The following is a 54,318-nucleotide window of genomic DNA, read 5'->3' on the forward strand; positions in this document are numbered from 1 at the left end:
CACGACGACCCCGGCTCCCACGACGACCCCGACAACCACGGCTTCCACGACGACCCCGATCTCGCCGAGGTCGTCGCCCGCGAGCTGCGGATGCTCCGGCCCGAGGTGCGCCGCGATCCGGCCGCCCTCCTGCGCGACCTCCATCCGGAGTTCCACGAGATCGGCGCCTCGGGGCGGCTGTGGGACCGTGCCTCGGTCGCCACCGTGCTCTCGCCCGCGAGTGCCTCCTCGTACGACGCCGGGGACGCGCCGAGCCGGGTCACGGCCATGACCGCGACCCGGCTCGCCCCCGATCTCGTGCACCTGCGCTGGGACACCGACGACGGCGACCGCACCGTGCACCGCACCTCGCTGTGGCGCCGCGAGCCCGGCTCGGGGGAGTGGTCGCTGTGGTTCCACCAGGGGACGCCGTACACCTCGGACGACGACACCACGTGAGACCGCTTCCGGCTGGCAGCGCGCCCGTCCGCCGCCTCTGTCAGTCCCCCAGCCCGAACCCCTCCAGCCCCCGCAGCCACGCCAGTCGGGCCGCCTCCTGGTGGGTGCCGCCGCCCTCGTGGCCGTTGAACTCGTAGACCTTGATGTCCTTCTCCGCGACCGGGTACGCGTTGAACGCCGCGTACACCGTCGACGGCGGGCAGACCTGGTCCTCCAGGGCCGTCGAGAAGAGCGCGGGCGCGGTGCCGCGCGCGGCGAAGTGCACGCCGTCGAAGTAGGCGAGCGTGGAGCGCACGGCGGCGACGCGGTCGCGGAAGACGTTGAGGTAGGCGCCGATCTCGCGGTAGGGGTGCTTGTCGGTGAGCGTCGTCGCGCGCGGGAAGTCGCACAGGAACGGCACGTTGGGCGCGATCCCGGCGAGATCGGGCACGAGGCCGCCGACCGCGAGCGTGATCCCGCCGCCCTGGCTGGTCCCCGTGGCGACGGTGCGGCTCGCGTCGGTCAGCGGGTGGGCGCGCGCCGCCTCCACGGCCCGTACGGCGTCCGTGAAGACCCGCCGGTAGTAGTACGTGTCGGGGTCGTCGATGCCGCGTGTCATGTACCCGGGCACGGCGGGGCCGCTGCCGCCCGGGTCCACGGTGTCGCCGCCGCCCCAGCCCGCGCCCTGGCCGCGCGTGTCCATCACGAAGTGCGCGTAGCCCGCGCTCGCGGTGAGCAGGTGCGTGTGCGGCAGGCCGCGCCCGCCCCCGTAGCCGAGGAACTCGACGACGAGCGGCAGTGGTTCGCTCGTCCCCGCGGGCAGGACGAGCCAGCCGCGTATCCGGTCGCCCCCGAAGCCCGAGAAGCTCGCGTCGTACACCTCGACGGTCGTCAGCGGCACGTCGACGCGCTCGAAACGGGCGTCGAGCGGGTGCGCGCGGGTCTCGGTCAGCGTCCGGGTCCAGAAGGCGTCGAAGTCCTCCGGCTCCACGGAGGCGCTGCGGTAGCCGGGCAGCTTGTCGACGGACAGGTCGAACAGGGCCATGGGGGCCTCTCCTCAAACACGCGGTGCGTGACAGCACGAGTACGGTACGTCGCTCCCGGGCGGCACGGGGCGACGGTGCGACGCCCACGCTATGCCGCCGGTCCCCGCCGGGGGAACGGCGCACGGGAAAGCGCTTCCCGCGGGCTGAGGTGCGAGGGGCCCGCGGAGCGCCTGTCCCGGCGGCGGAGCCTGTGGCAGGCTCCCCGTATGCGATACATCGTGATCGGGGCAGGGGCCGTCGGCGGGACGGTCGGGGCGCGGCTCGCGGGGAGCGGACGCGAGGTGGTGTGCGTCGCGCGCGGGGCGCACCGGGAGGCCCTGGAGCGGGACGGGCTGCGGCTCGTGACGCCCGACGGGGAGCACGTGCACCGGCTGCCCGTGGTGGGCGGGCCGGAGGAACTGGGGCGGTTGCGCGCTGACGACGTGCTGCTGCTCGCCGTCAAGAGCCAGGACAGCGTGGCGGCGCTCGACGCGTGGGCGGCGCGGCCCGTCGCGGGCGGCGGGACGGCGGGGGAGCGGCTCCCGGTGCTGTGCTTCCAGAACGGGGTCGCGAACGAGCGCATGGCGCTGCGCCGCTTCGCGCGGGTCGTCGGCGTGTGCGTGTGGCTGCCGTCCACGTACCTCGAAGCGGGCGTCGTCGGCGCGGGCGGTGCCCCGCTCACCGGCATCCTCCACCTCGGCACGTACCCGCCGGGCCGCCCCGAGCCCGCGCTCGAAGCCGTCGCCGCCGACCTGCGCGCGAGCCACTTCGACGCGCCGCTGCCCGAGGACGTCATGCCCTGGAAGTACGCCAAGCTGCTCGACAACCTCCCCAACGCGATCGAGGCGCTCGTCGGGCCGCTCGAAGGCCCCGAGGCCCTCGGCCTCGTCGCCGAGGCGCGCGCGGAGGGCGTCGCGGTACTCGAAGCGGCCGGGATCGCGGCGGTGGGCGAGGAGGAGGCCGGCCGCGCGCGCGGCGCGCGCATGCGGCTGCTCCCCGTGCCCGGTGTCCCGCGCGGCGGCGGCTCCACGTGGCAGAGCCTCAGGCGCGGGGCCGTCTCGGTCGAGGCCGACTGGCTCAACGGCGAGATCGTCCTCCTCGGCCGTCTGCACGGCGTCCCCACGCCGGTCAACGAGACCCTGCGCAGGCTCGTCAACGAGCTGGCGAGGACGGGCGGCGGCCCCGGCGCGTACACGCTCGCGGAGGTGCGGGAACGGATCGTGGCCGCGGTAGAGGGATAGGGGCGGCGGGACGGGAAGGGGGCGGCCCCCTGCCGGGACACGCCCCGCGCCGGCGGCGGCCTCAGCCGCGTGCCGCCCACCCCTTTGCCGTCGAGGTCAGCAGGCATGTCACGTGGCCGTCGTCCTGTTTGACCTCGCGGCGACGCTCGTAGCCGAGGCGTTCGAGGAGGGTGAGGGACGGGGCGTTGTGGGAGTCGACCGTCGCGTGGACCTCGGCGAGGGCGAGGGTCTCGTGGCCGTACGCGGTGAGCGCCGCCGCGACCTCCGTGCCGAGGCCCTGGTGCTGGTGGCGCGGGGCGAGGCCGTACACGATCTCGTGCCCGTCGAGCCACGGCGCGGGCGAGGGCTTGATCTCGGCGTGCCCGGCATACGCCCCGTCGAGTCGCACCGCCCACACGGGGAAGCGCTCCTCGGCGTAGACGTAGCTGAAGATGCGCGCGAACAGGGCGCGGTCCTGCTCGGGCGACTGCATGCCGTCGCCGAAGTGCTCGCCGAAGGCGGCCGTCTGGAAGAGGGAGACGAAGTCCTCCTCGTCGGCACGGACGTACGGGCTCAGTACCAGGCGCTCGGTGCGCAGTTCCGGAGTCACCCGGCCCACCATAGTGGGGAACTTCGAACGGTTGTACGTCAGGCTGCCGCGGCGAGCCGGGGCGTCCCCGCGAACAGCGCGTCCTCGTACCGCCGTACGAGCAGCCGCGCGACCTCGGGCGCGGGCCCCAGCGCCTGGGCCAGGAGATCCGCGCCCGCCTCGCGCGCGCCCCGCGCGATGCGGTCGGGCAGGAAGCCGGGCGCGAGGACGTACGGGGCGACCGCGATCCGCGTCCAGCCCGCCGCGCGCAGCTCCCGTACCGCCTCCTCCGTGCGCGGACCGCGCGCCGAGGCGAACGCGAGGCGCACCGCTCCCCAGCCCGCGCCCCGCCACTGCCGCGCGAGCCCTTCGAGCACCGCGGCGGCCTCCGGGTCGGTGGACCCGGCCGAGGCGAGCACGACAGCGGTCGACGCGCGCTCGGCCCGCCGTACCCCGGCCTCCGCGAGCCGCCGCTCCAGGGCCGCCGTCAGGAGCGGCGAGGGGCCGAGCACGCGCGCGAGCCGCACCCGCACGCCTCGCCCCGGCAGCGCGCGCGTCGCCGCTTCGAGCACCGCCGGGATATCGCTCTTGGCGTGGAAGGCGCGCGTGAGCAGCAGCGGCAGCGCGACGACCTCGCGCGCTCCCGCCGCCGCGAGCCGCGCCAGCGCGTCCGGCACGGACGGCTCGGCGAAGTCGAGGAACGCCGACTCCACGCCGAGCCCGGGACGCAAGCGCCGCACCCGCGCCACGAGTTGGCGCACCGTCGCGGCATGACGGGGATCGCGGCTGCCGTGTGCGACGACCAGGAGCGCGGGGCGGGGGGCGTGCATGGCTCAGCTCCTGACGAGCAGCCCGCGCGTGCGCAGCACCCTGCGCTCCAGCGGGCTGAAGATGAGCAGGTCGATCGCGATGCCGACGATCAGGATGAGGAAGATCGCGAAGAACACCATCGACATGCTGCTGTTGGTACGGCCGTTCTCCAGCAATTGCCCGAGACCGATGCCGAGATCGGGCGAGGACGCGATGATCTCGGCGGCCATGAGCGAGCGCCACGAGAACGCCCACCCCTGCTTGAGCCCCGCGAGGTAGCCGGGCAGCGCGGCGGGCAGCACGATGTGCCACGTCCCGCGCAGGCCCGTCGCACCGAGCGTGCGCCCGGCCCGCAGGTACAGCGGCGGCACCTGATCGACGCCGGAGACGAGGCCGTTGGCGATCGAGGGCACGGCGCCGAGGAGGATCACGGCGTACATCATCGAGCTGTTGAGCCCCAGCCAGAGCACGGCGGGCGGCACCCACGCGACCGAGGGCAGCGACTGGAGCCCGGACAGGATCGGCCCGATCGCCGCGCGCACGAACCGCACCCGCGAGACGAGCAGCCCGAGCGGGGTGCCGATGACGAGCGCGAGGAGGAAGCCGAAGAGGCCGCGCGAGACGCTCGTCCAGATGTAACCGAGCAGCTTCCCCTGGGTCCACGACTCGCTCAGCTCGCCCCACACCGCGCCCGGCGAGGGCAGCTTGTAGGAGTCGGTGACCTTCGCCCAGACGAGGATCTGCCACACGGCGAGGACCAGGACGACCGAGACGAGGGGCGGCAGGACCTTGCGGAGCAGCACCTCGCGCGCTCCGGCGCGCCCCGTGCCGCTCCCGCCGCCCGCCGTTTCGAGCGCGTCGAGCCCGGCGAGGTCGCCGTCCCCCTCCCTCCCCGTGTCCTTGTTCAGCCGGGTGCTTGTCTCAGTGCTGGCCATGACGGCGGATCTCCCCCCGCAGTTCCTCGGTGATCTCGGCGGACAGCTCCGCCACGGCGGTGTCCTCGATACGGCGCGGCTGCGGAATGTCCACGCGCCACTCGCGCGCGATCCGTCCCGGACGCGAGGAGAGCAGCACGACGCGCTCGGCGAGCCGCACCGCCTCACGCACGTTGTGCGTCACGAAGAGCACCGAGAGCCGCGTCTCGCGCCACACCCGGGTCAGCTCGTCGTGCAGCAGGTCCCGGGTGATCGCGTCGAGCGCGGCGAACGGCTCGTCCATGAGCAGGAGCCGGCTGTCCTGCGCCAGCGCGCGGGCGAGCGCCACGCGCTGCCGCATCCCGCCGGACAGCTCGTGCACCCGCTTCCCGTACGCCCCTTCGAGCCGTACGACGTCCAGCAACTCCTGCGCACGCGCGCGCCGTTCGGGCCTCGGCATCCCGCGCAGCTTGAGCGCCAGCTCGATGTTCCTGCCCGCCGTGAGCCACGGGAACAGCGCGTGCTCCTGGAACATGAGCGCGGGCCGCGCGCCCGGCGTGCTGATCTCGCCCGCCGAGGGCGCGTCGAGCCCGGCGACGAGGTTGAGCAGCGTCGACTTGCCGCAGCCCGAGGCCCCGAGCAGGGTCACGAACTCGCCGGGGGCGACGTCGAGCGAGATGTCGTCGAGCACGAGGTGCTGCCCGGCGGGGGTGGAGAAGGACTTGGAGACGTGGGCGAGCCGGGCCGCGGGGCCCGCGTCACGCGTACTGCCGTCCGTGGCCTCGGCGTACGTCGTCGCCATGGGACACCTCCTGAAGACGGTTCGGGGGATGGTGACTTGGGGGCAGGTACGGGGTCGGGGCGCGGTACGGCGGTACCGCGCCCCCAGCCGCTACTTCACGCCGAGACCGGCGTCGTCCACGGCCGGCCGCCCCTCGGCCTTGAGCACCTTGTTGAGCGGCCCGAGGTCATAGATCCCCTTGAGCTGCGGCTTCTTGAGGAGCCCCGCCTTGACCGCGTGGTCGGCCTCGGCCTGGAGCGTGGCGGCGAGCGGGTCGTCGAGGATCTCGATGGACTTCCACGCCGGATCGAGCTGCTCGGCCGGCAGCGCCTTGCCGCTCAGCTTCTTCAGCGCGTCGTTCGCCGCGGTCTTCGCCGCCTCGTCGTTGTCCTTGATCCACTTGTTCGTCGTGACCGAGCCGCGCAGCACCGCCTCGACGACGTCCGGGTGCTCGCCGAGGAACTTCTGCGACACGATGATGTTCGTGATCACGAACTTCTTGTCCGGCCACAGGTCCCGCTCGTCGAGGATCTCCTTCGCACCCTCCGAGACGAGCTTCGACGCGGTCGGCTCGGGCACCCACGCCCCGTCGATGGAACCGGACTTGTAGGCGTCCGGCGTCACCTTGTTGTCCGACCGGACGACGGAGACGTCGCCCTTGCCGCTCTGCGCGTCGACCTTCCAGCCCTTCTCCGCCACCCAGTTGAGGAAGGCGACGTCCTGCGTGTTGCCGAGCTGCGGGGTCGCGATGCGCTTGCCCTTGACGTCGTCGAGCGACTTGATCTTCTTCGGGTTCACGACGAGCTTCACGCCGCCGGAGGCGGAACCCCCGATGATCCGCAGGGACTTGCCCTGCGACTGCGTGAAGCCGTTGATGGAGGGCGAGGGGCCGATGAAGCCGATGTCGATCGAACCGGAGTTGAGCGCCTCGATCTCGGAGGGTCCGGCGTTGAAGGTCGACGGCTTGACCGACGTCGCCCCCAACTCCTTCTGGAACAGGCCCTTCTCGATGCCGACGAGGGCGGTCGCGTGGGTGAGGTTCGGGAAGTACCCGATCCGCACGCTCGACGCCGAGAGCTTCTTGGTGCCGGCGGCGACGGGCGCCTTCGACGCCTTGTCGCCGTCGTCCGCGTCCGAGCCGTAGCCGCAGGCCGTGGCGACGAGGGTGAGCAGGGGCAGGGCGGTGGCCGCGGCGAGCGAGCGGCGCAGTCTTGCGGAAGGCACGGGAGGGGGTCCTCTCGTTGGCCCGGTCCTCGTCGGTTCCCCGTGGGGGAGGGTCGTCAGGAGGCTTCGGGGCGGGTGGAAGGTCTTCGGTGGTGGAGCGCGGGGAGCGCGCGGGCGCTCCCCCGGGGACGGCGCGGGCCGCGGTTCACACACATCGCGCGACACCCCCGGTCCCGGCGCCCAAGGCGCCGCTGCCCACCCGGCCGCCCTCCTTGGCGAACCCGCTGTACGCGTCCCTGAGCACGGCGCCGCCGCCCCCGGACGCCGCGGCGGCACGCGACGCGGCGGCGCGTGTGCCGCCCGTGCCCCGTACCGCCACCGCTCCCTGCGAAGTCATCAGAAGTCCCAGCCCTCGTCGTCCGCCGCCACGGGGACCTCGGGGCCGGCGTTCCCGCCGAACGCCTCGCCCGCCATCCCCGCGGCGAGCGTCGTGCCGTCCGCGGGGTCGACGAGGAGGAAGGAGCCCGTACGGCGCGAGCCCGCGTAGTCGTCGAGCGCGAGCGGGTCCGCGGTGCGCACCACGACGCGGCCGATGTCGTTGGCGACGAGGCGCCCCGGCTCGGGGTGCTGCGCGAGGTCGTCGAGCGAGAGCCGCGAGGGGATCTCCTTGACGATCGCCTTGACGGTGCGGGTCGTGTGCTTGAGCAGCACGCGATGCCCCACCGTCAGCGGTGTGTCCGCGACATGGCACACCGTAGCCGTCACGTCCCGCGTCACCGCCGGGAGTTCGTCGGCCGGGGCGATCAAGTCGCCGCGCGAGACGTCGAGATCGTCGGTGAGCCGCACGGTCACCGACTGCGGGGCCCAGGCGATGTCGACCTCCTGGCCGAGCGCGTCGATCCCCGCGATCGTGCTCGTACGGCCCGAGGGCAGCACGGCCACGCGCTGCCCGACCCGCAGCGCCCCGGAGGCCACCTGGCCCGCGTAACCGCGGTAGTCGGGGTGCTCGGCGGACTGCGGGCGGATCACGTACTGCACCGGGAAACGGGCCGGGCAGCCGGTGAGGTCGTGGCTGACCGGGACCGTCTCCAGGTGTTCGAGGACAGTCGGGCCGCCGTACCAGTCCATGCGCGCCGAGGGCTCCACGACGTTGTCCCCGGCGAGCGCGGAGATCGGGATCGCGGTCACCTCCGGGACGCCGAGGCGCGTCGCGTACGCCGTGAACTCCTCGGCGATCGCGGCGAACACGGGCTCCGCGTACTCCACGAGGTCCATCTTGTTGACCGCGAGGACGACGTGCGGCACGCGCAGGAGCGCCGCGACCGCCGCGTGCCTGCGGGTCTGCTCGACGACGCCGTTGCGCGCGTCGACGAGGACGACGGCGAGTTCCGCCGTGGACGCGCCCGTCACCATGTTCCGCGTGTACTGCACGTGCCCCGGCGTGTCCGCGAGGATGAAGCGGCGGCGCGGGGTCGCGAAGTAGCGGTAGGCGACATCGATCGTGATGCCCTGCTCGCGTTCGGCGCGCAGCCCGTCCGTGAGCAGCGCGAGGTCGGGCCCCGAACGGCCCCGGCTCTGCGAGGCCCGCTCGACGGCTTCGAGCTGATCGGTCAGGACCGACTTGGAGTCGTGCAGGAGCCGACCGACGAGCGTGGACTTGCCGTCGTCGACGGAACCGGCGGTCGCGAAACGGAGAAGCGTCGTGGCGCTGGTGTCGAGAGTCGTGGTCATGGCTAGAAATACCCCTCGCGCTTGCGGTCCTCCATGGCGGCCTCCGAGAGCTTGTCGTCGGCGCGGGTCGCGCCGCGCTCGGTGAGCCGCGAGGCGGCGATCTCCGCGATGACGGCGTCCAGCGTCGTCGCGTCCGAGTCGACGGCCCCCGTGCACGACATGTCGCCGACCGTGCGGTAGCGCACGAGCCGCCGCTCGACCGGCTCGTCCTCCTTCGGGCCGCCCCACTCGCCGGCCGTGAGCCACATCCCGCTGCGCGAGAACACGTCCCGCTCGTGCGCGAAGTAGATCTCCGGCAGTGCGATGGACTCGCGGGCGATGTACTGCCACACGTCCAGCTCGGTCCAGTTGGAGAGCGGGAAGACCCGGACGTGCTCGCCCGGCGCGTGCCGCCCGTTGTAGAGCTGCCACAACTCGGGGCGCTGGCGGCGCGGGTCCCACTGCGAGAACTCGTCGCGCAGCGAGAAGACGCGCTCCTTCGCGCGCGCCTTCTCCTCGTCGCGCCGGCCCCCGCCGAACACGGCGTCGAACCGCCGCTTACGGATGGCCTCCGTGAGCGGCACGGTCTGGAGCGGGTTGCGGGTGCCGTCCGGGCGCTCGCGCAGCGTCCCGTTGTCGATGTACTCCTGCACGGAGGCGACGTGCAGCCGCAGCCCGTGCTCCGCGACCACGCGGTCCCGGTAGGCGAGCACCTCGGGGAAGTTGTGCCCCGTGTCGACGTGCAGGAGCGCGAAGGGCACCGGCGCGGGCGCGAACGCCTTGAGCGCCAGGTGCAGCATCACGATGGAGTCCTTGCCGCCCGAGAAGAGGATCACCGGGCGCTCGAACTCGCCCGCCACCTCCCGGAAGATGTGCACCGCCTCGGATTCGAGCACGTCCAGGTGGCTCAGCGCGAACGGGCTCTCGGTGCCGCTCCCCGCGGTCGTCGCCGTCGTCGTCATACCAGTCCCCTCTGAGTGAGCAGCGCGTACAGCGCGGCGGCCGAATCGGCGACCGGCTGCGTGTGCGACTCGATCCGCAGGTCCGGCGCCGCGGGTGCCTCGTAGGGGTCGTCGACCCCGGTGAGTCCCGTCAGTTCCCCGGCCGCCTGCTTGGCGTACAGCCCCTTCACGTCGCGCTCGGCGCACACCTCGACGGGCGTGGCCACGTGCACCTCCAGGTACGGGGTGCCCTCGGCCTGGTGCCGCTTGCGCACCGCCTCGCGGCTGTCCGCGTACGGCGCGATGACCGGTACGAGCGCCAGCACGCCGTGCGAGGCGAGGAGTTCGGCGACGAAGCCGATCCGCCGCACGTTCGTGTCCCGGTCGGCGCGGGTGAACCCCAGCCCCGCCGAGAGGAATTCGCGGATCTCGTCCCCGTCGAGCACCTCCGCCCCGCGGCCCTCGCCGCGCAGCCGTTCGGCCAGCGCGTAGGCGATCGTGGTCTTGCCCGCGCTCGGCAGGCCCGTGAGCCAGACGGTCGCTCCCGTCACCTCGTACCCCTCCTCGTGCCCGGTCGTCCCTCCGGGCGTCTCGCTTCGTCGTCCCGCTCGGTGCCTACGTGCCTGCCGTGCGCCCGTACGCGCTGTACGTGCCCTCCGCCCGTACGGGCCAGTGCTCAGCCGTGCAGCCCGCACTCGGTCTTCGCCCGCCCGGCCCAACGGCCCGCGCGCGCGTCCTCGCCCGCGAGCAGCCTGCGGGTGCAGGGCGCGCAGCCCACCGAGCCGTAACCGTCCATCAGTAACGGGTTGGTCAGCACGCCGTGTTCGGCCACGTACGCGTCCACGTCGTCCTGCGTCCAGCGGGCGATGGGCGAGACCTTCACCTTGCGGCGCTTCTCGTCCCAGCCGACAACGGGCGTGTGCGCGCGGGTCGGTGACTCGTCGCGGCGCAGACCCGTCGCCCAGGCGCGGTAGTTCGAGAGCCCCTCGGCGAGCGGGGCGACCTTGCGCAGAGCGCAGCACAGGTCGGGATCGCGGTCGTGGAGCTTGGGCCCGTACTCGGCGTCCTGCTCCGCGACGGACCGGCGTGGCGTGAGGGTCAGGACGCGGACGTCCATGACGGCCTCGACGGCGTCGCGCGTGCCGATCGTCTCGGGGAAGTGGTAGCCGGTGTCGAGGAAGACGACGTCCACGCCGGGGCGCGCCCGCGAGGCGAGGTGCGCGACGACCGCGTCCTCCATCGAGGATGTGACGCAGAAGCGGTCCCCGAATGTGCTGGTCGCCCAGCGCAGGATGTCGAGCGCGTCGGCGTCTTCGAGGTCGCGGCCCGCCTGTTCGGCGAGCGCGCGCAGTGCGTCGTCCGTGAGGGTGCCGGGGTCCGTGGCGGGTATGCCGGGGTGGCTCATGTCCTGTTCTCCCCTTCGCCGTTGTCGCCTTCGGTGGTGGTACGGGGGTGGTGCGCCGCGGTGTGCGCGGGCGCCTCCTCGTGCATGGGCGCCTCCTCGTGCGTGGGGGCGGCCTCGCGGGCGAAGCCGCGGGCGAGCAGGCCCAGGAAGCCGAGGCGGAAGGCGCGGTTGCAGGCCGCGCACTCCCACGTACCGTGCCCCTCCTCGCCCGGACGCAGGTCCTCGTCGCCGCAGTAGGGGCAGTAGAAGGGGACCGCGCGCTGCGTGCCGCCGCTCGCCCGGCTCACGACAGGGCCTCCTGCGGGGCGCGGCTCGCCCAGGCGGCGAAGCGCTCGCCGTCCTCGCGCGCCTGAAGGTAGCGGCGCAGCACGCGCTCCACGTAGTCGGGCAGTTCCTCCGCCGTCACCTTCAGCCCGCGCACCTTGCGCCCGAACCCGGCCTCCAGACCGAGCGCCCCGCCCAAGTGGACCTGGAAGCCCTCGACCTGCCGCCCCTCGTCGTCCAGCACCAACTGCCCCTTGAGGCCGATGTCGGCGACCTGGATGCGGGCGCAGGCGTTGGGGCAGCCGTTGATGTTGATGGTGAGCGGTTCGTCGAACTCCGGCAGGCGTCGCTCCAGTTCGTCGATGAGCGCGGCGCCCCGCGCCTTCGTCTCGACGATCGCGAGCTTGCAGAACTCGATCCCGGTGCACGCCATCGTGCCGCGCCGGAACGGCGAAGGTGTCACCTGGAAGTCCAGGGCCTCCAGGCCCGCGACGAGCGAGCCGACCCGCTCCTCGGGCACGTCGAGCACGAGCATCTTCTGCTCGACGGTCGTACGGAGCCGGTCGGAGCCGTGCTCCGCCGCGAGGTCCGCGATCTTGCTGAGCAGGGTGCCGTCCACGCGGCCGACGCGCGGCGCGAAACCCACATAGAAGCGGCCGTCCTTCTGCCGGTGCACGCCGACGTGGTCGCGCCAGCGCGCGACCGGCTCGGCGGGGGCGGGGCCGTCGACGAGCTTGCGGAGCAGGTACTCGTCCTCCAGGACCTGGCGGAACTTCTCGGCGCCCCAGTCGGCGACGAGGAACTTCAGGCGCGCGCGGTTGCGCAGCCGCCGGTAGCCGTAGTCGCGGAAGATCGAGAGGACACCCACATGCACGTCCGCGACCTCGTCGAGCGGTACCCAAGCCCCCAGCCGCACACCGAGCTTGGGATTGGTGGAGAGCCCGCCGCCCACCCACAGGTCGAACCCGGGCCCGTACTGCGGGTGTTCGACACCGACGAAGGCGACGTCGTTGATCTCGTGTGCCACGTCGAGCAGCGGCGAACCGGAGATCGCCGTCTTGAACTTCCGTGGCAGGTTGGAGAATTCGGGGTTCCCGATGACCCGGCGCTGGATCTCCTCGATCGCGGGCGTGCCGTCGATGATCTCGTCCTCGGCGATCCCCGCGACCGGTGAGCCGAGCACGACGCGCGGGGTGTCGCCGCAGGCCTCCGTCGTCGAGAGCCCGACGCCCTCCAGGCGCCGCCAGATCTCCGGGACGTCCTCGATCCTGATCCAGTGGAACTGCACGTTCTGCCGGTCGGTGAGGTCGGCCGTGCCGCGCGCGAACTCCTGCGAGATCTCGCCGATCACACGGAGTTGCGCGGTCGTCAGCCGCCCACCGTCGATGCGGACGCGCAGCATGAAGTACTCGTCGTCCAGCTCCTCCGGCTCCAGGACCGCCGTCTTGCCGCCGTCGATCCCGGGCCGCCGCTGCGTGTACAGGCCCCACCAGCGCATGCGGCCGCGCAGGTCGTTGGGGTCGATCGAGTCGAAACCGGCCTTCGAGTAGATCGTCTCAATACGTGTCCGTACGTTGAGACCGTCGTCGTCCTTCTTGAACTGCTCGTTGCCGTTGAGCGGGGTGAAGTGACCTACCGCCCACTGGCCTTCACCACGGTGACGGCTCGCCTTGCGGCGGGAGGCGGCGGGGGGCGTCGGGGCGTCGGCCATGGCGGTACGTCCTTCGGGGGCGGGGCGCTGCGCGCGGCAGGGCGGGGGCGCGGCGCGGGGCGGCGTGCGGGCAGGCGGCGGCTCGGGCCTGCGGAAACCGGGCGCGGCGCTGCGCGGGCGGAGGAGGGAGCCTCGGGGTGAACGGGCGGTGGGCGACGGGGCGTTGGTGCCGTCAGCGCGCCCGACAGATGGCGCTGGACATGCGGCAGAGATCGACGTGCCGTCGACTTACCAAGGCGATTCCAGCGGAAGACATGGCGGAAGCGTGGCACGGGGGGATTGGGGGAGTCCACCATTGTCCACGGAGTGGACGCAGACGTGTCGCGATGTGGACACCGGGGCGGGGCGGGCCTCGCGGGGCTCCGCCCCGGTCCCCGCTCCTCAAGCGCCGGAGGGGCTGGATTGATGGCCGCGCGGTGGGTTCTCGCCGCGGAGGTGTGCCGGGAGCTGGTCCTGGCAGGGCTTCCCGCGAGCCTGGACGGGGCGGGGCCCGGGGCGGGGGCGTCGGTCGGTGTGGACGGCGGCGACCGGGAACGCGTCGTTCACGTCGACTGGAGCACGGGGCGGTACGGCAGTGTGCGGGACGGCGTACGGAGCCCCTTGGAACGCTCGCGCCTCGACGCCGAGGTCGGGCGGCACATGGACGTCGCGATCACCGGCATCCTCCGCGCCGCGGGGTACGCGGCCGAGCCCGACGGGGCCGACGACGACGCGACGCCGGGCGGAGTGCGCGTCGCGCGCGACTGACTCAGCCGAGCGCGCCCGGCCACGGTCCCGGCGTCCGCGTCTCCGCTTCCTCCTCCACCTCCGTGCGGTACACCCTGAACCCCCTTCGTTCGTAGTTCGCCTTCGCGTGGGGGCCGTCCTTGCTGCAGGTGTGGAGCCAGACGCGGGTGGTGGTCAGCTCCCAGGCGCGGGCTGTCGCGCAGGAGAGCAGGTGGGCGCCGATGCGGCGGCCCCGGAAAGCGGGGAGCAGGCCGAAGTAGACGATTTCCGCCGAGCCGTCCTCGCGCGGGGCCAGCTCGGCGTAGCCGGCCGGGGTGCCGCGCTCGTACGCGATCCAGGTCCGCGTCCCCTCCAGCTCCTTCGTCCAGCGGAGCACGTCCCAGTCCAGGCGGTCGGTCCAGCTCACGTCCTGGCCCACCGCCGTGTAGAGGAAGCGGCTCAGCTCGGGCGAGAGGATCTCCGCGCACTCGACCCGCACGCCCTCGGGCGCGGGCACGGGCGGCCCGGCGTCGGCGGGCGAGGTCTGTTCCAGGTACCAGGTGGTGACGTCGACGGTGCTCATGGGCTCAGGGAATCACACGCTCCCCGGCCCCTGACCACCAGCGGCGACCGCGAGGCCGGGAGCAGGTCGCCCGGCCCGCCCGGCAGCAGCAGCTCCGTCTCCCAGCCGTCCCTGAAGCGGTACGGGCGGTGGTCGAGGACCCCGTGCAGCGTCCGCCGCAGCCGGGAGAGCTCGGCGCGTACCGTCACCGTCCGGTCCGCGTCGCCGAAGAGGTCGAGCGCGAGCTGCGCCGCCGTGCGGCCCTCGCGGTGCACGGCGAGCACGTACAGGATCTCGGCGTGCCGCGGGCTCAGCCGCGCGGACCAGCCTCCTCCCTCGCCGCCGGCGACCGTGAGCACGGCCCGGCGCCCGCCCGTGAGGTCGAGGACGATACGGCCCGGTGCGGTGCCGTCCTGCGGAGTCTCCTCGCGGACCCGCAGCAACCAGCCGCCCGGCAGCGGCTCGACCGCGCACGGGCCGAGCCCCGGCAGGTCGACGCTGTCCCCCGGCGCCACGGGCAGCGGCAGGCGGCGCGGTGGCGTCAGGCCCGTGGCGCCCGCGACCCAGCCCTGCGGGTCCACGGCGAGCGCGGCCCCGCCGATCCGGCTCAGGATCGGCGCGGCGACCGCGCGCAGCACCTCCACCGACTCCAGGTGCCGCAACCGCAGTTCCGACTCGGCGAGCCGGGTCACCGACTGGACGAGCGCGAGCGCGGCGGGGTGGAACGTCGAGCGGGGCCCGCTCAGGTCCACGACCCCGAGCAGTCGCCCGTCGCGCGGATCGTGGAGCGGCGCGGCCGCGCACGTCCACCGGTGCAGCACCCGTACGAAGTGCTCCCCGCCGTGCACCTGCACCGCCGTCCCCGTCGCGAGCGCCGTGCCGATCGCGTTGGTGCCCGTCGCCCGTTCCTCCCACGCGGCGCCCTCGGCGAGCGAGATGGCGTTCGCGAGCCGCAGCGTCCTGCGGTCCCCGGAGCGCCACAGGACCCGCCCCTCGGCGTCCGCGACGATCATCACCTGCCCCGCCGACTGCGCGGTTCCCGCGAGCCCTCGTCCCAGTTCCGGCAGCACCTCGCGCAGCGCCGACGTACGCCGCCGCCCCTCCAGGACCTCGCGGTCCAGTCGTTCGCTCTCGGTGCCCTGACCGGGGACGACGCCGTCCCGGCTGACCCGGCGCCAGGACGCGTCGATGACGGGGCGCGGCGGCGCCCCCTCGTCCCGCGGCCCGGCGGCGGGCGGGGACGGAGGCTGCGTGCGCGGCACGGGCGGCTCCCGGAGGGTTCTCGTCGGTACCGGCTCCCCCGGTGGGTGCCGGCGCTGCGTACCCATCCTGCTGCCCCCGGCGCCACCCGCGCCGCGAATCGGCCATGCCGGGTGCAACCTTCTGCAACTCTCGCGCGCCGGCCCCCTCCCGCGCGATGCTGACTGCGGCACCCGCGAGGGTGCCCGCGCCTTTCGGGGCCGCGAACCGGGGTGGTGCCGTGTCGGCGCGGCACCACCCCGCCGCGTACCCGGAGGCGTTCCCCTCGGGGCGCGACCGGGCAACCGCCCGGTTGCCGCCTCGCGGAGCGCTACCCCAGCGCCACCCCCGCCCGCTCCACGATCGCGCCCGTCGGCGCCGTGTGCGGCAGCGTGCCGAGGGCCGTGCCCCAGTCGCCGCCCAGGCGCGAGGCGCAGAAGGCGTCCGCGACCTCCGACGGGGCGAAACGGACCAGGAGCGAGCCCTGCAGGACGAGCGCCATGCGCTCCACGAGGCGCCGGGCCCGCGCCTCGACGCCCTCCAGGTCGGCCAGCTCCTGGAAGAGCTGCTTCACCGCCGCGTCCAGGCGGTGGTCCGCGCCGCGCGCCGCCCCGAGTTCACCGAGGAAGGCGTCGAGCGCGCCCGGCTCGCGCTGGAGCGCGCGCAGCACGTCGAGCGCCTGCACGTTCCCCGAGCCCTCCCACAGCGAGTTGAGCGGCGACTCGCGCAGCAGCCGCGGCAGGCCCGACTCCTCCACGTACCCGTTGCCGCCCAGGCATTCGAGGGCCTCGGCGACCACGGGCGTGCACCGCTTCGTCACCCAGTACTTCGCGACGGGCACCGCGAGCCGGAGCAGCGCCCGCTCCCGCTCGTCGCCCGCGCCCGCCGCGTCGCAGGCGGCGGCGAGCCGCAGCGCGAGCGTCGTCGCCGCCTCCGACTCCAGCGCGAGATCCGCCAGGACATTGCGCATGAGCGGCTTGTCGACGAGCACCCCGCCGAACGCCTCGCGGTACGTGGCGTGGTGGATCGCCTGCGCCACCGCCTGCCGCATGAGCGCCGCCGAGCCCAGCGCGCAGTCCAGGCGCGTCGCCGAGACCATCTCGATGATGGTCCGCACCCCGCGCCCCTCCTCGCCCACGAGCCGCGCCCACGTCCCGTCGAACTCGACCTCGCTCGACGCGTTCGAGCGGTTGCCGAGCTTGTCCTTGAGCCGCTGGATCGCGAAGACGTTCCGCTCCCCGTCCGCGAGCACCCGCGGGACGAGGAAGCAGCTCAGCCCGCCCGGCGCCTGCCCGAGCACGAGGAACCCGTCCGACATCGGCGCCGAGCAGAACCACTTGTGCCCGGTCAGTTCGAAGGCGCCGTCCTCGGCGAGCGGCACCGCGCGCGTCGTATTGGCGCGTACGTCGCTGCCGCCCTGCTTCTCCGTCATGCCCATCCCGAAGAGCGCGCCCGCCTTCTCGCCCGCGGGCCGCAGCCCCTCGTCGTACACCCGCGAGGTCAGCAGCGGCTCCCACTCGGCCGCGAGGTCCGGCTGCGCGCGCAGCGCCGGGACCGCCGCGTGCGTCATCGACAGCGGGCAGCCGTGGCCCGCCTCCGCCTGCGTCCACGTCAGGAACCCCGCCGCCCGCCGTACGTGTCCGCCGGGCCGCGTCCACGCGCCCGTGAGCCCCGCCGAGACCGCGTGCCCGAGCAGCCGGTGCCACGCCGGATGGAACTCGACCTCGTCGATCCGGTGACCGAAACGGTCATGAGTGCGCAGTTTCGGCGGATTCTCGTTCGCCTGCGCCCCCCACTCCTGCGCCTGCGCCGACCCCGCTGCCCGCCCCAGCTCGCTCAGCTCGGTCAGCGCCCCGGGCAGCAGCTCCGGATCGAGGTGGCGTTCCACGGCCTCGCTCAGCGCCCGGTCGGCGCCGAAGACGTCGTACCCCACCAGGGGCGGGGGCTGGTTGGTCACTGTGTGGGTGCGCGATGCCATACGGATACGGTAAGGACGTGCACCAGGCAAAAGAAACAGCTACGCGGAGGAGACCGGGTCGTCTCCGCCGCGTCCGGGCGCTTTATCGCAATGTGTCCAAGCGTCGCACCGCCTGGTTGCTCGTGAAGGACACCGTCAACTCCTGCATGGAGTACCGCATCCTCGGCCTCGCCGCCGAGGCCGCGTTCTTCACGCTGCTCTCCGTGCCGCCGCTGCTCCTGTGCCTCGTCGGCCTCCTCGGCTACGTGGACGCGTGGACGGGCGCCGACACGATCGCCGGGTTCGAGCAGCACTTCCTCGACGCGTCCCGCACCGTCCTGTCCGACCAGGGCGTCCACGACATCGCCGAACCGATCTTCGAAGACGTCACGCGCGGTCGCCCCGACGTCATCTCGATCGGCTTCGTCTTCGCGCTGTGGTCGGGCTCGCGCGCCGTCAACGTCTTCATCGACACCATCACCGTCATGTACGGGCTCGACGGCGTGCGCGGCATCGTCGCGACGCGCCTGCTCTCCTTCGGCCTCTTCATCGTCGGCCTGCTCGTCTGCTCCATCGCGCTGCCGCTCATGGTCGCCGGGCCCGACACCGTCGTGCACGTGCTGCCGTGGAGCGGCACCGCGGTGCAGATCCTGTACTGGCCGGTGGTCATCATCCTGTGCGTCGTCTTCCTCACGACGCTCTACCACGTCTCCGTCCCCGTCCGCTCGCCGTGGATCGAGGATGTGCCGGGCTCCTTCGTCGCCCTCGCCATGTGGTTCGTGTGCAGCTTCGCGCTGCGCATCTACCTCACGTCCACGATCGAGGGCCCCACGATCTACGGCTCGCTCGCCGCGCCCGTCGCCGTGCTCCTGTGGATCGGCGTCTCGGCCTTCGCGGTGCTCGTCGGCGCCGCCATGAACGCCGCGATCGACCGCGTCTGGCCCTCCGTCGCGACCTCTGCCGCGCGCGAGGCGAACGAGCGGGCCCGCGAGGCCGAAGCGGTGGGGGCCATGGCCCGCTACGCCGCCGAGCGCGCCGGGCACGGCGAACCGGGCGACCCCGACATGCCCAGCGAGTACCCGGAGCGCTGGGCCGGTTTCCTGCCCCCCGAGGACGTCTCCTCGCGACTGCGCGCCCACGTCAAACGCCGCCCCGGCAAGCACGCCAAGCGCGCCGACGCGGGCGCCGGTACGGGTACGGGCCGCAGCGGCGCGAGCCCCGCGGCCCCGCCCGGCGCCGACCCCACCCAGGCCCCGCCGGGCGAGCCGCCCTACGAGAGCGAACCGCCTTACGAGAGCGACCCCGGCTACGTCTCCGGCGGCGGCCAGCACCGGGGCGGCGGAGGGCACGAGGACGAGGGCGGCGGGTGGCCGCGGGGCGGCTGAGCGGTAGGGCGGCGGCCGAGTGGTGGGGCGGTCGGCCGAGCGGTACGACGGCGGTCCAGACACGGCCACCGGCCGAGAGGCACGGCCGTACGGTGAGAGGCGCGTATGACCTTCCGCGAACGCCCGGCCCTCCGCCCCGGCGGCTGGATCTGGGTCAGCACCCCCACCGGTTCCGCGCGTGCTCCCGTCCTGCCCGACGGCTGCATGGACCTGCTGTGGAGCGAGGAGCACGGGTTGCTGCTCGCCGGTCCCGACGAGCGCGCGCAGCCCCCGGGCGCGGGCCCCGGGCACTGGGCCGGTTACCGCTTCGCCCCGGGGACCGCGCCCGCCCTGCTCGGCGTCCCGGCCCGCGCGCTGCTCGGCCTCCGCGTGCCCCTCGCCGAGGTCTGGCCCGCCCGCCGCGTGAGCCGCCCGCACGACGCCCTCACCGCGGCGCTCGCCTCCGGCACGCCCCCCGGCCGTGCCCTGGAGACCGCCGCGCTCCCGCTCCTCACCGGCACACCGCCCGACCCGCTCGCCCCCGTCCTCCTCGCGGCGGCCCACGCCGCCCGCCCCCTCACCGAAACGGCCCGCGCGAGCGGCGCCTCACCCCGCCGCCTGCACCGCGCGGCCCTCGCCGCCTTCGGTTACGGCCCCCGCACCCTCGCCCGCGTCCTGCGCCTCCAGCGCACCCTGCCCCTCCTGGACGCGGGCGTCCCCCTGGCCACCACGGCGGTGGAGGCGGGCTACGCCGACCAGCCCCACCTGACCCGCGAGCTGAGAGCGCTGACGGGACTGACGCCCCGGGAGCTGAGGGCGGTACGCAGGGGGTGAACCCCCTGTCGGCGGGGCGAGCCACCTGCCACGGGCGGGGCAGCCCCCGCGCTACCGGCCCAGGAGCCCCCGTACCACCTCGTTCGCGAACCGCCCCCGGGGGTCGAACTCCCGCGCCAGGTCCCCGAAGTCGTCCATCCGCTCCCACCGCCCGCGCAGCTCACGCGCGGGCACCGTGCTCACCTTCCCCCAGTGCGGCCGGGGAGCGAACGGCGCGAGGGCCGCCTCAAGGACCCCGCACGCCGCCCGCACGCGCTCCGCGTCGGGCACCCACGTGAAGTGCAGCGCCACCGTGTCCCGCCCGTACGCCGGGCTCAGCCACAGGTCGTCGGCGGCGACCGTCCGCACCTCGCTGATCTGGAGCACGGGCGCGAACCGCTCCCGCACCGACGCCACCGCGCGCAGCGCGGCCACCGCGTCCGCCCGCGCCACGAGGTACTCGGACTGGATCTCCGCGCCGTTGCTCGGCGTGAACTCGGGGCGGAAGTGCGGCAGCCGCTCGTGCCAGGGGCCGACCGCGCCGAGCTGCGGCGTGCACGCCGTCGCGTCCATGCCCGGTACCGGGTGGACCGGCTCCGTCGCGGGCGCCGCCCACGGGAAGTCCGGCGCGCCGGGACCGGTGTGCTTGAGCCACACCTGCCCGAAGCGCGGCTCCTTCCAGTCCGTGAAGAGGCTCACGCTGTGCGCCGCGCCGGTGATCGCGTCGAAGTGCGCGGCGACCGTGTCGAGACCGAGGCCCGTGAAGACGTCCTGTCGCACACGGAAGGCCGGTACGGCGTCGAGCGTCAGCGCCGTCACGACTCCGAGCGCCCCGAGCGCGACGACCACCCCGGCGAACCGCTCCCCGTCCGCCCCGCGGCTCAGGACCCGTACGTCCCCGTCCGCCGTGAGGAGTTCCAGGGACCGTACCTGCGTCGCGAGCGAGCCCACCGCGTCGCCCGAACCGTGGGTGCCCGTGGCGACCGAACCCGCCACCGAGATGTGCGGCAGCGAGGCCATCGTCGGCAGCGCGAGCCCGTGCGCGTCCAGGACCCGGGCCAGCTCCGCGTACCGCACGCCCGCCCCGACGCGTACCGTCCGGGCCGCCCGGTCCACCTCGACGAGCGGATCGAGCGCGCCGAGCGAGACGAGCAGGTCGTCCGGGGCGTCCACGTCCGCGATCCGGTTGAAGGAGTGCCCGCTCCCCAGGACCCGTACGCGCCGCTCGCCCGCGCCCGCCACGAGCGCGGCGAGCGCCTCGGTCGAGGCGGGGCGGTGCAGCACACCGGCACGAAAGGTCTGGTTGCCCGCCCAGTTGCGCACCGGGCCGGGAACGGTGCCGGCCGGAACGGCTTCGGGCGAGGACGCGACGGGGGGCACCGCGGAGGGTGCGGCGGAGGTCTCGCTGTTCATCATCGGATCATCTCACCAGGGGTGTGCGACGCTCCGGCCGCTTCCGCGCGCGGTACCTTGCCGACACGTCCCCCGACCCCGCCGGAAGGGAGCCCCGTGCCCCCGGTTGTCATCGACCTCAACGCCGACCTCGCCGAGAGCTTCGGCCACTGGGAACTCGGCGACGACGAGGCGCTCCTGCCCCTCGTCACGAGCGCCAACGTCGCCTGCGGCTTCCACGCGGGCGACCCGCGCGTCATCCGCCGCGCCTGCGCGGGCGCCGCGCGGCACGGCGTCGCGATCGGTGCCCAGGTCTCCTACCGCGATCTGGCCGGTTTCGGCCGCCGCTTCATCGACGTGCCGCCCGCCGAGCTGACCGACGACGTGCTCTACCAGCTCGCCGCCGTCGACGGCCTCGCCCGCGTCGAGGGCTCGGCGGTGCGCTACGTGAAACCGCACGGCGCGCTCTACAACGCGATCGTTCACCACGAGGAGCAGGCGGCGGCGGTCGTCGCGGCGGTACGCGCCTACGACCCCGCGCTCGCCGCGCTCGGCCTCCCCGGGTCCGCCTGGCTCCGGCTCGCCGCCGAGGCCGGGCTGCGCACCGTCCCCGAGGCCTTCGCCGATCGCGCCTACACGCCCGAGGCGACCCTCGTCTCCCGCCGCCTGCCCGGAGCGGTCCTCCACGACGCCGACACGATCGCGGAGCGCGCGCTGCGCCTCGCGCGCGGCGAGGAGGTCGAGGCGAGCGACGGCAGTCCCCTGCGCCTGGACGCCGCCTCGCTGTGCGTCCACGGCGACACCCCGGGAGCGGTCGCGATCGCACGGGCGGTACGGGAGCGGCTGAGCGCGGGGGGCGTGACGGTGCGGGCCTTCACGGGGTGAGCGGCGCGCCCCGCCCCGCCACGCACGCGCCCCGTTCCCCCACGTACCACACCCGCCCGCTCGTGAAGGGTTGAATGCCCGTCATGCTCTTCCTGCCCTGCGCCGACCACGGCCTCCTCGTGGAACTCGACGACCGCGAGGCCGCCCACGCCCTCTACACCGCGCTCGCCGCCGATCCGCCCGAAGGCATCGCCGACCTCGTGCCCGCCGCGCGCACCGTGCTGCTCCTCTACGGTCCCGGTGCCGAACCCGCCGCCGTCGAACGTGCCGTGCGCGCGGTGCGGCCCGCGCGCGGCGAAGCGGCCGCGGGTCCGCTCGTCCGCGTCCCCGTCGTCTACGACGGAGCCGACCTCGACGAGGTCGCCGATCTGGCCGGGGTGAGCCCGCGCGAGGTCGTCGCGCTGCACACGGGCGCCGAGTGGACGGTCGCCTTCGGCGGCTTCGCGCCCGGCTTCGGCTACCTCACCGGAGGTCCCGCCGAGCTGATCGTGCCGCGCCGCACCGAGTCCCGTACCCGCGTCCCGGCCGGGGCGGTCGGCCTCGCGGGGGAGTACAGCGGGGTCTACCCGCGCTCCTCGCCCGGGGGCTGGCAGCTCATCGGCCGTACCGAGCTGTCCGTCTGGGACGCCGAGCGCGAGCCGCCCGCGCTGCTGCGCCCGGGCGTCCGCGTCCGCTTCGAGGAGGTCCGATGACCACGCCGCCCCACCCCCCGAACCGCCCGCCCGCGCCCGCCGCCGCCGTGCAGGCCGCGCTCGACGTCCTCGCCACGGGCCCGTTCGCGACCCTCCAGGACCTCGGCCGCCCCGGGCTCGCGCACATCGGTGTCGGTCGCTCCGGCGCCGCCGACCGCGCCTCCTTCGCGCTCGCCAACCGCCTCCTCGCCAACCCCGAGGACGCCGCCGGCATCGAGGCGACCCTCGGCGGGCTCGCCGTGCGCGCCCTGCGCCCGCTTCTCGTCGCGGTCACCGGCGCGCCCTGCCCCGTCACGGTCGACGACACCCCCGTCGCCTTCAACGCGCCCGTCGAGGTCCCGACAGGCGCCGTCCTGCGGCTCGGCCGCCCGACGAGCGGGCTGCGCACGTATCTCGCGGTACGGGGCGGACTCGCGGTGCGGCCCGTACTCGGCTCGCGCGCCACCGACGTCCTCTCCGGACTCGGCCCCGACCCGCTCAGCCCCGGCACCGCGCTCCCCGTGGGCCCGGCGCCCGCCGCGCACCCGCGGGTCGACCTCGCCCCCGTGCCCGACCCGCCCGCGGGCGAACTGACCCTCCAGGTCGTACCGGGACCGCGCGCCGACTGGTTCACGCCCGCCGCGCTCGGGACGCTCCTGGAGAGCGCGTGGGAGGTGAGCGCGCAGAGCGACAGGGTCGGGATGCGGCTCTCCGGGCCGGAGCTGGAACGCGCCTCCGGCGCGGGGGAGTTGCCGAGTGAGGGCATGGTCGCCGGTGCCCTCCAGGTGCCGCCATCGGGGCGTCCCGTGCTCTTCCTCGCCGACCACCCGGTCACGGGGGGCTACCCGGTGATCGCGGTCGTGACGCGCGCCGACGTGGACCGCGCGGCACAGGCCCGCCCGGGCCAGCGGCTGCGCTTCGCGACGACGGTGGGGCCGGGGCACGACGCGCACCGGCCTCGAACGCCGTGAGGGGAAAGGGCGGGGGAGTGGTGGGGGCGAGCCGCCGGGGGCTGCCCGCACGCGGGGTCGCGCGCCGCTCGGACGCGGCGGAGCGGACGGGCGGGACGCCTCCGGGCGACTAGTCCGGATGCCCTCGCGACTACCCGGGAAACCCCTAAGAGCCACATAAAAACCCCTGGTGTGAGCCGCGGTTGAGGGGGCACTCGCAGGACCGGAGGTTGATGACAATGGTTCCCTTGCTGCTGGTCCTGCTGCTCGCCCTGATCCTTTTCGGCGCCGGTTTCGCCGTCAAGATCCTGTGGTGGATCGCCATCGTCGTGCTGGTGATATGGCTCCTCGGGTTCCTGGTGCGCCCGACGACATCCGGCCGACGAGGCCGCTGGTACCGATGGTGAAGCGGGGCGGAATCCCCGCCGACTAGCGGGGCCACATCCCCCGCGAGCGAGGAGGGGCCCGGCGCAGTTGAGGCGCCGGGCCCCTCCTCGTCTCTCGCGGCAGGCGTATGCTGCACCACGTATTCACATTCCCCCCACGTTTTGTTCGGCTGCCCGGTCTGTGTTCCGGCGGCCTCGTGGAGGGGGAACTCCTGTGCACCATCAGTCCGTTGTGCCGCTCACGCCGCGCGTACGCCGCGTGCTCGCCGTCACCGCCGCCGGGGGAGCGCTGCTCTCCGTAGCGGCATGCGGGGGCGAGGGGCCGGGCGGAGGGGAAGGGCCGCAGAAGGTCGCGGTCGCGGCCGGGGGCAACGCGCTCGACACGGTCGCCTCGGCATCCGCCGCCGGGAAGTCCGCGAAGGCCGCGCCGAAGCCGTCCCCTTCGGCGTCGAGCAGCGCGAGCCCGAGCGGCGGCGCCTCGCCGAAGCCCTCGGCGAGTGCGTCGGAGGACGCGGGAAAGCCGGGCAAGTCCCCTACGGAAGCGGGCGGTGCGGCTCAGGGGGGCACCTCGCCCGGCACCACGACGGCCCCCCACTTCCCCGTCCCCGCCCAGCCCGGCGACGCGACCCAGCTCGTCACCGTCCGGGCGAACGGCTCCTACGCCACGGTCACCGCCTGGGACAAGGGACCCACCGGCTGGAAGGCCGCGTTCAGCACGAGCGCGGGCCGCGTCGGCGCGAACGGTGTCACGAACGGCGCCACGCGCCGCCAGAACACGTACACGACCCCGAGCGGCACCTACACCCTCACCGAGGGCTTCGGCGTCGAGGCGGGCGGGACCCGTATGCCGTACCACGTGGTGAGCGGCTCCGACTGGTGGGTCGAGGACCCGCGATCGGCCTTCTACAACCGGATGCACAGCGCCGCGGGCGCCGACTTCCCCCTCACCGAAGCGGGCGAACGGGGCAGCGAACGCCTCATCGACCACCCCACCCAGTACGCCAAGGCTCTCGTCATCGACTACAACCGCTGGCCCGCGACACCCGGCCGCGGCGCGGGCATCTTCCTCCACGTCAACGGCGCGGGCGCCACCGCCGGTTGCGTCTCCGTCCCCCGCCCCACGATGGACCGCCTCATGTCATGGATCACCCCCACGGCGCATCCGCGCATCGCGATCGGGTGAGGGTGCGGGGCGGCGGGGAGAGGGGCCGTTCCGGAGGGGCTGCGCGGGAGGGGGCCGGTCCGAGACGGACCGGAGAAAAGGAGTGGCACGTGCGCGCGGCCCTTCCCTAAGCTGCGTACCGCGCCGTACCGCCGCAGTGGCGGTACCGCCGCCGTACCGCTCGAAGCGAGAGAAACAGGAGGTGCCGACGATGACGGTCTTCACGCTGGGCTCCGCCCGCCTTCAGACGTTCGTCCCCCGCATCTCCGTGGCCACCGGCTGACACCACTTTCTCCGTTTCCACCACGCGCCGTCCCGCCAGGGGCCGGGCGCGTCGCCGGGGCCACCCTTGAAAGGGTTTCCCTTGTCTCTCCCCGCTTCGCAGAACTTCACGTCCGCTCACCCCCTCGCTCCCTACGGCTGGGACGAGGAGTGGGCCGAGGTCTTCGCTCCGTACGGTGCCGAAGGGCTCGTCCTCGGGCGGGTCGTCCGGGTCGACCGGGGGCAGTGCGATCTCGTCACCACCGAGGGCACTGTCCGCGCCGACACCGCGTTCGTCGTGCCCCGGGACCCGAGGAAGGTCGTCTGTACCGGGGACTGGGCGGTCCTCGACCCGGCGGGCGCCGATCCCCGGTACGTGCGGACGCTGCTGCCGCGCCGCACCGCTTTCCTGCGCTCCACCTCCTCCAAGCGCAGCGAGGCCCAAGTCCTCGCCGCCAACGTCGACTTCGCCGTCGTCGCCCTCTCGCTCGCGGACGAACTCGAACTCGGGCGCGTCGAGCGGTTCCTCGCCCTCGGCTGGGAGTCGGGGGCGACCCCCGTCCTCGTCCTCACCAAGGCCGATCTCGTGCCCGACCCCGAGACCCGCGCCCATCTCCTCGCCGATGCCGCCTCGGCCGCCCCCGGCGTCGAGGTGCTGGCGGTCAGCGGGGACACGGGGGAGGGGGTGCCCGAGCTGCGGCGGCTGCTCGCCGGCGGTACCTCCGTCCTGCTCGGCCGCTCGGGCGCGGGCAAGTCCACGCTCGCCAACGCCCTCGCCGAGGCCGAACACATGCGCGTCCAGACCGTGCGCGACCAGGACGGCAAGGGACGGCACACCACCACGACCCGCAACCTGATCCCGCTGCCCGCCGGGGGCGTCCTCATCGACACGCCCGGCCTGCGCGGGGTGGGCCTCTGGGACGCCGGGCACGGCGTCGGTCAGGTCTTCGCCGAGATCGAGGAGTACGCCACCGGCTGCCGCTTCCTCGACTGCGCCCACGAGAGCGAGCCGGGCTGCGCCGTCCGCGAGGCCGTCGAGAGCGGCGCGCTCCCGCAGCGCCGCCTCGACAGCTACCGCAAACTCCAGCGCGAGAACGCCCGCATCGAGGCGAAGGCCGACGCCTTCCTGCGCGCCGCCAAGCGCCGCGAGTGGAAGATGCGCGGCGCCGAGGGCCGGGCGGCGATGGACCTCAAGCGGTACGGGACCGTCGCGGAACGGGGGCGGAGGGGCCGCCACTGACGCGAGCGGGGCGGGGTGCGGGGATCGGGTGCGGGGACCGGGTGCGGGGATCGGGTGCGGCGAGTGGGTGCGGGGGCGGCGTGGGGGCCGGGCCCCGTATCCGCCCGCCGGTACGGGGGCGTCCGCGAGGGCCGGTTCGTCGCCGGTACGGGGGCGTCCGCGAGGGCCGGTCCGTCGCCGGTACGGCGTGCCCGTACCCGCCCCTGTCGGCGCCTGGACCCGGCGCGGAATAGGGGCGGGTGGCCCCGGGTTGGCCCGTCCATGTCCCGTTCCTTTCTCTTCCTCCTCGCCAGCGCCCGCCCGCAGGGCAACTCCCGCCTCCTCGCCGAGGCGGCCGCCGCGCAGCTTCCCGCCACGTACTCCCGCCGCTGGATCGATCTCGCGGCGCTTTCGCTCCCCGCCTACGTGGACGGCCGCCACGCGCCCGAAGGGCACACCCCCGTCACCGCGGACGAGGCCCTGCTCCACGAGGCCACCCTCGGGGCCACCGACCTCGTCGTCGTCTCGCCGCTCTACTGGTACGCGCTCTCCTCGTACGCGAAGACCTACCTCGATCACTGGTCGAAGTGGCTGCGCACCCCCGAGCCGGCCTTCCGCGAGAAGATGGCCGGCCGCACGCTGTGGGGCGTCACCGCGATGGCCGACGAGAACCGCGCGGTCGCCGGGCCCCTCGTCGGCACCCTCCGCCTCTCCGCCGCCTTCATGGGGATGCGCTTCGGCGGCGTCCTCCTCGGCAACGGCTCGCGCCCCGGCGACGTCCACGCCGACGCCCGTGCCCTGAAGGAGGCCAAGACCTTCTTCACCCGGGAGGCCCCGCTCGCGCGGTTCCCGGGCGAGGAGGAGTGAGAGGCCCCTGTTCCCGGCGAGGGCGGCGGCGAGCCGCGTACCCCCCGCCTCAGCCCCAGATCTCCGCCCCCGCCCACGCCCCCGCGATGAGCAGACAGCTGAACAACTCGACGAGGACGCTCGTGCCCATGGCCCGCATCACCGTACGGGTGGACGCCGCCGCGTCGCCGTGGCCGCCGAGCCGGCGCCGCTCGGCGAGGTACATGCCGCCCACGTAGCCGGGAAAGGCGCCCACCACGGGCACCAGGACGAAACCGAGCACGGCGCCGATACCGGCCCACACCATCATCCGCCGGTTGACCCCCGAGCCCCTTACCCGCCGCTTCGGCAGCAGCCAGCGCACGAGGTTGCTGAGCAGCAGCACGACCGTGGAGCCCACCAGGACCCCCCACGACAGCGGCCGGGGGGACTGGAGCGCCCACCACAGGATCGCCGCCCACACCAGCCACGGCCCCGGCACCCCCGGCACGAGCACCCCGACGAGGCCGAGCAGCAGGACGAGCGCGACGATCAGGACCTCCCACACACTCATGGCCCCACCCTGCGCGCCCGCGCCCGCCCGCGCAGTCCGTATACGCCCGAGGAGCCCATACGGAGTACCCCGCGCCCCGCCACGGCCCCCTCGTCCGCTCGCTTTGCCCCACGGCCCCCTCCCCGCCCGCCCCGCCCCACCGCTCCCCTCCCCTACCCGCCCGCTCCGGTCTCCGCCTTCCTCCCTCTCACCGTCGGCCCCGCAGCAGCCCCAGCACCCGCAGCGCCGCCCGCCGCCGTTCGGGCCGCCGCGACCACACGGCCGGAAGCACCACCGCGCACAGCACCACAGCCGCGCACAGCGTCCCGCCCAGCCCGTACACCACGCCCAGCCCGTACACCACGCGCACCACGTCCCCCACATCCACCACGAACCCCCATCCCGTCGAGGCGCCGTACTCCGGCCACGGGTCCAGGCTCGCGGAGGCCCTCCTGTCCGACGTGTTCTTCTGCCGCACCTTCGAAAGCTTCGTCGCCGCCGAACTCCACCGCACCGCCCCGCCCCCACCGGCGGCCGGCACCGGCCTTCCGCCGCGCGTGCTTCTGCTCGACGGCCTCGATGAACTGCTCCAAGCCGGGGCCGACCGGCCCGAAGCCGCTGACGGGCGGCGACTCATGGTCGAGATAGAGGAGTTCCAGAACGCCGAGACCCTCGCGGGGCGCCCCGTGCTCGCCGTCGTCACGAGCCGCACCCTCGCCGGCGCCCGTGTGCTCAGCCCGTCCCGCGGCGCCGTGATCCACCTCGAACCCTTCGACGACGCGCGGATACGGGAGTGGGTCGCGGTCTGGAACGCGCGCAACAGACGCTGGTTCGCCACCCACGAAGTCCAGCCGCTCGACACGGGCTTGCTCGGACCGTACGGCGAACTCGCCTGCCAGCCGCTCCTCCTGCTGATGCTCGCCCTCTACGACGCCTCGGGCAACGCCCTGCGCGCGGCGGCCGGGGCGGGCTTCGGACGGCTCGGCCTCTACGAGCGGCTGCTCACCGCGTTCATCCGACGGCAACTGGCCAAAGCGGGCGGCCCGCTCCCGGAGGACGGTGAAGAGGAGGCCGTGGAAGGGGAGTTCCTGCGGCTCTCCGTCCTCGCGCTCGGCATGTTCCGCCGCCACCGCCAGTCGCTCACCGCCCGCGACGCCACCCGCATCCCTCCGGCCTCACCGCGCCACCCACCCCCTCTCGTACGCGTGCCACCCCAACTGCAAGCGCGTCGTCGACCCCGTCAGCTCCATCAACCCCTTCACCCTCCTCTGCACCGTCCGCAGACCCAGATCGAGCTGCTTCGCCACACTCGCGTCCGTCATTCCGGCCAGCAGCAGGGAGAGCACCTCCAAGTCCGTCCGGTCCGGCGCCGGTTCCCCGCCCTCGGCCACCTCCCCGGCCGAGGCCCCGAGCCGCAGCGGCAGCGCCTCGCGCCACACCGACTCGAAGAGCCCGCTCAGCGCGTCGAGCAGCCCGCTCGCGTGCACGACGAGCGCGGCGGGTTCCGGCCCGCGCGAGGTGAGCGGCACCATCGCGAGCGCGTCATCGGCGAGGACGAGTTTCGTCGGCACCTCGTCCACCACCCGTACCCGCTCCTCGCGCCCCAGCGCCGCCGACAGCTCCACGAGTCCCGAGGGCTGGTGCAGCACCTCGCGCTCGATCACCACGCGGTAGGCGACCCCCCGACCCACCACCTGCTCCTCCGCTTCGTTCTCCATCCCCGAAACGGCCACCGGGGCCCCCGTCACGAGCGCCCGCACCGACTCCTTCGCGCCCAGCTGCAGCTGGATGAAACGCTGCGAGATGGCGGTCGTCCCGGTCACCACCTCCAGGAGGTCGTGCGCGGGGGTGCGTTCGCCGCGGGCGCGGTACTCCTCGGCGAGCAGGGCAGCCGCGAGTTCCGCCTGGTCCAGCTCGTGCCGCCGCTGCGTGAGGAGCGCGCCGAGCGCCACGCCGGGCGGCGCCGCGACCCAGCGCCCCGGACCCGCCGAGGAGCGCGCCGCGAGCCCGTGCAGTTCCAGGGTGTGCAGCGCGGCCCGGGTCTCCGCCTCGCCCCGCCCGAGCCGCCGCGCGAGCGCGCCGAGTTCGGCCGCGCCCTCCGCCACGAGTGCCCGGTACGCCGCCTCGTGCGGCTCGTCCAGTCCGATCGCGCCCAGCATTCTCGGTTTCCCCTCCCCGGCCGTGGCACACACAGACTTCTGGCGGAAAACGGCCACGGCGTAAACCCGCCACTTCATATCATCGTCGCCCGACGCCGGATCTGACACAGTGACCGTGTCTTGGCCAAAGGTCGGCGACCGGGCATCCGTGGGGGGTGCGCGTCGCAACCTCTTCCGCGGCCGGACTTCTCCGGGTGACTCCGCGCCGTCGAGGCGCGGTACGGCCGTGGCGGCGCCCCCGCCACGGCCCGGACGTCACCCGCGTCGCCGGGCGGTCCTCCCGTGGGGGGTAGGACCGCCCGGCAGGCGCGAACCCCTCGGACCGGCCGGTAACTTCTCCTCGCCCCGTTTTCGTACCGCCTTCGCGGTGGACAATAAGGGCATGAGTCAACAGGGGGACGCGCGCGAGGACGACTGGTGGGACCAGCTGTACGAGGAATCGGCGCCCGACACGGGGCCGGACCGCGCGGCGGACACGCTGGACGACCGCTTCGCCTCGGCGATCCACACGGTGAAACCATCGCAGGAGCCGGTCACCCGCGAGGACCCCCCACCCCCTGGGAATCCCGGGGCGACGGCACCCGCGTCGCCGCGCACCTTCGCCCCCGCGCCCCCCGAGCCCGCCGCCCCCTGGCCCGCCGCGGAGCGCCTGGGCCGCCCGTACGTGCCCGGCGCCCGGCCCCTGCCCCCGAAGGCGGAGGACGACGGACGACTCCCCGCGGACGACGGACGACTCCCCGTCGAGGCGGAGGACGACCCGCCCCTCCCGCGACGCCCCCTCCCCCGGGGAGCGGAGGAGAACCGGCCGCTTCCGCGACGGCCCCTCGCCCCGCAGGTCCCCGAGGCCACGGACAGCCCGCCCCTCCCGCGACGGCCCCCGCGACGCGAACCCGCGGCGCCGGAGGGCTTCACGGGCTGGTTCGGCACCTCGCCGGAGCGGAGCGCGGGGGACACCCCACCACCGCTCCCGGCCGCGTGGACGGGGGTGACACCCCGCAGCGGGAAGGGAACCCCGGCGGACGCGGCGGGACCCTCCGACGCGGAACCGAAGACGCCGGAGCCCGCACACGGGGCGCCGCAGACACCGCCCGCGCCGGAGGCACCGCCCGCGCCGGAGGGCTTCGGCCCCCTACGGGAGGACCTCCCGCGCGAGCCGTCATCGGCCGCGCCCGAGCCCGTAGGGGACCAGCCGGAGCCCGTACGGGACGAGTGGACGGCCCCGGGTTCCGTACGGAGCGAGCCCGAGCCCGTACGGGACGAGGGGACGCCGCCTCAGCCCGTACAGGACGAGCCCGCCCCGCCGCAGCGCACGCCCCGCGTCCCGCGCCACGCGCTGCCCCCGTCCCCGGCCCCGTCGCGAGACACGGGAGCGGAGCGCGCGCCCGCCGGGCATGGCACCCCGGCCCAGCCGCCCTCCGCGCCGGGCGAGACGGGCGCCGCCCCCGCCGGGTGGCAGGGCGCTCCACCCGCCGCGGACGGCGAAGCGAGGACCGCTCCCGTCCCGCCCCTGCCGCCCCGCCCGGTCCCGGGCCGCGCCCCCGGTGGTCCCGCGTGGCCGGGCTACGGTGCCGGGCCGGCGGCGGCCCCTGCCGCGTCGCCCCCCGCCGCCGTACCGCCGCCCCCTGCCTCCGCAGCGCCTCCGCCCCCCGCCGCCGTACCGCCTCCGTCCCCCGCCCCCGAACGCCCCCCGGGCTCCCCCGGCGCCCCCGAACGGCCCGCCGCGGCGAAGGCCCCGCGCACCCCGCCCCCGCTCCCCGCGACCTCCGTCCCCTACGTCGGTGACCGGCCGCCCACCTACGAGGCCGAGCCCACCGCTCTCGCCGAGAGCGACCCCGGGGCGCTCGACGCGTACGTGCCGGACACCGTGCTCGAAGGGGGGCGGTTCGGGGGGAGCACCTTGCGGGCCGTCTCGCAGCGGGGGGACTCGGCGCGGTATCGCGGCGAGGCGCGCAGGGACGCGCTGCTCGTGGTGCGGTTCGGCGCGGGCGAGGAGGGGATCGTGCTCGTCGCGACGGCGACCGGCGCGCGGGCCTGCCCCGAGGCGTACCGGGCGGCGACCGAGGCCGTGCGGTCGATCGGCGCCGCCGTGGGCCGCAGCCACCGCCGCCTCGCGGACGACATCCGCGCGGCCCGCCGCGGCGACCTGAAATCCGGCCTGCACCGCCTCACCGACCGCACTCTCGGCCGCCTGCGCGCCGCCGCGGCCGAACGCGGGCTCGCGCCCGAGGAGTACACCGCGAGCCTGCGCTGCCTCCTCCTCCCCACCGACAACCAGAGCCGTACCCGTGTCTTCTTCGGCGCGGGCGAGGGCGGGCTCTTCCGGCTGCGTGGCGGGGAACTGCGCGACATCGAGCCCGAGGCCCAGGCCGACGGGCCGCCCCGCTCCGGGCCCGAGGCCGGGGCGCTGCCCCTCGATCCCGGCATCGGGCGGCCCCCGAGCCCGTACGCCCCCGCCGAGGAACCCCGCCGCGAACCCTTCCGGTTCCACGCCTCCATCGCCCGATCGGGCGATGTGCTGCTGTTGTGCGGCACCGGGCTCGCCGAGCCGCTGCGCGGCAGCCCGCCGCTCGCGAGCCGCCTCGCCGAGGAGTGGTCCGCGCCCGAACCCCCCGGACTGGCCGCCTTCCTGGCCACGAGCCAGACCCGCGTCAAGGGTTACGCGGACGACCGCACCCTCGCCGCCGTCTGGGAGGGGTGAGCCCCGACACCCCTGAGTTTGGGAGGCACGATCGCGGTCACTGTGACTTCATGGGTGCGTGACTTCATGGACCCGTGAAGCGCAGAAGGGGTGCGAGTGCCATGGCCAAGCAGAACGTAGCCGAGCAGTTCGTCGACGTCCTCGTCCGTGCGGGCGTGCAGCGGCTGTACGGCGTGGTCGGGGACAGCCTCAACCCCGTGGTCGACGCCATCCGCCGGAACTCGGCGATCGACTGGATTCACGTCCGCCACGAGGAGACCGCCGCCTTCGCCGCCGGCGCCGAGGCGCAGATCACCGGCAAGCTCGCCGCCTGCGCGGGCTCCTGCGGCCCGGGCAACCTGCACCTCATCAACGGCCTGTACGACGCCCACCGCTCCATGGCGCCCGTCCTCGCGCTCGCCTCGCACATCCCCTCCAGCGAGATCGGCCTCGGCTACTTCCAGGAGACGCACCCGGAGCGGCTGTTCACCGAGTGCAGCCACTACAGCGAGATGATCTCCAACGCGGCGCAGATGCCCCGCGTCCTCCAGAGCGCGATCCAGCACGCCCTGGGCCAGGGCGGCGTCGGCGTCGTCACCCTTCCGGGCGATGTGGCCTCGCACGACGCGCCCGAGCAGGTCACCGAGCAGGCGATGATCACCGAGCAGCCCACGGTGCGCCCCGGTGACGACGAGATCGAGAAGCTCGCCCGGCTCATCGACGGGGCGAACCGGGTCACGCTCTTCTGCGGCGCGGGCGCGGCGGGCGCGCACGCCGAGGTCATGGAACTCGCGGGGAAGATCAAGGCCCCCGTCGGGCACGCGCTGCGCGGCAAGGAGTACATCCAGTACGACAACCCGTACGACGTCGGCATGAGCGGGCTGCTCGGCTACGGGGCCTGCTACGAGGCCACCAACGAGTGCGATCTGCTGATCCTGCTCGGCACGGACTTCCCGTACACCCCCTTCCTGCCCGAGAAGGACGTCAAGATCGTCCAGGTCGACATCCGCCCCGAGCACCTCGGCCGCCGCTGCAAGCTCGACCTCGCGGTGTGGGGCGACGTGCGCGAGACGCTGCGCTGCCTGCTGCCGCGCGTCAAGCCGAAGGAGAACCGCCGCTTCCTCGACAAGATGCTGAAGAAGCACGCCGACGCGCTCGAAGGCGTCGTCAAGGCGTACACGCGCAAGGTCGAGAAGCACACCCCGATCCACCCCGAGTACGTCGCGTCCGTGCTCGACGAGATCGCCGCCGAGGACGCTGTCTTCACCGTCGACACCGGCATGTGCAATGTGTGGGCGGCGCGGTACATCACCCCCAACGGCCATCGCCGCATCATCGGCTCCTTCCGGCACGGCTCGATGGCCAACGCGCTGCCGCAGGCGATCGGCGCGCAGTTCACCGACCGGAACCGGCAGGTCGTCTCGATGTCGGGGGACGGCGGCTTCTCGATGCTCATGGGCGACTTCCTCACCCTGGTGCAGTACGACCTCCCGGTGAAGGTCGTCCTCTTCAACAACTCCTCGCTCGGGATGGTCGAGCTGGAGATGATGGTGGGCGGGCTGCCGTCCTTCGGGACGACCAACAAGAACCCGGACTTCGCCGCCGTCGCCCGCGCGGCCGGTGCCTACGGGGTACGGGTCGAGAAGCCCAAGCAGTTGGAGAGCGCCCTGCGCGACGCCTTCGCCCACAAGGGCCCCGCCCTCGTCGATGTCGTCACCGACCCCAACGCCCTCTCCATCCCGCCGAAGATCAGCGCCGACATGGTCACGGGCTTCGCGCTCTCGGCGAGCAAGGTCGTCCTCGACGGCGGCGTGGGCCGCATGCTCCAGATGGCCCGCTCCAACCTCCGTAACGTGCCGCGCCCTTGACCCCTGCGCGCCCCCGGCGCGTCAGCCCGGCGCGTGGTTCCGGCCGGGTGCGTCAGGGTTTCGTCGTGGGCGCGCCGAAGAGGCGTCAGGTACGGACTAAGCGGGCATGGTCCTCGTATACACGTTCGTGACACGAAGGCGTGTGGCGAGAGTCGACAGCGTGGTCGAGGTGGTGTTCGCAGACCCCGGGCCCGGAAGCGTGCCGGGCGGGGCCGACCGGCGGAGTGGTCCGTCACGGGGGTGGAGCCGTACATGGACGGGCACAGGACCGAACGGCGCGGCCCGCTGGGAAGAGGGGCGAGCGCCCGGCGGGTGCTCCCGCGCCGCCCACCGCGCGGGCACCGGCTCACCAGGAAGCTCGCCCGCGCCGATCTGCGCGCGGTCGGCGAGGCGCGGCACGCGCTGCGCGAACTCCTCGACCGGCACGGTCAGGAAGCTTCCTGCGCCGACACCGCGGAACTGCTCACGAGCGAACTCGTCACCAACGCCCTCGTGCACACCGCCGACGACGCCGTCCTCACCGCCGTCGTCCGGCGCGGCCGGCTCCGCGTCGAGGTGCGCGATCAGGCCAAGGGGGTGCCCCGGGCCCGTACCGCCGTCCCCGAGGAGCACACGGGCGGACGCGGGCTCGGCCTCGTCCAGAGCCTCGCGGACGCGTGGGGGGTGCGGGCGGTGGGCGCCGGGAAGGCGGTGTGGTTCGAGCTGGAGACGGGGGCCTGAGGCGAGGTACGGGCCTAGGGTACGGCAGCCCCGTACGGACCCCGGCGGTCGCAGCCCCGGTACGGGCCGGACACGGCACAGGGCGGTCCGTACCCGCGAGGGGTGCGGACCGCCCTGTGCGCGGTCGGGGCGGGTACGGCTCAGCCGAACTGCCGCTCCATCTCCTTCAGTTTGCGGTCCAGGTTGTCGAGCCGGCGCAGCGCCTGGGTATCGTCCTCGGCCGTCAGGTCGACAACGCCTCCTTTGGCAGGCTCCTCCGGGGAGGACGCCGCGTCAGTCTTCGTGGTGAGCGCCTGCAAGGAGGGCCGCCCGGAAGGCAGTTGCTCGCTTTCCGGTATGGCGGGGTCCGCGTCGATCTGTCCCATCCCGGCCATGGCCTGCTGCACGTCGACCTGCCGGCCGCCCCCGCGCCCGCCCCAGCCGCGGGTGCTGCGGCTGATCGCCTTGAGCTGAGCCTTCTTCAGGCGAGCCTGCTCGCGGTCGCGCTGACGGCCGACCTGCTTCTGGCGCTTGTCGTCCCGTACCTCCTCGACGGCCTCGTCCAGGCTGCGCACGTTCTCCAGGAGCATGAGCGACCAGGCGCCGAAGGTCTCGCGCGGGGCGCGCAGCCAGCGCACGATGCGGATCTGCGGCAGCGGCCTCGGCACCAGGCCCTGCTCGCGCAGCGCGGCGCGACGGGTCTGCTTGAGGGCGCGGTCGAAGAGCACGGCGGCCGAGAGCGACATCCCGGAGAAGAACTGCGGGGCGCCCGCGTGGCCCGTGCCGCGCGGGGCGTGCACCCAGTTGAACCAGGCCGCCGCGCCCGCGAAGGTCCACACGAGCAGCCGCGAACCGAGTGCCGCGTCCCCGTGGCTCGCCTCGCGCACGGCGAGGACCGAGCAGAACATCGCCGCCCCGTCCAGGCCGAAGGGCACCAGGTACTCCCAGCCCCCGGAGAGGTTGAGGTTCTGGCGGCCGAAGCCGACCAGGCCGTGGAAGGAGAGCGCGGCCGCGACGGCCGCGCAGCAGAAGAGGAGGACGTACGAGGCGCTGCCGTAGACCGCTTCCTTGCGGCGCCGGCGCTCCTCGCTCCGTTCCCAGGAGTCCTCGGCCGCCGCCGCCTTCGCCCCGGCCCGCCTGCCACGGGTGAGCACCGCAATCGCCGCCAGCATGCCCAGGAGCAGTACGGCGCCGGGTACGAGCCAGTCCAGCGATATGTCGGTCATTCTCATCAGGGGGGTCCCTTGCGTCGGTAGGGCCTTTCGGGCGCCATCGTGGCGCATGCCGAAGGGCCGTCAGGTGGTTTCCGGGCAACTGGACGCCAATGGGGGGTACCGGGCACCGGATAGCGTCGACCTGCTCGAACTCTCGCGCGAAGACAGGGAGTTCCGTGCGAGACAGAATACTCGCAAGGGTGAGTGGGCGTGAAACGGTTGCACGGGGGGACGCGGGGTTCCGGTGCGAAACCTGATTGCCGGGTGCCGGAAGTCGCGGTGGGGATGAAGCGAGGCCGGAAATCACCGGTGTGAAGCGGGCATCGCGTGGGTACGCCGCCGGGGTTCCTGGGTGAAGCGGGGCGGTACGGGGCAGGCCGCGCCGATGCGAACGCGACGCGCGCGAACAGGCGGGTGCCGACCCGTACTCAGGCGGCGGCCGACTCCTCCGCCCGCACGTCCCCGGCCCCCCGCGCCGCGAGGCGTTCGGCGCCGAGGCGGGTGACGCGCTCGGCGTCGCACAGGCGGGGGCAGGTGCCGCAGATCTCCTCGGCCCCCAGGGTGTACGACAGGCAGCAGCTCACCCGGTCCCTGGTGGGCAGCGCCTCGCCGTCGGGGCCGGTCAGCTCGCGGAAGCCCGGCGTGCCGACGTACGGCTTCGTCGTGCCGGGCAGCAGCGCCTCCAGCTCGGCGGTCGTGCGCGCCTCCTCGCCGAGGAGCTCTCCCATGTACGCGAGGCCCTCGACGATCTCGTCCGTGACCATGCCCCACAGCGCCCGGCCCCGGCGGCGCATGCGCGGGCCGATCCCTTCGAGCAGCGGCCCCAGGTGGGTGGCCACCGCGTCCCGTACCTCGGCGCGCAGCGCGTCCTCGTCCGGCACGACGACCGCGAGCTGGTGCCCGGCCTCGGGGTCGTCGGGCAGGCAGGCGAAGGGGACGGAGCGGACCGTCATGCGGTAGCGGGGGCGGTCGAAGTACACGTCGCCCGCGCCGTACCGCGGCACGCGGCGCACCAGGAGCCACGGCAGCGTGATGAGCAGGCAGGCGGGCCACGCGTACCGGTGGAAGCCGAAGCTCGCGACGACGTCGGGGCGCGGGGTGCGCCCGTAGTCGCGCTCGATCTGCTCGTGGTCCCAGCGCAGGTACCCGTCGAGCTCGGCGCCCGCGCGCGCGAGTCCCGCCGCGCTCACCCAGTCGCCCCCCGTGGGCGCCGGTTCGTCCGCCGCCAGCTCGGTCACCCGCAGCTCGGGGAAGACCTGGGCCAGGCGCTCCCACGCGGTGCCGACCGGCGACGCGACCGGGGCCGGTACCGGGAGGGCGGAGAGCTGGGGGGAGTGCAGCATGCGCGGACCACCGAATCGCACGTCGAAACAGCAGGATTTACAGGTAAGCCTTACCTTACCGGAAGTGATCGGGATGGGAACCGGGGGCCGCTCCCTCTATCGTGCTCGTGGCGTGCGAAGCCCGCACGCCCCCGAGCACGCACACCCCAGTGGTACGGAGGAAGGCGAAGTGGCACGCGAACCGGCCCCCCGAGGCCCGCACCCGGCGGACCGGGCCGAGGACCGCGTACCCGCCCCCCGCCGTCCGGGTGAAGACGGGACCGGCGACGCGCGTCGGCGTGGCGCGGGGTGGGGGAGCGGTGCGGGAGCGGGCCCGGGCGGCCCGGCGGGACCTCCGGGCCCGCTCCCGCACCCCGCCGACCTCGCGCACGGGTCCGCGCGGGGGCAGGACCACCCGGGCCACGCCCGTACCCCGCTGCGCCGCGCCTCGGTGCGCGGTCAGGTACTCGAAGCGCTGCGGGCCGCGCTCGACTCGGGCGAGCTGGAACCGGGGCGGGTCTACTCGGCGCCCGCGCTGGGGGAGCGGTACGGGGTCTCGGCGACGCCGGTGCGCGAGGCGATGCAGCGGCTCGCCGCCGAGGGGGCCGTCGAGACGGTGCCCAATCGCGGCTTCCGCGTGCTGGCCCGTACCGCGGCCGACACGGCGGCGCTCGCCGAGGTGCTGCTCCTGATGGAGCTGCCCGTCCTCACCCGGCTCGCCGCCACACTCCCCGCGCTGCCCCCGGAGCTGCGCCCGCTCGCCCGCCGGACCGAGGAGCTGGCTCGTACGGGCGACCGCACCGGCTACGGCGAGGCCGACCGCGCCTTTCACGGCGCGCTGCTCGGCCTGCACGGGAATTCCCAGCTGACGCGGGTCGCCGAGGCCCTTCATCTCCGGGCGGGGAGCCCTCGCGCCCGCACGCCGCGGGCCTGGGCCGAGGAAGCCGCGCAGCACGCGGCGCTCCTCGACGCCATCGAACGGGCCGATACGGCGACGCTGGCGGCGGTGCTGCGCGCACACCTGGGCGTCCAGGGCTGAGGAGCGGCCGGCCACGGACCCGGCGGACGCCGTCCTTCCACCTCCCAGCCGTCACTCGCCCTCAGCTGTCCCCCCACTCCCGGCCCTCACTCCACCCCCAGCCGTCCCTCCAGCAGCCTCGGCACCCCGCCGAGCAGCCGCCACAGTCGGCGCGCCTCCGCGCGGAGCCGTTCCGCCTCCGGTTCCGGGGCGGTCTCCGCGAGGGCCACGAGGGTCGGGGGTGTGCCGACGAGGTCGCCCAGGGTCTCGCGCAGCGCCAGGGACTGGGTGAAGCCGTGCCGGGCCTCGGCCACCTCGCCGTCGCGCAGGGCGAGTTCGGCCAGGCGGTACCAGGTGCGGGCGAGGAGGAAGCGGTCACCGTGGGCCGTGGCGCCCGCGTGGGCGCGGCGGTAGGCCGCGCGGGCGGGCTGGGACGCGTGGGCGAGGTGTTCGGCGATGAGACCGCGCCGGTAGTCGAGGAGCGGGCGGTGGGGGGAGCCGGGCGCGAGCAGCGCCGCCGCCCGGCCGAGCGCCGAACTCGCCTCGTCGGCGCGGTCCCTGATCCCGAGCGAGGTGGCGAGGTAGGCGAGGTGGCCGCGTTCGCAGGCGGCCGTACCGCGCTCGTCGTCACTGTGCGCGAGCGCCTCGGCCGCCCGCAGCGCGTCCTCCGCCTCCGCCCAGCCCTCGCCCGTGTACAGGCAGCGCTCCGCGAAGAGTTCGCAGCGCCGCAGTGCGGCTTCCGCTCCGGGGAGCGGGGCGAGCAGAGAGGCCGCCTCGGTCCAGCAGCCGCGGGAGCGCAGCCGCCACACCGACCGGTCGAACACTTCCGTCTCCCCCGCAGGTCCCGGCTTCGACGTCGATACGGACCAAGGCATGGCGGTGTCCGCCACAGTCCCCTCCTCACATCACGCGCGCCGGTGAGCTGTGACGTGCATCTCAGCACGGCGGGCGGCGGGCCGCCAAGGGGGTGGGTGAAAGTTTTCACAAACGCGCCGGGCGTGTGCCGGGCCCCCGCCGCGAGCCCCGCGCGCCCCCGTACCGCCCGACCTGCGGGGGAAGGGCGGAGCCGGGGACTCCGCCGGTACGCGACGGTCCCGGATGATTCGCGGCGGGTGGCGCGACGGTCCCGGATGAGTCGCGGCGCGACGGCCCCGCGCGCGGCACGGGGCGCGTCGGGCGAGCGGCCCTCAACTCATCCGCAGCGCCAGGAAGAAGTCCAGCTTGTCCTCCAGGCGCGACAGGTCACGCCCCGTCAGTTGCTCGATCCTGCCCACCCGGTAGCGCAGGGTGTTCACATGCAGATGGAGCCGGGCCGCGCACCGCGTCCAGGAGCCGTCGCTGTCGAGGAACGCCTCCAGGGTGGGGATCAGCTCGGCGCGGTGGCGGCGGTCGTAGACGCGCAGCGGGTCGAGGAGGCGGGCGGTGAAGGCGCGCCGCACGTCGTCGGGGACGAAGGGCAGGAGCAGCACGTGCGAGGCGAGTTCCTGGTGTCCTGCCGCGTTGACGGGTCCCGGGCGGGCCGCGGCGACCCGGCGGGCGTGGCGGGCCTCCTCCAGGGCGCCGCGCAGGCCCTCGGCCGAGTGCACCGCCGCGCTCACGCCGAGCGTGAGCCTCCCCTCCGCGCCCAGTCCCGCCGCGAGCGGCGCGCCGGCGGGGCCCACGAGGTCCGCCGCGTCCAGTTCGGCGCTCGCGTGCTCCTCGTCGCCCGCGCGCACGGGCAGCGGTACGAGGGCGAGGGCCTCGGCGCCGACCTGCGTGACGGCGGCGCGGTCCGCGGCGTCGTCCTCGTCCCCGGGGCCCGTCAGGTCCGTACCGGCGGACTCGGGGAGCCCGTCCGCGCCCTCCCGCGCGCCCGTCTTCCTCGCGAGCACCTCCTCCAGGAGGCCGCGCGCGAGGCGCCCCGTCGCCTCGCCGGGCGTCTCGCCCTCCCACTCGACGGAGGCGACGACGATCTGCCAGTACGGGGCGGTGCTCGTGCCCGGCAGCAGGAGCGGCCCGGCGGCGCGCAGGCGGGCGGCCGTCTCGGCGGCGGGGGCGCCGCTGCGCACGAGGTCGAGGATCTCGCCCGCCAGGCGCCGCCGCACCGAGCGGCCCGCGTCCCTGCGGTCGCGCTCGACGGCGATGAGCTGAGTGACCCCCTCGAGCAGTTCGCGCCGCTCGGCGGGCCAGTCGGAGGCGTCCGCCGCGACGGCGAGCACCCACTGCCCGAGCCCGGCGCGGCGCGCGTCCAGGGGGGCCGGTGTCGCGGAGTGCACGGGGAAGAGCGAGTAGACGGTGTCGCCGACGGTGACGCGCTGCGCGCCGAGCCGTCCGGTCCGCACCGCGTCCAGGCGGGCCGAGGCGAGGGTCTCGCGCACCTCGGGGGCGAGCGCGGGCGCGCGGGTACGTGCCGAGCCGGCGATCTCGCGGCCCGTCGCCGAGAGCACCCACGCGTGCAGGTCGAGGTCGTTGCCCAGCAGGTCGAGCACCGCGCCGGGACCGCCCGCGGGTCCGCCCGTCATGAGCTTGCGGTGCCGGTCCACGACCGCGGCGAGGTCCCCGGCGCGCTCGCCCGAGACCTGCCGCACGATGTGCTCGGTGATCGTCGCGAAGGCGACGGACTCGCTCACCGAGAAGAGCGGGAGCCGGTGCCGGGCGCACGCCGCGACAAGGTCCTCCGGGACCGGCCCCAGCTCGGCCTCGCCGGCCGCGAGCGCCGCGACGCCCGCCTCCGCGACGATCCGCACGAAGGACTCGGAGTCCTCCGGCGCGTGCCGCCAGGCGAGCCCGGTGAGGACCAGCTCACCGCCCGAGAGGTAGCGGCTCGGGTCGCGCAGGTCGGTCGTCATGACCCCGCGCACCGTACGGTCCAGCTCCTCGGCGCCCCCGAGCAGCCGGAGCCCCAGCGTGCCGCTCTCCAGCAGTGCGCGCAGCCGCATGTCCTCGCCGCCGTTCCCTAAGGGTTTCCTGGGCGAAACAGCGAAGTGAAACGCCCGCATTCTTCATACGAATCTACAAGACGCGCCCCCTGGACAGCCAATTCGTTCATGGGTTCGGTGACTGTGCGGAACGGCCCTGTCACCGCTTCACTGGGCGCACCCGTGGTACGGCCTACGGGAGTCCGCCCCGCCCGCCCCTCGCCCGCCCCTCCTTCCGACCGCACCACCGACCGGGAGAGACCCGCATGGAGTCCGCATGGAGTTCCTGAGACCAGCCAGCTGGGAGGAGGCGCTCGCCGCGAAGGCGGCGCATCCCGCCGCCGTCCCGCTCGCGGGCGGCACCGACGTCATGGTCGAGCTGAACTTCGACCACCGCAGGCCCGCGCACCTCATCGACCTCGGACGCGTCGCGGCGCTGAGCGCCTGGGAACGCGACGGGGACACGGTACGCCTGGGCGCCTCGGTCCCGTACACGCGGATCATGACCGAGCTGGCCACCGAACTGCCCGGTCTCGCGCGCGCCGCGCACACCGTCGCCTCCCCGCAGATCCGCAACCGCGGCGGCGTCGGCGGCAACCTCGGCACCGCCTCGCCCGCCGGGGACGCGCACCCCGCGCTCCTCGCCTCGGGTGCCGACATCGAGGTGGCCTCGGTACGGGGCACGCGCCGCGTCCCCGTCGACGAGTTCTACACCGGCGTCAAGCGCAACGCCCTCGCGCCCGACGAGCTGATCCGCGCCGTCCACCTGCCCGCCGCGCGCGGACCGCAGCAGTTCTCCAAGGTCGGCACGCGCAACGCCATGGTCATCGCCGTGTGCGCCTTCGGTCTCGCGCTCCACCCCGACCGCCACACGCTGCGCACCGGGATCGGCTCGGCCGCGCCCACGCCCGTGCGCGCGCAGGCGGCCGAGGAGTTCCTCACCTCCGTACTCGACGAGGAGCGCTGCTGGGAGACCGGCAGACCGCCCGGCGAGGCGGCGCTGCGGCAGTTCGGGCAGCTCGCCTCGGGCGCCTGCGACCCCATCGACGACGTGCGCGGCTCGGCCGCCTACCGCAGGCACGCGGTCGGCGTCATGGCCCGCCGCACCTTCACCTGGGCCTGGCAGGCCCTCGGCACCGAGCAGCGCCGGAACGGAGCATCATGCGCGTGAACCTCGTCGTCAACGGACGGCGCCACGAGGCCGACGACGTGTGGGAGGGCGAGTCGCTCCTGTACGTGCTGCGCGAACGCCTCGGCCTGCCCGGCTCCAAGAACGCCTGCGAGCAGGGCGAGTGCGGCTCCTGCACGGTCCGACTCGACGGCGTCCTGGTCTGCGCCTGCCTCGTCGCCGCCGGACAGGCGGAGGGACGGCGTGTCGACACGGTCGAAGGACTCGCGCAGTACGCGGCCGGGCGCGCCGGCGCGGAGCCGGGGACCGCCGCTCCCGACGACCCGCGCCGCTGGGAGGCGAGCCCCCGCGAGCCGGGCGGCCCCGCGCTCTCGCCGGTCCAGCGGGCGTTCGTCGACGCGGGCGCCGTCCAGTGCGGCTTCTGCACCCCGGGGCTCCTCGTCGCCGCCGACGACCTCCTCGAACGCGTCCCCTCGCCCAGTGACGCCGACATCCGCGAGGCCCTGTCGGGGAACCTGTGCCGCTGCACGGGCTACGAGAAGATCCTCGACGCCGTCCGCCTCGCCGCCGCCCGCCAGGACACGGCCCGTACCGAGGAGGCCCGGTGACCACCCCGCGTACCCCCACCGGCGTCCCCACCCACCTCACCCAGGGCCGCCCCGGCACCACGACCCCCGGCGGGATCGGCGAGTCGACCCCGCGCCCCGACGGCATCCTCAAGGTCACCGGCGAGTTCGCCTACGCCTCGGACATGTGGCACGAGGACATGCTGTGGGGCCACACCCTGCGCTCCCCGCACGCCCACGCCGAGATCCGCTCCATCGACACCGCCGAGGCCCTCGCCACCCCCGGCGTGCACGCCGTCCTCACCTACGACGACCTGCCCACCGCCGTGCGCCACTACGGACTGGAGATCCAGGACACGCCCGTCCTCGCCCACGGCCGCGTCCGCCACCACGGCGAGCCCGTCGCGCTCGTGGCGGCCGACCACCCGGAGACCGCGCGCCGCGCCGCCGCGAAGATCCGCGTCGACTACCGCGAACTGCCCGTCGTCACCGACGAGGCGTCCGCCACCGCGCCCGGTGCGCCGCTCCTCCACGAGGGCCGCGCCGACCACCACGCCGGGCACGTCCCGCACCCCAACATCGTCCACCGCCAGCCCATCCTGCGCGGCGACGTCGCCGGGGCGGCCCGGCGCGCGGACGTCGTCGTGAGCGGCGAGTACTTCTTCGGCATGCAGGACCAGGCGTTCCTCGGCCCCGAGTCCGGACTCGCGGTGCCCGCAGAGGACGGCGGCGTCGACCTCTACATCGCGACCCAGTGGCTCCACTCCGACCTCCGCCAGATCGCCCCCGTCCTCGGCCTGCCCGAGGAGAAGATCCGCATGACGCTCTCCGGCGTCGGCGGCGCCTTCGGCGGCCGCGAGGACCTCTCCATGCAGATCCACGGCTGCCTCCTCGCGCTCCGCACCGGCAAGCCCGTCAAGATCGTCTACAACCGCTTCGAGTCCTTCTTCGGCCACGTCCACCGCCACCCCGCCAGGCTCTGGTACGAGCACGGAGCCACCCGCGACGGCAAGCTCACCCACCTCAAGGCGCGCATCGTCCTCGACGGCGGCGCCTACGCCTCCTCCTCTCCCGCCGTCGTCGGCAACGCCGCCTCGCTCGGCGCGGGCCCCTACGTCGTGGACCACGTCGAGATCGAGACGCTCGCCCTCTACACCAACAACCCGCCGTGCGGCGCGATGCGCGGCTTCGGCGCCGTGCAGGCGTGCTTCGCGTACGAGGCGCAGATGGACAAGCTCGCCGCCGCGCTCGGCATGGACCCCGTCGAGTTCCGGCGCCTCAACGCGATGGAGCAGGGCTCCGTCATGCCGACCGGGCAGGTCGTGGACTCGCCCGCGCCCGTCGCCGAACTCCTGCGCCGCGTCAAGGCCCGCCCCCTGCCGCCCGAACGGCAGTGGGAGTCCAGCGAGGGCGCCGACGTGCGCCACCTGCCCGGCGGCCTGTCGAACACCAGCCACGGCGAAGGCGTCGTCCGGGGCATCGGCTACGCGGTCGGCATCAAGAACGTCGGCTTCTCCGAGGGCTTCGACGACTACTCGACCGCCCGCGTGCGCCTGGAGAGCATCGCGGGCGAGGCCGTCGCGACCGTCCACACCGCGATGGCCGAGGTCGGCCAGGGCGGCGTCACCGTCCACGCCCAGATCGCCCGCACCGAACTCGGCGTCACCCAGGTCACCATCAACCCGGCCGACACACGCGTCGGTTCGGCCGGATCGACCTCCGCGTCCCGTCAGACGTACATGACGGGCGGCGCCGTCAAGCACGTGTGCGGACGCGTCCGCGAGCGGGTGCTCGACCTCGGACGCGTCAAGTTCGGCACGTACCACCCGGCCTGGGCGCACGCCGAACTCCTCCTGGAGGACGGCAAGGTCGTCACCGAGAGCGGCGAGGTCCTCGCGAGCCTCGCGGACGTGCTCGGGGACGAGACCGTCGAGATCGAGGACGAGTGGCGCCACCGCCCCACCGAGCCCTTCCACCGGCACACCGGGCAGGGCAAGGGGCACGTGCAGTACTCCTTCGCCGCGCACCGCGCCGTCGTCGAGGTCGACACCGAACTCGGCCTCGTCAAAGTCGTCGAACTCGCCTGCGCCCAGGACGTCGGCAAAGCGCTCAACCCGCTCTCCGTCCAGGGCCAGATCCAGGGCGGCAGCACGCAAGGGCTCGGCATCGCCGTCATGGAGGAGGTCCTCGTCGACCCCGTCACCGCGAAGGTCCGCAACCCCTCCTTCACCGACTACCTCATCCCCACCATCCTCGACACGCCCACGATCCCCCTCGACATCCTCGAACTCGCCGACGACCACGCCCCCTACGGCCTGCGCGGTATCGGTGAAGCGCCCACGCTCTCCTCGACGCCCGCCATCCTCGCGGCGATCCGCGCCGCGACGGGCCGCGCGCTCGACCGGACCCCCGTACGACCCGAACACCTCGTGGACTGACCCCTTTCGGAGACCGCCATGCTCGACCTCGCCCCCACCCTGCGCCGGTGGGCCGCCGACGGCCGCGCCTTCGCCGTCGCCACCGTCGTCTCCGTCACCGGCAGCGCCCCCCGCGCGCCCGGCGCGGCGCTCGCCGTCGACGCGGCGGGGGAGGCGGTCGGCTCGGTCTCCGGCGGGTGCGTCGAAGGCGCGGTGTACGAGCTGTGCCGTGAGGCGCTCGCCGAGGACCGCCCGCTCGCCGAGCGCTTCGGCTACAGCGACGAGGACGCCTTCGCCGTCGGCCTGACCTGCGGCGGCGTCATCGAGGTGCTCGTCGTGCCGGTCCGGCCCGGCACCCCGGCCGCGCGGCTGTACGGCGACGTCCTCGCCGCCGTCGCGGACGGCGCCCCGCGCGCCCTCGCCCGCGTCGTCGCCGGACCGCCCGCGCTCCTCGGCCGCCCGCTCGTCGTGGACGGCTCCGGTACGGTACGGGGCGGCTGCGGCGGCCCACCGGAACTCGACCGCTCCGCCGCCGCGGAGGCCGCCGCGCTGCTCGGCCTCGGCCGCACCGGCACCGCGACCATCGGAGCGGACGGCTCGCGCTGCGGGCAGCCCGTCACGCTCCTGGTCGAATCGAGCGTCCCGCCGCCCCGCATGATCGTCTTCGGCGCCATCGACTACGCGGCGGCGCTCGCCCGCGCCGGGTCCTTCCTCGGCTACCACGTCACCGTGTGCGACGCGCGCCCCGTCTTCGCCACCCGGGCCCGCTTCCCCGACGCCGACGAACTCGTCGTCGCCTGGCCCCACACGTACCTGGACCGGACCCCCACCGACGCGCGCACCGTCCTGTGCGTCCTCACGCACGACGCCAGGTTCGACGTACCCCTCCTCGCCCGCGCCCTGCGCCTGCCCGTCGCCTACGTCGGCGCGATGGGCTCGCGCCGCACCCACGAGGACCGCCTGCGCCGACTGCGCGCCGAAGGGCTCACGGAGCCCGAACTCGCCCGCCTGCGCTCCCCGATCGGCCTCGACCTCGGCGCCCGCACCCCGGAGGAGACGGCCCTGTCCATCGCCGCCGAGATCATCGCCCACCGTCACGGCGGCACGGGCGCCCCGCTCACCGGCTCCCCGGCACCGATCCACCGCGCGGAACAGGCGGACCGGGCGGAACACGCGGACCGCGCGGACCGGGCGGGCTCGGGGGTGTGAGCGGCACGCGCCCGCCCGGCCCTCACCCGCGCGGCGTCCCGGTCCGGTACGAGTGGCCCAGCTCGGGGCCGAGGCCGAAGTAGTGGCGGAAGTTGTAGACCAGCGGGCTCCAGGCGGCCGGGTCGATGTGGTCCGTACCGGGGACGACGAGGACGGGGTCCGCGTGGACGCGCAGGACCTCCGTCTCGACGACGACGAAGGTCCCCACGGCGGCCGGGCTCACCCGCGCCACCCGCGCCTCCAGCTGGAGGGGGCACTCGGCGACGCGCGGCGGGCGCACCCGCTCCGAGGGCTCGGGCGTGAGCCCGGCGGCGGTGAACTTGTCCGGCTCGAATCGGCAACCCGGGTGCTTGCCCGCGGGCACGGGGAACCGCCCCGTCAGCGGTGCGAGCCGCTCCACGGCGGGCCACAGCGCGGGCCCCGGCAGGCTGATGACCAACTCGGGCCGCCGCGCGAGGTTCCGCGCCGTCTGCCCCCGCGCGCCGAGGCCGAGCACCACGCTCTGCCCGAGGGCCCAAGCGGAGGACATCGGCGCGAGGTTGAAGCCGCCGTCCTCGTTCTCCGTCGTCAGGAGGACGACGGGCGTGCCGAAGTAGAGGACGGCGGGCTCGATGGGGACGTGGGGGAGCGGGGCGGGGATCATGCCCGGAGCCTAGGGCGGCGTCGTTTCGGCGAGGGCCGAAGCGTCCGTGACGGCGGGACGCTCCGGCCCCCGGCCCGTACGCCTCAGGGCTTGCGCGCGACGCCGCACATCGCGTTGCCCTCCCCCGGGGGCACGTCGCCCTGGCCGGGGTCCGGGCGCCACTCGGAGGTCAGGACCACGCCCGGCGCGACGAGTTCGAGGCCCTCGAAGTACGCGGCGATTTGCTCGGGGGAGCGCAGGTGGTACTCGCTCGCCGAGTTCGCGTTGTACGTGGCGATCGCCGCGTTCAGCGTCTCGTTCGTGTCCACACCGTCCGCGAGCGCGAGCCAGCTTCCCGAGGGCAGCGCCGCGAGAAGTTCGCGCACGAGCGCCCCGGGCTCGTCCTCGTCCGGGAGCTGCCCCATGATGCCGAGCATGGTCAGCCCCACGGGCTTGGAGAAGTCCAGCGTCCGCGCGGCCTCTTCGAGGATCGCCGCGGGCTTGCGCACATCCGCGTCGATGTACGCGCAGGCGCCCTCGGGCGTGCTCGTCAGGAGCGCCCGCGCGTGCGCGAGGACGAGCGGGTCGTTGTCGACGTAGACGACGCGCGCGTCCGGGGCCTCGCGCTGCGCGACCTCGTGCGTGTTGTCGGCGGTCGGCAGCCCCGTCCCCAGGTCCAGGAACTGCCGCACCCCGCCCTCGCGCGCGAGGTAGCGCACCGCGCGGGCCAGGAAGTACCGCTGGCCGCGCGCGATGCCCGCGATGTCGGGGAAGCTCTGCCGGATCATGTCGCCGACGGCCGCGTCCACCGGGTAGTTGTCCTTGCCTTGCAGCAGGTAGTTCCACACGCGCGCCGACTGCGGCTGGTCGGTGCGGATGCGCTCGGCGAGCGTACGTCGCCGCTCCTCGTGATCGTCACTCATGGCCAGAGCTTCGCACAGTCAAGGTGCCAGGACCACGGCCGAGTTGATCTTCCCCCGGCTCAGGGCGTCGGCAGGTGGAAGGAGGCGTACAGGGACCGCGCCGAGAGATCGGCGGGCGCGAGACCGCTCACGTACCCGACGATCCCCGGCGGGAACTCGGCGTCCGCCGCCCGCAGCACCCGGTGCGTACGGAGCAGCAGCCGCCCACCGCACAGCACCGTCGACGTGCCCTCCGGCCCCGACACGACCCCGCTCGGCGTCGCCTCGCCCTCGGGGAGCGGACCGTCCCAGCGGCCGTGCACGCTCGGGTCGGGCGTATCGCTGAGACTCTGCGCCTGCGCCTCCGCCGCACCGCGCGCCAGAGCGAGCAACTGGGCGCACAGCACCGGGTCGTGCGGCCCGTCGTACACCCAGCGCTTGCCGAGCACACCGTGCTCGCTCGTCCCGACGAGCGCCGCTTCGAGCCCCTCGGCGGGCGCGCCCCGGTAGGTGAGCGGCACGTGGTACGTGACGGAATCGCCCTCCACGGACTCGGTGACCGCCATGAACTCGATCCCGACCTCGCCCGCCGGGTCGTCGAGCCGGAAACCGCCGGCCTTCTCCAGCACGGCGGGACCGCTCCCGCCCTGGTACCACGGCTGCTTCGGCAGCCACGTCGCGAGCAGTTCGAGTTTGGTGGGGCTCAGCGTCGTGCGGTGGATCTCGGCCATGGTCTCTCCTGCTCGCGCGGTCCGGGTGACGACAGTAGCGGGACTCAGCCGTCCAGGACGAGCCACTGCCTGCCGTCGAGCAACTCCCGTACGGCGTCGGCGTGCCCCGCGTGGCAGGCGGTCTCGGTCAGGACGTGCACGAGGACCTCGCGGACCGTGTGCAGCCGGTACGAGCCGAACAGCTCGCCCGGCCACCACGCGGGCGGCTCCGCGGCCGTGAGCCCGTCGAGCACCGCGTCCGCGCGCTCCGCCTCGGCCCGGTACAGCGCCCGCAAGCTCTCCCCGGTGTCCCCGGGCGCGGGCCGCCACGCGTCGTCCCCGGCCTTCGTGCCCGTCACCGAGGCCACGACCTCGCCTTCCGCGGCGAGCACGCCCCGGAACCAGAACCGCTCCACGTCGAGCGCGAGATGCCGCAGCAGCCCGAGACACGACCACCCCGAGGGCAGCACCCCCCGCCGCAAAGCCTCCTCGTCCAGCCCCTCCAGCGCCCCGAGCACGTGCGCCCGCTGCGCGCGCAGCGCCCCGCGCAGCACGGAGACCTCCGGGTCCACCCCCTCCGCGCCGGTCGTACCCCCCGCGTCCGTACCGCCCGCCGCCACCGTCCCGCCGTCCATGACAGCCTCCTTCCGTTCAGGTGCGGACCACCGTAGGGCAGGGGTGTGACAACGACCGCTGTCCCAGCCGATCGCCTCCTCGGCCCACGACCCCGGCCCGCCTCCTCAGCCCACGACCCCCGCCCGCCGCGCCACCGCCACCGCCTCCCCGCGCGTGCGCGCGCCCAGCTTCCGCATCGCCGCGCGCAGGTACGCCTTCACCGTCTCCGGGCGCAGCCCGAGCCTGCTCGCGACCGCCGCGTTGGTCGCCCCCTCGGCGACGATCGCCAGGACCTCCACCTCGCGCGGGGTCAGCAGCGGCGCCTGCGCGTCGCGGGGCGGCCCGGCGCCGGCCGCCGCGAGGCGCGCGCACACGCCGAGGAGTTCGGCCCGCAGCGCCGGGTCGTCGAGGCGCTCCGCGAGGCCGCGCAGGTGGGCGCCCGTCTCCCGTACCTCCTGCCAGGCCCCCGCGCGCGCCGCCTCGCCGCCCGCCGCCGCCAGCGCCCGCGCCTCGTCCCGCACCACCAGCGTCTGTTCCACGTCCCGCGCCGCCTCGACCGCCGCGCGCAGCGTGCGGTCCCCGAGCGGCTGCGGAGCGCGCAGGGCCCCGTACAGCACGGCCCGTACCCGCCGCCGCACCACGACGGGCACCGCGAGGACCGAGCGCAGGCCCTCCGCCGCCACCGGCGTGTCGTACTCGTGGCTGATGGAGCGGGCCGCGCGGTAGTCGGTGACCGTGCACGGGCGGGTCAGCGTGATCGCCTTGCCGCCCAGGCCGTTGCCCGCCGAGACGGCGAGCCCGTCGAGCGCCGCCGTCGCCGTCCCGCTCAGCTCGCCGATCCGCACCCGCGAGGCCCCCGCGCCGACGAGCGGCCCGCCGAAGGCGACCGGCAGCCCGGTGGCGCGCCGCAGGCGAAGCAGCGCGGCCCGGATCTCCGCCGCGTCCGCCGCCCACTCCGCGCCCCGCCCCGCGTTCCGCGCCGCGCCGCGTACTCCTGGCTGCGTCGCCATGACCGTCCTCCGTCCCACGAGTGCCGCTCAGCGTGCCCTCCGCGCCCTCCACCCCCGAACGGGGGTAGTGAGACCTGTGTCACGCATCTCACGATGAGTACGAGTGGTTTCGCAACCTGGAGGACACATGTCGGCAACGCCCCCCGCCGCCCCGCCCGGCGAACCGGCCGCCAGCGACGGCGAACCGGCCCCCACCGCCGCCTTCCGCGCCGCCCGCGACTTCCTCCTGCGCCACGGCGAGGACTACGCGGCCGCCCGCGACGGCTTCGAGTGGCCCCGCCCCGAACTGTTCAACTGGGCGCTCGACTGGTTCGACCGGATCGCCGAGGGCAACGAGCGCACCGCGCTGCACATCGTCGAGGAGGACGGCTCACGCCTGGAACTGTCCTTCGCCGAGCTGTCCCGCCGCTCCGCGCGCGCCGCGAACTGGCTGCGCGGCCTCGGCGTCGCCCCGGGCGACCGCCTCCTCCTCATGCTCGGCAACCAGGCCGAACTGTGGGAACTCATGCTCGCCGCGATGAAGCTGCGCGCCGTCGTCATCCCCGCGACCACCCTCCTCGGCCCCCTCGACCTGCGCGACCGCGTCGAGCGCGGCGAGGTGAGTCACGTCGTCGCCCGCTCCGCCGACCTGGAGAAGTTCGCGCGCGTCCCCGGCGACTGGACCCGCGTCGCCGTCGGCGCACCCGTCCCCGGCTGGCACGACTACGCCGAAGCCGCCACCGCCGACGCGGAGTTCGTCCCCGAGGGCCCCACCCGCTCCGACGAGACCCTCATGCTCTACTTCACCTCCGGCACCACCGCGCGCCCCAAACTCGTCGAGCACACCCACCTCTCCTACCCCGTGGGCCACCTCTCGACGATGTACTGGATCGGGCTGCGCCCCGGGGACGTGCACCTCAACATCTCCTCGCCCGGCTGGGCGAAGCACGCCTGGTCGAACTTCTTCGCGCCGTGGAACGCCGAGGCGACCGTGTTCGTCTTCAACTACACGCGCTTCGACGCGGGCCGCCTCATGGCCGAGATGGACCGCGCGGGCGTCACGAGCTTCTGCGCGCCGCCCACCGTGTGGCGCATGCTCATCCAGGCCGACCTGAGCGGCCTGAAGACCCCGCCGCGCGCCGTCGTCGCGGCCGGCGAACCCCTCAACCCCGAGGTCATCGAGCACGTGCGCCGCTCCTGGGGCGCCACGATCCGCGACGGCTTCGGCCAGACCGAGACCTCCGTCGCCGTCGCCAACTCCCCCGGCCAGCCCCTCAAGCCCGGCTCCATGGGCCGCCCCAGCCCCGGCTTCACCATCGAACTCCTCGACCCCGTGACCGGCGAACCCGGCGCCACCGAGGGCGAGATCAGCCTGGACCTCTCCGCCCGCCCCGTCGGCCTCATGCGCGGCTACCACGGCGACCAGGAACGCACGTCCGCGGCGACGGCCGGAGGCTACTACCGCACGGGGGACATCGGAGCCAGGGACGAGGACGGGTACCTGACGTATGTCGGGCGCAGCGACGACGTCTTCAAGGCGAGCGACTACAAGATCAGCCCCTTCGAGCTGGAGAGCGCGCTGCTCGAACACCCCGCCGTCGCCGAGGCGGCCGTCGTGCCCGCGCCCGATCCCGTACGGCTCAACGTCCCCAAGGCGTACATCGTCCTCGCCGAGGGGTACGCGCCGGACGCCGCGACCGCGAAGCTCCTCTTCGCGCACTCGCGCAGCGTCCTCGCCCCGTACAAGCGCCTGCGCCGCATCGAGTTCGGCCCACTGCCCAAGACCATCTCCGGAAAGATCCGCCGCGTCGAACTCCGTGAGGCGACCGCGAACGGCTCCGAGGCCGAGTACCGCGAGGAGGACCACCGATGAGCACCGCGCCCCCCGTGGCCCCCCTCTCCTACGCCCACGGCACCTCCACCACGCCCCTCCTCGGCGAGACCATCGGCGAGAACCTCGCGCGGATCATCGCCACGTACCCGGGCCGCGAAGCCCTCGTGGACGTCGCGAGCGGCCGCCGCTGGACCTACTCCGCCTTCGGCGAGGCCGTCGAACACCTCGCGCGCGGGCTCCTCGCGCGCGGGGTCCTCAAGGGCGACCGGGTCGGCATCTGGGCCGTCAACAGCGCCGAGTGGGTCATGCTCCAGTACGCGACCGCCCGCGTCGGCGCCGTCCTCGTCAACATCAACCCCGCCTACCGCGCCCACGAACTCGGCTACGTGCTGCGGCAGTCCGGCACCCAGCTCCTCGTCGCCTCGCTGCGCCACCGCGACACCGACTACCGCGCCTTCGTCGACGAGGTGCGCCCCGAGTGCCCCGAACTGCGTGAGGCCGTCTACATCGGCGACCCGAGCTGGGACGCCCTCGTCGCGGCGGGCGCGGACGTCCCCCTCGCACGACTCCGTGCCCGCGAGGCCGAACTGTCCTGCGACGACCCCGTCAACCTCCAGTACACCTCCGGCACCACCGGCTTCCCCAAGGGCGCGACCCTCTCCCACCACAACCTCCTCAACAACGGGTACTGGGTGGGCGAGACCGTCGGCTACACGGAGCGGGACCGCGTGTGCCTGCCCGTTCCCTTCTTCCACTGCTTCGGCATGGTCATGGGCAACCTCGGGGCCACGTCCCACGGCGCCTGCGTCGTCGTCCCCGCACCCTCCTTCGACGCCCGCGCGACGCTGGAGGCCGTCGAGAGGGAGCGTTGCACGTCGCTGTACGGGGTCCCGACGATGTTCATCGCGGAGCTGAACCTCCCCGACTTCGACTCCTTCGACCTCACCTCGCTGCGCACCGGGATCATGGCGGGTTCGCCGTGCCCCGTCGAGGTCATGAAGCGCGTCGTCGCCGAGATGCACATGGCCGGGGTGTCCATCTGCTACGGCATGACCGAGACCTCGCCCGTCTCCTGCCAGACCCGCGCCGACGACGACCTCGAACACCGTACGGGCACCGTGGGCCGCGTCCTGCCGCACCTGGAGGTCAAGATCGTCGACCCCGTCAGCGGTGTCACGGTGCCGCGCGGCACGCAGGGCGAACTGTGCACGCGCGGCTACTCCGTCATGCTCGGCTACTGGGAGGACCCCGAGCGCACCGCCGAGGTCGTCGACCCCGGGCGCTGGATGCACACGGGGGACCTCGCCCTCATGCGCGAGGACGGTTACGTCGAGATCGCGGGCCGCATCAAGGACATGATCATCCGTGGCGGCGAGAACATCTACCCGCGCGAGATCGAGGAGTTCCTCCACACCCACCCGAAGATCTCCGACGTGCAGGTCGTCGGCGTCCCCGACGCGCGCTACGGCGAATCCGTCCTCGCCTGCGTCATCCCGCGCGACCCCGCCAAGGCGCCCACGCTCGACGAGCTCCGCGCCTTCTGCCGCGACCGCCTCGCCCCCTACAAGATCCCCAG

General features: G+C 74.4%; 52 protein-coding genes (2 of these 52 running past the window's edge). 22 read left to right on the forward strand and 30 right to left on the reverse strand.

All coding sequences use genetic code 11. From position 1 onward, the window contains the following. A protein-coding gene (locus ACIP4O_RS19215) for a DUF4440 domain-containing protein (RefSeq protein WP_401575843.1) crosses the window boundary here: on the forward strand, window positions 1-438 show its 3' portion. The gene continues 51 nt to the left of window position 1, outside the view; the window shows 438 of its 489 coding nt (coding positions 52-489); its start codon lies off the left edge, out of view; its stop codon occupies window positions 436-438. A gap of 40 nt (window positions 439-478) precedes the next feature. Here the strand turns inward: ACIP4O_RS19215 and ACIP4O_RS19220 are convergent, their stop codons facing one another. Further along, window positions 479-1,462: an acetylxylan esterase gene (locus tag ACIP4O_RS19220; RefSeq protein ID WP_401575845.1), complete on the reverse strand. Its 984-nt coding sequence runs from the start codon at window positions 1,460-1,462 to the stop codon at window positions 479-481. Window positions 1,463-1,669: 207 nt separating this feature from the next. Here ACIP4O_RS19220 and ACIP4O_RS19225 point away from each other — a divergent pair, with 207 nt between their 5' ends. Further along, a complete protein-coding gene (locus ACIP4O_RS19225; protein WP_401575847.1) occupies window positions 1,670-2,683 on the forward strand; it encodes a ketopantoate reductase family protein in 1,014 nt (337 codons plus the stop codon). A gap of 61 nt (window positions 2,684-2,744) precedes the next feature. On the opposite strand, the gene ACIP4O_RS19230 is transcribed toward ACIP4O_RS19225, so the two are convergent. The 13 genes from ACIP4O_RS19230 to ACIP4O_RS19290 form a co-directional block, all read right to left on the reverse strand. Next, the gene (locus ACIP4O_RS19230; protein ID WP_401575849.1) at window positions 2,745-3,284 is read right to left on the reverse strand and encodes a GNAT family N-acetyltransferase; all 540 of its coding nucleotides are present in this window, start codon (window positions 3,282-3,284) and stop codon (window positions 2,745-2,747) included. Window positions 3,285-3,310: 26 nt separating this feature from the next. Beyond that, window positions 3,311-4,081, reverse strand: coding sequence for a sirohydrochlorin chelatase (locus ACIP4O_RS19235; protein ID WP_401575851.1), 771 nt, complete (start codon window positions 4,079-4,081; stop codon window positions 3,311-3,313). 3 nt (window positions 4,082-4,084) lie between these two features. Next, window positions 4,085-4,996 carry an ABC transporter permease gene (locus tag ACIP4O_RS19240; protein WP_401575853.1) on the reverse strand — a complete coding sequence of 304 codons (912 nt, stop codon included), beginning with the start codon at window positions 4,994-4,996 and terminating at the stop codon, window positions 4,085-4,087. Further along, on the reverse strand, window positions 4,983-5,777 hold the full coding sequence (locus ACIP4O_RS19245) for an ABC transporter ATP-binding protein (protein ID WP_401575855.1): 795 nt from the start codon (window positions 5,775-5,777) through the stop codon (window positions 4,983-4,985). Before ACIP4O_RS19245 ends, ACIP4O_RS19240 begins: the two co-directional genes overlap by 14 nt. Window positions 5,778-5,867: 90 nt before the next feature. Further along, entirely contained in the window at window positions 5,868-6,980 is a 1,113-nt protein-coding gene (locus ACIP4O_RS19250) for an aliphatic sulfonate ABC transporter substrate-binding protein (protein WP_401575857.1), read from the reverse strand. A 145-nt stretch (window positions 6,981-7,125) separates the two neighbouring features. Continuing rightward, window positions 7,126-7,317 (reverse strand): hypothetical protein, encoded by a 192-nt coding sequence (locus ACIP4O_RS19255; RefSeq protein ID WP_401575858.1) that lies wholly within the window; start codon window positions 7,315-7,317, stop codon window positions 7,126-7,128. Beyond that, complete coding sequence (locus tag ACIP4O_RS19260; protein ID WP_401575860.1) at window positions 7,317-8,651, reverse strand: sulfate adenylyltransferase subunit 1; 1,335 nt, start codon at window positions 8,649-8,651, stop codon at window positions 7,317-7,319. The genes ACIP4O_RS19255 and ACIP4O_RS19260 overlap by 1 nt, the downstream gene beginning before the upstream one ends. A 2-nt stretch (window positions 8,652-8,653) precedes the next feature. Further along, window positions 8,654-9,592 (reverse strand): sulfate adenylyltransferase subunit CysD, encoded by a 939-nt coding sequence (gene cysD / locus ACIP4O_RS19265; RefSeq protein WP_361321636.1) that lies wholly within the window; start codon window positions 9,590-9,592, stop codon window positions 8,654-8,656. Next, the gene (gene cysC, locus ACIP4O_RS19270; protein ID WP_401575861.1) at window positions 9,589-10,122 is read right to left on the reverse strand and encodes an adenylyl-sulfate kinase; all 534 of its coding nucleotides are present in this window, start codon (window positions 10,120-10,122) and stop codon (window positions 9,589-9,591) included. The genes cysD and cysC overlap by 4 nt, the downstream gene beginning before the upstream one ends. 125 nt (window positions 10,123-10,247) lie before the next feature. Continuing rightward, entirely contained in the window at window positions 10,248-10,976 is a 729-nt protein-coding gene (locus ACIP4O_RS19275) for a phosphoadenylyl-sulfate reductase (RefSeq protein ID WP_401575863.1), read from the reverse strand. Then, a complete protein-coding gene (locus ACIP4O_RS19280) occupies window positions 10,973-11,263 on the reverse strand; it encodes a hypothetical protein (protein ID WP_401576265.1) in 291 nt (96 codons plus the stop codon). The genes ACIP4O_RS19275 and ACIP4O_RS19280 overlap by 4 nt, the downstream gene beginning before the upstream one ends. Beyond that, the gene (locus ACIP4O_RS19285; protein WP_401575865.1) at window positions 11,260-12,951 is read right to left on the reverse strand and encodes a nitrite/sulfite reductase; all 1,692 of its coding nucleotides are present in this window, start codon (window positions 12,949-12,951) and stop codon (window positions 11,260-11,262) included. The genes ACIP4O_RS19280 and ACIP4O_RS19285 overlap by 4 nt, the downstream gene beginning before the upstream one ends. A 172-nt stretch (window positions 12,952-13,123) precedes the next feature. After that, entirely contained in the window at window positions 13,124-13,207 is an 84-nt protein-coding gene (locus tag ACIP4O_RS19290; protein WP_311607211.1) for a putative leader peptide, read from the reverse strand. Between the two features lie 149 nt (window positions 13,208-13,356). Between ACIP4O_RS19290 and ACIP4O_RS19295 the strand changes: the two genes are divergently transcribed. Beyond that, entirely contained in the window at window positions 13,357-13,698 is a 342-nt protein-coding gene (locus tag ACIP4O_RS19295) for a hypothetical protein (protein ID WP_401575867.1), read from the forward strand. Window position 13,699: 1 nt separating this feature from the next. Here ACIP4O_RS19295 and ACIP4O_RS19300 read toward each other — a convergent pair whose 3' ends face one another. From ACIP4O_RS19300 to ACIP4O_RS19310, 3 genes are all read right to left on the reverse strand, one after another. Next, entirely contained in the window at window positions 13,700-14,239 is a 540-nt protein-coding gene (locus ACIP4O_RS19300; protein ID WP_401575869.1) for a GNAT family N-acetyltransferase, read from the reverse strand. Then, entirely contained in the window at window positions 14,236-15,480 is a 1,245-nt protein-coding gene (locus ACIP4O_RS19305; RefSeq protein WP_401575871.1) for a GAF domain-containing protein, read from the reverse strand. The genes ACIP4O_RS19300 and ACIP4O_RS19305 overlap by 4 nt, the downstream gene beginning before the upstream one ends. 308 nt (window positions 15,481-15,788) lie before the next feature. Next, window positions 15,789-17,435: an acyl-CoA dehydrogenase family protein gene (locus tag ACIP4O_RS19310; protein ID WP_401575872.1), complete on the reverse strand. Its 1,647-nt coding sequence runs from the start codon at window positions 17,433-17,435 to the stop codon at window positions 15,789-15,791. On the opposite strand from ACIP4O_RS19310, the gene ACIP4O_RS19315 reads away from it, so the two are divergent. Together ACIP4O_RS19315 and ACIP4O_RS19320 are read left to right on the forward strand one after the other, a co-directional pair. Further along, window positions 17,429-18,799, forward strand: a complete 1,371-nt coding sequence (locus tag ACIP4O_RS19315) for a YhjD/YihY/BrkB family envelope integrity protein (protein ID WP_401575874.1) — start codon at window positions 17,429-17,431, stop codon at window positions 18,797-18,799. The genes ACIP4O_RS19310 and ACIP4O_RS19315 overlap by 7 nt on opposite strands. 105 nt (window positions 18,800-18,904) lie before the next feature. Beyond that, a complete protein-coding gene (locus ACIP4O_RS19320; RefSeq protein WP_401575876.1) occupies window positions 18,905-19,612 on the forward strand; it encodes a helix-turn-helix domain-containing protein in 708 nt (235 codons plus the stop codon). Window positions 19,613-19,663: 51 nt separating this feature from the next. Here the strand turns inward: ACIP4O_RS19320 and ACIP4O_RS19325 are convergent, their stop codons facing one another. After that, window positions 19,664-21,007 carry an FAD-binding protein gene (locus tag ACIP4O_RS19325; RefSeq protein ID WP_401575878.1) on the reverse strand — a complete coding sequence of 448 codons (1,344 nt, stop codon included), beginning with the start codon at window positions 21,005-21,007 and terminating at the stop codon, window positions 19,664-19,666. A 93-nt stretch (window positions 21,008-21,100) separates the two neighbouring features. Between ACIP4O_RS19325 and ACIP4O_RS19330 the strand changes: the two genes are divergently transcribed. From ACIP4O_RS19330 to ACIP4O_RS19360, 7 genes are all read left to right on the forward strand, one after another. Next, window positions 21,101-21,868 (forward strand): LamB/YcsF family protein, encoded by a 768-nt coding sequence (locus ACIP4O_RS19330; protein ID WP_401575880.1) that lies wholly within the window; start codon window positions 21,101-21,103, stop codon window positions 21,866-21,868. Window positions 21,869-21,951: 83 nt separating this feature from the next. Further along, window positions 21,952-22,560 (forward strand): allophanate hydrolase subunit 1, encoded by a 609-nt coding sequence (locus ACIP4O_RS19335; protein WP_401575882.1) that lies wholly within the window; start codon window positions 21,952-21,954, stop codon window positions 22,558-22,560. Beyond that, window positions 22,557-23,510 carry a biotin-dependent carboxyltransferase family protein gene (locus tag ACIP4O_RS19340; protein WP_401575884.1) on the forward strand — a complete coding sequence of 318 codons (954 nt, stop codon included), beginning with the start codon at window positions 22,557-22,559 and terminating at the stop codon, window positions 23,508-23,510. The genes ACIP4O_RS19335 and ACIP4O_RS19340 overlap by 4 nt, the downstream gene beginning before the upstream one ends. 218 nt (window positions 23,511-23,728) lie before the next feature. Further along, window positions 23,729-23,896, forward strand: a complete 168-nt coding sequence (locus ACIP4O_RS19345; RefSeq protein ID WP_007820661.1) for a hypothetical protein — start codon at window positions 23,729-23,731, stop codon at window positions 23,894-23,896. A gap of 238 nt (window positions 23,897-24,134) precedes the next feature. Continuing rightward, the gene (locus tag ACIP4O_RS19350) at window positions 24,135-25,058 is read left to right on the forward strand and encodes a L,D-transpeptidase (protein ID WP_401576243.1); all 924 of its coding nucleotides are present in this window, start codon (window positions 24,135-24,137) and stop codon (window positions 25,056-25,058) included. A gap of 343 nt (window positions 25,059-25,401) precedes the next feature. After that, a complete protein-coding gene (gene rsgA, locus ACIP4O_RS19355) occupies window positions 25,402-26,538 on the forward strand; it encodes a ribosome small subunit-dependent GTPase A (RefSeq protein WP_401575886.1) in 1,137 nt (378 codons plus the stop codon). A gap of 261 nt (window positions 26,539-26,799) precedes the next feature. Further along, window positions 26,800-27,384 (forward strand): NAD(P)H-dependent oxidoreductase, encoded by a 585-nt coding sequence (locus ACIP4O_RS19360; RefSeq protein ID WP_401575888.1) that lies wholly within the window; start codon window positions 26,800-26,802, stop codon window positions 27,382-27,384. Between the two features lie 49 nt (window positions 27,385-27,433). Here the strand turns inward: ACIP4O_RS19360 and ACIP4O_RS19365 are convergent, their stop codons facing one another. From ACIP4O_RS19365 to ACIP4O_RS19375, 3 genes are all read right to left on the reverse strand, one after another. Then, window positions 27,434-27,916, reverse strand: a complete 483-nt coding sequence (locus tag ACIP4O_RS19365) for a DUF456 domain-containing protein (RefSeq protein WP_401575890.1) — start codon at window positions 27,914-27,916, stop codon at window positions 27,434-27,436. Between the two features lie 187 nt (window positions 27,917-28,103). Continuing rightward, on the reverse strand, window positions 28,104-28,373 hold the full coding sequence (locus tag ACIP4O_RS19370; RefSeq protein WP_401575892.1) for a hypothetical protein: 270 nt from the start codon (window positions 28,371-28,373) through the stop codon (window positions 28,104-28,106). Window positions 28,374-29,070: 697 nt separating this feature from the next. Then, entirely contained in the window at window positions 29,071-30,054 is a 984-nt protein-coding gene (locus ACIP4O_RS19375; RefSeq protein ID WP_401575894.1) for a helix-turn-helix transcriptional regulator, read from the reverse strand. Window positions 30,055-30,436: 382 nt separating this feature from the next. On the opposite strand from ACIP4O_RS19375, the gene ACIP4O_RS19380 reads away from it, so the two are divergent. From ACIP4O_RS19380 to ACIP4O_RS19390, 3 genes are all read left to right on the forward strand, one after another. Then, window positions 30,437-32,752, forward strand: a complete 2,316-nt coding sequence (locus ACIP4O_RS19380) for a protein phosphatase 2C domain-containing protein (RefSeq protein ID WP_401575896.1) — start codon at window positions 30,437-30,439, stop codon at window positions 32,750-32,752. A 101-nt stretch (window positions 32,753-32,853) separates the two neighbouring features. Beyond that, a complete protein-coding gene (locus ACIP4O_RS19385; RefSeq protein WP_361321598.1) occupies window positions 32,854-34,599 on the forward strand; it encodes a pyruvate dehydrogenase in 1,746 nt (581 codons plus the stop codon). A 252-nt stretch (window positions 34,600-34,851) separates the two neighbouring features. Further along, window positions 34,852-35,319 (forward strand): ATP-binding protein, encoded by a 468-nt coding sequence (locus ACIP4O_RS19390; RefSeq protein WP_361321596.1) that lies wholly within the window; start codon window positions 34,852-34,854, stop codon window positions 35,317-35,319. Between the two features lie 140 nt (window positions 35,320-35,459). Here ACIP4O_RS19390 and ACIP4O_RS19395 read toward each other — a convergent pair whose 3' ends face one another. Then, window positions 35,460-36,530 carry a DUF2637 domain-containing protein gene (locus ACIP4O_RS19395; RefSeq protein WP_401575898.1) on the reverse strand — a complete coding sequence of 357 codons (1,071 nt, stop codon included), beginning with the start codon at window positions 36,528-36,530 and terminating at the stop codon, window positions 35,460-35,462. A 410-nt stretch (window positions 36,531-36,940) separates the two neighbouring features. Beyond that, window positions 36,941-37,855 (reverse strand): (2Fe-2S)-binding protein, encoded by a 915-nt coding sequence (locus tag ACIP4O_RS19400; RefSeq protein ID WP_401575900.1) that lies wholly within the window; start codon window positions 37,853-37,855, stop codon window positions 36,941-36,943. A 169-nt stretch (window positions 37,856-38,024) separates the two neighbouring features. Here ACIP4O_RS19400 and ACIP4O_RS19405 point away from each other — a divergent pair, with 169 nt between their 5' ends. Then, window positions 38,025-38,873 (forward strand): GntR family transcriptional regulator, encoded by an 849-nt coding sequence (locus ACIP4O_RS19405; RefSeq protein WP_401575902.1) that lies wholly within the window; start codon window positions 38,025-38,027, stop codon window positions 38,871-38,873. Between the two features lie 86 nt (window positions 38,874-38,959). On the opposite strand, the gene ACIP4O_RS19410 is transcribed toward ACIP4O_RS19405, so the two are convergent. Together ACIP4O_RS19410 and ACIP4O_RS19415 are read right to left on the reverse strand one after the other, a co-directional pair. Next, window positions 38,960-39,676 (reverse strand): hypothetical protein, encoded by a 717-nt coding sequence (locus tag ACIP4O_RS19410; protein WP_401575904.1) that lies wholly within the window; start codon window positions 39,674-39,676, stop codon window positions 38,960-38,962. 363 nt (window positions 39,677-40,039) lie between these two features. Beyond that, window positions 40,040-41,770, reverse strand: coding sequence for a PucR family transcriptional regulator (locus ACIP4O_RS19415; protein ID WP_401575906.1), 1,731 nt, complete (start codon window positions 41,768-41,770; stop codon window positions 40,040-40,042). A gap of 256 nt (window positions 41,771-42,026) precedes the next feature. Here ACIP4O_RS19415 and ACIP4O_RS19420 point away from each other — a divergent pair, with 256 nt between their 5' ends. Genes ACIP4O_RS19420 through ACIP4O_RS19435 form a run of 4 tightly spaced genes read left to right on the forward strand, consistent with a single transcriptional unit; the run spans window position 42,027 to window position 47,070 of the window. After that, the gene (locus ACIP4O_RS19420; protein WP_401575908.1) at window positions 42,027-42,920 is read left to right on the forward strand and encodes an FAD binding domain-containing protein; all 894 of its coding nucleotides are present in this window, start codon (window positions 42,027-42,029) and stop codon (window positions 42,918-42,920) included. Continuing rightward, window positions 42,911-43,486: a (2Fe-2S)-binding protein gene (locus tag ACIP4O_RS19425; RefSeq protein WP_401575910.1), complete on the forward strand. Its 576-nt coding sequence runs from the start codon at window positions 42,911-42,913 to the stop codon at window positions 43,484-43,486. Before ACIP4O_RS19420 ends, ACIP4O_RS19425 begins: the two co-directional genes overlap by 10 nt. Further along, a complete protein-coding gene (gene pucD / locus ACIP4O_RS19430) occupies window positions 43,483-45,882 on the forward strand; it encodes a xanthine dehydrogenase subunit D (RefSeq protein WP_401575912.1) in 2,400 nt (799 codons plus the stop codon). The genes ACIP4O_RS19425 and pucD overlap by 4 nt, the downstream gene beginning before the upstream one ends. Before the next feature lie 18 nt (window positions 45,883-45,900). Further along, on the forward strand, window positions 45,901-47,070 hold the full coding sequence (locus ACIP4O_RS19435) for an XdhC family protein (RefSeq protein ID WP_401575914.1): 1,170 nt from the start codon (window positions 45,901-45,903) through the stop codon (window positions 47,068-47,070). Window positions 47,071-47,092: 22 nt separating this feature from the next. On the opposite strand, the gene ACIP4O_RS19440 is transcribed toward ACIP4O_RS19435, so the two are convergent. From ACIP4O_RS19440 to ACIP4O_RS19460, 5 genes are all read right to left on the reverse strand, one after another. After that, window positions 47,093-47,713, reverse strand: a complete 621-nt coding sequence (locus ACIP4O_RS19440; RefSeq protein ID WP_401575916.1) for a flavin reductase family protein — start codon at window positions 47,711-47,713, stop codon at window positions 47,093-47,095. Window positions 47,714-47,796: 83 nt separating this feature from the next. Further along, the gene (locus ACIP4O_RS19445) at window positions 47,797-48,615 is read right to left on the reverse strand and encodes an SAM-dependent methyltransferase (RefSeq protein ID WP_401575918.1); all 819 of its coding nucleotides are present in this window, start codon (window positions 48,613-48,615) and stop codon (window positions 47,797-47,799) included. A 59-nt stretch (window positions 48,616-48,674) separates the two neighbouring features. Continuing rightward, on the reverse strand, window positions 48,675-49,325 hold the full coding sequence (locus ACIP4O_RS19450; RefSeq protein ID WP_401575920.1) for a 1,4-alpha-glucan branching protein: 651 nt from the start codon (window positions 49,323-49,325) through the stop codon (window positions 48,675-48,677). A 44-nt stretch (window positions 49,326-49,369) separates the two neighbouring features. Then, entirely contained in the window at window positions 49,370-49,939 is a 570-nt protein-coding gene (locus ACIP4O_RS19455) for a DinB family protein (RefSeq protein WP_401575922.1), read from the reverse strand. Window positions 49,940-50,044: 105 nt separating this feature from the next. Then, window positions 50,045-50,929 (reverse strand): response regulator transcription factor, encoded by an 885-nt coding sequence (locus tag ACIP4O_RS19460; RefSeq protein WP_401575924.1) that lies wholly within the window; start codon window positions 50,927-50,929, stop codon window positions 50,045-50,047. A gap of 127 nt (window positions 50,930-51,056) precedes the next feature. On the opposite strand from ACIP4O_RS19460, the gene ACIP4O_RS19465 reads away from it, so the two are divergent. Both ACIP4O_RS19465 and ACIP4O_RS19470 read left to right on the forward strand, forming a co-directional pair. Beyond that, a complete protein-coding gene (locus ACIP4O_RS19465; RefSeq protein WP_401575926.1) occupies window positions 51,057-52,781 on the forward strand; it encodes an AMP-binding protein in 1,725 nt (574 codons plus the stop codon). Continuing rightward, on the forward strand, window positions 52,778-54,318 hold the 5' portion of the coding sequence (locus ACIP4O_RS19470; RefSeq protein ID WP_401575927.1) for an AMP-binding protein. It continues 94 nt past the right edge of the window; 1,541 of the gene's 1,635 nt are visible here — the first part of the coding sequence; it begins with the start codon at window positions 52,778-52,780; its stop codon lies beyond the right edge, outside the window. The genes ACIP4O_RS19465 and ACIP4O_RS19470 overlap by 4 nt, the downstream gene beginning before the upstream one ends.

The organism is Streptomyces sp. NPDC088923, assembly GCF_044749745.1.
Lineage (GTDB): Bacteria > Actinomycetota > Actinomycetes > Streptomycetales > Streptomycetaceae > Streptomyces.

Excerpts from the sequence above, each read along its gene's own strand:
- ACIP4O_RS19220 (WP_401575845.1), bottom strand. The coding sequence starts at position 1,462 with ATGGCCCTGTTCGACCTGTCCGTCGACAAGCTGCCCGGCTACCGCAGC.
- ACIP4O_RS19225 (WP_401575847.1), top strand. The coding sequence starts at position 1,670 with ATGCGATACATCGTGATCGGGGCAGGGGCCGTCGGCGGGACGGTCGGG.
- ACIP4O_RS19230 (WP_401575849.1), bottom strand. The coding sequence starts at position 3,284 with ATGGTGGGCCGGGTGACTCCGGAACTGCGCACCGAGCGCCTGGTACTG.
- ACIP4O_RS19235 (WP_401575851.1), bottom strand. The coding sequence starts at position 4,081 with ATGCACGCCCCCCGCCCCGCGCTCCTGGTCGTCGCACACGGCAGCCGC.
- ACIP4O_RS19240 (WP_401575853.1), bottom strand. The coding sequence starts at position 4,996 with ATGGCCAGCACTGAGACAAGCACCCGGCTGAACAAGGACACGGGGAGG.
- ACIP4O_RS19245 (WP_401575855.1), bottom strand. The coding sequence starts at position 5,777 with ATGGCGACGACGTACGCCGAGGCCACGGACGGCAGTACGCGTGACGCG.
- ACIP4O_RS19255 (WP_401575858.1), bottom strand. The coding sequence starts at position 7,317 with ATGACTTCGCAGGGAGCGGTGGCGGTACGGGGCACGGGCGGCACACGC.
- ACIP4O_RS19260 (WP_401575860.1), bottom strand. The coding sequence starts at position 8,651 with ATGACCACGACTCTCGACACCAGCGCCACGACGCTTCTCCGTTTCGCG.
- cysD (WP_361321636.1), bottom strand. The coding sequence starts at position 9,592 with ATGACGACGACGGCGACGACCGCGGGGAGCGGCACCGAGAGCCCGTTC.
- ACIP4O_RS19275 (WP_401575863.1), bottom strand. The coding sequence starts at position 10,976 with ATGAGCCACCCCGGCATACCCGCCACGGACCCCGGCACCCTCACGGAC.
- ACIP4O_RS19285 (WP_401575865.1), bottom strand. The coding sequence starts at position 12,951 with ATGGCCGACGCCCCGACGCCCCCCGCCGCCTCCCGCCGCAAGGCGAGC.
- ACIP4O_RS19290 (WP_311607211.1), bottom strand. The coding sequence starts at position 13,207 with ATGTCTTCCGCTGGAATCGCCTTGGTAAGTCGACGGCACGTCGATCTC.
- ACIP4O_RS19295 (WP_401575867.1), top strand. The coding sequence starts at position 13,357 with ATGGCCGCGCGGTGGGTTCTCGCCGCGGAGGTGTGCCGGGAGCTGGTC.
- ACIP4O_RS19300 (WP_401575869.1), bottom strand. The coding sequence starts at position 14,239 with ATGAGCACCGTCGACGTCACCACCTGGTACCTGGAACAGACCTCGCCC.
- ACIP4O_RS19315 (WP_401575874.1), top strand. The coding sequence starts at position 17,429 with ATGCCATACGGATACGGTAAGGACGTGCACCAGGCAAAAGAAACAGCT.
- ACIP4O_RS19310 (WP_401575872.1), bottom strand. The coding sequence starts at position 17,435 with ATGGCATCGCGCACCCACACAGTGACCAACCAGCCCCCGCCCCTGGTG.
- ACIP4O_RS19320 (WP_401575876.1), top strand. The coding sequence starts at position 18,905 with ATGACCTTCCGCGAACGCCCGGCCCTCCGCCCCGGCGGCTGGATCTGG.
- ACIP4O_RS19325 (WP_401575878.1), bottom strand. The coding sequence starts at position 21,007 with ATGATGAACAGCGAGACCTCCGCCGCACCCTCCGCGGTGCCCCCCGTC.
- ACIP4O_RS19335 (WP_401575882.1), top strand. The coding sequence starts at position 21,952 with ATGCTCTTCCTGCCCTGCGCCGACCACGGCCTCCTCGTGGAACTCGAC.
- ACIP4O_RS19340 (WP_401575884.1), top strand. The coding sequence starts at position 22,557 with ATGACCACGCCGCCCCACCCCCCGAACCGCCCGCCCGCGCCCGCCGCC.
- ACIP4O_RS19345 (WP_007820661.1), top strand. The coding sequence starts at position 23,729 with ATGGTTCCCTTGCTGCTGGTCCTGCTGCTCGCCCTGATCCTTTTCGGC.
- ACIP4O_RS19360 (WP_401575888.1), top strand. The coding sequence starts at position 26,800 with ATGTCCCGTTCCTTTCTCTTCCTCCTCGCCAGCGCCCGCCCGCAGGGC.
- ACIP4O_RS19365 (WP_401575890.1), bottom strand. The coding sequence starts at position 27,916 with ATGAGTGTGTGGGAGGTCCTGATCGTCGCGCTCGTCCTGCTGCTCGGC.
- ACIP4O_RS19375 (WP_401575894.1), bottom strand. The coding sequence starts at position 30,054 with ATGCTGGGCGCGATCGGACTGGACGAGCCGCACGAGGCGGCGTACCGG.
- ACIP4O_RS19380 (WP_401575896.1), top strand. The coding sequence starts at position 30,437 with ATGAGTCAACAGGGGGACGCGCGCGAGGACGACTGGTGGGACCAGCTG.
- ACIP4O_RS19385 (WP_361321598.1), top strand. The coding sequence starts at position 32,854 with ATGGCCAAGCAGAACGTAGCCGAGCAGTTCGTCGACGTCCTCGTCCGT.
- ACIP4O_RS19390 (WP_361321596.1), top strand. The coding sequence starts at position 34,852 with ATGGACGGGCACAGGACCGAACGGCGCGGCCCGCTGGGAAGAGGGGCG.
- ACIP4O_RS19395 (WP_401575898.1), bottom strand. The coding sequence starts at position 36,530 with ATGAGAATGACCGACATATCGCTGGACTGGCTCGTACCCGGCGCCGTA.
- ACIP4O_RS19400 (WP_401575900.1), bottom strand. The coding sequence starts at position 37,855 with ATGCTGCACTCCCCCCAGCTCTCCGCCCTCCCGGTACCGGCCCCGGTC.
- ACIP4O_RS19415 (WP_401575906.1), bottom strand. The coding sequence starts at position 41,770 with ATGCGGCTGCGCGCACTGCTGGAGAGCGGCACGCTGGGGCTCCGGCTG.
- ACIP4O_RS19420 (WP_401575908.1), top strand. The coding sequence starts at position 42,027 with ATGGAGTTCCTGAGACCAGCCAGCTGGGAGGAGGCGCTCGCCGCGAAG.
- ACIP4O_RS19425 (WP_401575910.1), top strand. The coding sequence starts at position 42,911 with ATGCGCGTGAACCTCGTCGTCAACGGACGGCGCCACGAGGCCGACGAC.
- ACIP4O_RS19435 (WP_401575914.1), top strand. The coding sequence starts at position 45,901 with ATGCTCGACCTCGCCCCCACCCTGCGCCGGTGGGCCGCCGACGGCCGC.
- ACIP4O_RS19440 (WP_401575916.1), bottom strand. The coding sequence starts at position 47,713 with ATGATCCCCGCCCCGCTCCCCCACGTCCCCATCGAGCCCGCCGTCCTC.
- ACIP4O_RS19445 (WP_401575918.1), bottom strand. The coding sequence starts at position 48,615 with ATGAGTGACGATCACGAGGAGCGGCGACGTACGCTCGCCGAGCGCATC.
- ACIP4O_RS19450 (WP_401575920.1), bottom strand. The coding sequence starts at position 49,325 with ATGGCCGAGATCCACCGCACGACGCTGAGCCCCACCAAACTCGAACTG.
- ACIP4O_RS19455 (WP_401575922.1), bottom strand. The coding sequence starts at position 49,939 with ATGGACGGCGGGACGGTGGCGGCGGGCGGTACGGACGCGGGGGGTACG.
- ACIP4O_RS19460 (WP_401575924.1), bottom strand. The coding sequence starts at position 50,929 with ATGGCGACGCAGCCAGGAGTACGCGGCGCGGCGCGGAACGCGGGGCGG.
- ACIP4O_RS19465 (WP_401575926.1), top strand. The coding sequence starts at position 51,057 with ATGTCGGCAACGCCCCCCGCCGCCCCGCCCGGCGAACCGGCCGCCAGC.